This is a genomic window from uncultured Algibacter sp., from assembly GCF_963976535.1.
GTDB lineage: Bacteria > Bacteroidota > Bacteroidia > Flavobacteriales > Flavobacteriaceae > Algibacter_B.
The window spans coordinates 1-57,671 of record NZ_CAXBLF010000011.1 but is presented as its reverse complement, the minus strand read 5'-3'; the positions used below and the strand labels follow the sequence as shown (position 1 = coordinate 57,671).

At 32.1% G+C, this 57,671-nt stretch carries 45 protein-coding genes and 1 other RNA gene (1 of these 46 running past the window's edge); 22 read left to right on the top strand and 24 right to left on the bottom strand.

From position 1 onward, the window contains the following. Positions 1-18: the 3' portion of a cytochrome c biogenesis protein CcdA gene (locus AAC024_RS05295; protein WP_339894173.1), read on the top strand. 1,974 nt of this gene lie to the left of the window's left edge; 18 of the gene's 1,992 nt are visible here — the last part of the coding sequence; its start codon lies off the left edge, out of view; the stop codon is at positions 16-18. Positions 19-41: 23 nt separating this feature from the next. Beyond that, a complete protein-coding gene (locus AAC024_RS05290) occupies positions 42-1,538 on the top strand; it encodes an aminotransferase class V-fold PLP-dependent enzyme (RefSeq protein ID WP_339894172.1) in 1,497 nt (498 codons plus the stop codon). A 40-nt stretch (positions 1,539-1,578) separates the two neighbouring features. Here AAC024_RS05290 and AAC024_RS05285 read toward each other — a convergent pair whose 3' ends face one another. After that, entirely contained in the window at positions 1,579-2,613 is a 1,035-nt protein-coding gene (locus tag AAC024_RS05285; protein WP_339894171.1) for a glutaminyl-peptide cyclotransferase, read from the bottom strand. An 88-nt stretch (positions 2,614-2,701) separates the two neighbouring features. Here AAC024_RS05285 and ffs point away from each other — a divergent pair. Together ffs and AAC024_RS05275 are read left to right on the top strand one after the other, a co-directional pair. Next, positions 2,702-2,800: signal recognition particle sRNA small type (ffs, locus tag AAC024_RS05280), an RNA gene on the top strand. A 204-nt stretch (positions 2,801-3,004) separates the two neighbouring features. Continuing rightward, positions 3,005-3,808, top strand: a complete 804-nt coding sequence (locus AAC024_RS05275; protein WP_339894170.1) for an SDR family oxidoreductase — start codon at positions 3,005-3,007, stop codon at positions 3,806-3,808. Positions 3,809-3,926: 118 nt separating this feature from the next. Here AAC024_RS05275 and AAC024_RS05270 read toward each other — a convergent pair whose 3' ends face one another. Continuing rightward, on the bottom strand, positions 3,927-5,357 hold the full coding sequence (locus AAC024_RS05270) for a hypothetical protein (protein WP_339894169.1): 1,431 nt from the start codon (positions 5,355-5,357) through the stop codon (positions 3,927-3,929). Between the two features lie 299 nt (positions 5,358-5,656). Here AAC024_RS05270 and AAC024_RS05265 point away from each other — a divergent pair, with 299 nt between their 5' ends. After that, positions 5,657-7,282, top strand: coding sequence for an ABC-F family ATP-binding cassette domain-containing protein (locus AAC024_RS05265; protein ID WP_339894168.1), 1,626 nt, complete (start codon positions 5,657-5,659; stop codon positions 7,280-7,282). A 335-nt stretch (positions 7,283-7,617) separates the two neighbouring features. On the opposite strand, the gene AAC024_RS05260 is transcribed toward AAC024_RS05265, so the two are convergent. After that, entirely contained in the window at positions 7,618-7,848 is a 231-nt protein-coding gene (locus AAC024_RS05260; protein ID WP_339894167.1) for a DUF2007 domain-containing protein, read from the bottom strand. A 727-nt stretch (positions 7,849-8,575) separates the two neighbouring features. After that, a complete protein-coding gene (gene pheT, locus AAC024_RS05255; RefSeq protein ID WP_339894166.1) occupies positions 8,576-11,002 on the bottom strand; it encodes a phenylalanine--tRNA ligase subunit beta in 2,427 nt (808 codons plus the stop codon). Positions 11,003-11,120: 118 nt separating this feature from the next. Here pheT and AAC024_RS05250 point away from each other — a divergent pair, with 118 nt between their 5' ends. The 5 genes from AAC024_RS05250 (at position 11,121) to AAC024_RS05230 (ending at position 15,893) form a co-directional block, all read left to right on the top strand. Next, positions 11,121-12,335, top strand: coding sequence for a TlpA disulfide reductase family protein (locus AAC024_RS05250; protein WP_339894165.1), 1,215 nt, complete (start codon positions 11,121-11,123; stop codon positions 12,333-12,335). Between the two features lie 439 nt (positions 12,336-12,774). Further along, positions 12,775-13,425, top strand: coding sequence for a DUF4331 family protein (locus AAC024_RS05245; protein WP_339894164.1), 651 nt, complete (start codon positions 12,775-12,777; stop codon positions 13,423-13,425). Between the two features lie 31 nt (positions 13,426-13,456). Beyond that, positions 13,457-14,014 carry a DUF4331 family protein gene (locus tag AAC024_RS05240; RefSeq protein WP_339894163.1) on the top strand — a complete coding sequence of 186 codons (558 nt, stop codon included), beginning with the start codon at positions 13,457-13,459 and terminating at the stop codon, positions 14,012-14,014. Positions 14,015-14,089: 75 nt separating this feature from the next. Further along, complete coding sequence (locus AAC024_RS05235) at positions 14,090-15,388, top strand: cell surface protein (RefSeq protein WP_339894162.1); 1,299 nt, start codon at positions 14,090-14,092, stop codon at positions 15,386-15,388. Positions 15,389-15,398: 10 nt separating this feature from the next. Then, positions 15,399-15,893 carry a hypothetical protein gene (locus AAC024_RS05230; protein WP_339894161.1) on the top strand — a complete coding sequence of 165 codons (495 nt, stop codon included), beginning with the start codon at positions 15,399-15,401 and terminating at the stop codon, positions 15,891-15,893. Between the two features lie 445 nt (positions 15,894-16,338). On the opposite strand, the gene AAC024_RS05225 is transcribed toward AAC024_RS05230, so the two are convergent. The 11 genes from AAC024_RS05225 to AAC024_RS05175 all read right to left on the bottom strand — a co-directional run bounded on the left by AAC024_RS05225 (position 16,339) and on the right by AAC024_RS05175 (position 31,893). After that, a complete protein-coding gene (locus AAC024_RS05225) occupies positions 16,339-17,136 on the bottom strand; it encodes an anti-sigma factor (protein ID WP_339894160.1) in 798 nt (265 codons plus the stop codon). 2 nt (positions 17,137-17,138) lie between these two features. Continuing rightward, positions 17,139-17,669: a sigma-70 family RNA polymerase sigma factor gene (locus AAC024_RS05220; protein ID WP_339894159.1), complete on the bottom strand. Its 531-nt coding sequence runs from the start codon at positions 17,667-17,669 to the stop codon at positions 17,139-17,141. Between the two features lie 77 nt (positions 17,670-17,746). Then, positions 17,747-18,217, bottom strand: coding sequence for a hypothetical protein (locus AAC024_RS05215; RefSeq protein WP_339894158.1), 471 nt, complete (start codon positions 18,215-18,217; stop codon positions 17,747-17,749). Between the two features lie 80 nt (positions 18,218-18,297). Continuing rightward, positions 18,298-20,709: a thiamine pyrophosphate-dependent enzyme gene (locus AAC024_RS05210; RefSeq protein WP_339894157.1), complete on the bottom strand. Its 2,412-nt coding sequence runs from the start codon at positions 20,707-20,709 to the stop codon at positions 18,298-18,300. A 160-nt stretch (positions 20,710-20,869) separates the two neighbouring features. After that, positions 20,870-23,695, bottom strand: a complete 2,826-nt coding sequence (locus AAC024_RS05205; RefSeq protein ID WP_339894156.1) for a metalloprotease — start codon at positions 23,693-23,695, stop codon at positions 20,870-20,872. A gap of 138 nt (positions 23,696-23,833) precedes the next feature. After that, on the bottom strand, positions 23,834-24,523 hold the full coding sequence (locus AAC024_RS05200) for a TIGR00730 family Rossman fold protein (RefSeq protein WP_339894155.1): 690 nt from the start codon (positions 24,521-24,523) through the stop codon (positions 23,834-23,836). Between the two features lie 108 nt (positions 24,524-24,631). Next, positions 24,632-27,463: an excinuclease ABC subunit UvrA gene (gene uvrA / locus AAC024_RS05195; RefSeq protein ID WP_339894154.1), complete on the bottom strand. Its 2,832-nt coding sequence runs from the start codon at positions 27,461-27,463 to the stop codon at positions 24,632-24,634. Between the two features lie 402 nt (positions 27,464-27,865). Then, complete coding sequence (locus AAC024_RS05190; RefSeq protein WP_339894153.1) at positions 27,866-28,231, bottom strand: hypothetical protein; 366 nt, start codon at positions 28,229-28,231, stop codon at positions 27,866-27,868. Between the two features lie 580 nt (positions 28,232-28,811). Beyond that, positions 28,812-29,534 carry a hypothetical protein gene (locus AAC024_RS05185; RefSeq protein ID WP_339894152.1) on the bottom strand — a complete coding sequence of 241 codons (723 nt, stop codon included), beginning with the start codon at positions 29,532-29,534 and terminating at the stop codon, positions 28,812-28,814. Between the two features lie 72 nt (positions 29,535-29,606). Beyond that, positions 29,607-31,298, bottom strand: coding sequence for a gamma-glutamyltransferase (gene ggt / locus AAC024_RS05180; protein WP_339894151.1), 1,692 nt, complete (start codon positions 31,296-31,298; stop codon positions 29,607-29,609). Then, complete coding sequence (locus AAC024_RS05175; RefSeq protein ID WP_339894150.1) at positions 31,291-31,893, bottom strand: acyl carrier protein phosphodiesterase; 603 nt, start codon at positions 31,891-31,893, stop codon at positions 31,291-31,293. The genes ggt and AAC024_RS05175 overlap by 8 nt, the downstream gene beginning before the upstream one ends. A gap of 74 nt (positions 31,894-31,967) precedes the next feature. Here AAC024_RS05175 and glmM point away from each other — a divergent pair, with 74 nt between their 5' ends. Beyond that, positions 31,968-33,356 (top strand): phosphoglucosamine mutase, encoded by a 1,389-nt coding sequence (gene glmM / locus AAC024_RS05170; RefSeq protein WP_339894149.1) that lies wholly within the window; start codon positions 31,968-31,970, stop codon positions 33,354-33,356. A gap of 361 nt (positions 33,357-33,717) precedes the next feature. Here glmM and AAC024_RS05165 read toward each other — a convergent pair whose 3' ends face one another. Next, positions 33,718-34,599 (bottom strand): lysophospholipid acyltransferase family protein, encoded by an 882-nt coding sequence (locus AAC024_RS05165; protein WP_339894148.1) that lies wholly within the window; start codon positions 34,597-34,599, stop codon positions 33,718-33,720. Between the two features lie 60 nt (positions 34,600-34,659). Here AAC024_RS05165 and AAC024_RS05160 point away from each other — a divergent pair, with 60 nt between their 5' ends. From AAC024_RS05160 to cmk, 4 genes are all read left to right on the top strand, one after another. Next, on the top strand, positions 34,660-35,310 hold the full coding sequence (locus AAC024_RS05160) for a rhomboid family intramembrane serine protease (RefSeq protein ID WP_339894147.1): 651 nt from the start codon (positions 34,660-34,662) through the stop codon (positions 35,308-35,310). A 182-nt stretch (positions 35,311-35,492) separates the two neighbouring features. Further along, complete coding sequence (gene lon / locus AAC024_RS05155; protein WP_339894146.1) at positions 35,493-37,943, top strand: endopeptidase La; 2,451 nt, start codon at positions 35,493-35,495, stop codon at positions 37,941-37,943. 325 nt (positions 37,944-38,268) lie between these two features. Further along, entirely contained in the window at positions 38,269-39,288 is a 1,020-nt protein-coding gene (porQ, locus tag AAC024_RS05150; RefSeq protein WP_339894145.1) for a type IX secretion system protein PorQ, read from the top strand. 138 nt (positions 39,289-39,426) lie between these two features. Next, positions 39,427-40,122: a (d)CMP kinase gene (cmk, locus tag AAC024_RS05145; RefSeq protein WP_339894144.1), complete on the top strand. Its 696-nt coding sequence runs from the start codon at positions 39,427-39,429 to the stop codon at positions 40,120-40,122. A 150-nt stretch (positions 40,123-40,272) separates the two neighbouring features. Here the strand turns inward: cmk and AAC024_RS05140 are convergent, their stop codons facing one another. Next, positions 40,273-40,650, bottom strand: a complete 378-nt coding sequence (locus AAC024_RS05140; protein ID WP_339894143.1) for a LysM peptidoglycan-binding domain-containing protein — start codon at positions 40,648-40,650, stop codon at positions 40,273-40,275. A 347-nt stretch (positions 40,651-40,997) separates the two neighbouring features. Between AAC024_RS05140 and rpsA the strand changes: the two genes are divergently transcribed. The 5 genes from rpsA to AAC024_RS05115 all read left to right on the top strand — a co-directional run bounded on the left by rpsA (position 40,998) and on the right by AAC024_RS05115 (position 46,235). Continuing rightward, on the top strand, positions 40,998-42,944 hold the full coding sequence (gene rpsA / locus AAC024_RS05135; protein ID WP_339894142.1) for a 30S ribosomal protein S1: 1,947 nt from the start codon (positions 40,998-41,000) through the stop codon (positions 42,942-42,944). A 386-nt stretch (positions 42,945-43,330) separates the two neighbouring features. Further along, positions 43,331-43,870 carry a bifunctional pyr operon transcriptional regulator/uracil phosphoribosyltransferase PyrR gene (gene pyrR / locus AAC024_RS05130; RefSeq protein ID WP_339894141.1) on the top strand — a complete coding sequence of 180 codons (540 nt, stop codon included), beginning with the start codon at positions 43,331-43,333 and terminating at the stop codon, positions 43,868-43,870. A gap of 124 nt (positions 43,871-43,994) precedes the next feature. Continuing rightward, entirely contained in the window at positions 43,995-44,924 is a 930-nt protein-coding gene (locus AAC024_RS05125) for an aspartate carbamoyltransferase catalytic subunit (protein ID WP_339894140.1), read from the top strand. Positions 44,925-44,927: 3 nt separating this feature from the next. Next, entirely contained in the window at positions 44,928-45,260 is a 333-nt protein-coding gene (locus tag AAC024_RS05120) for a ribonuclease Z (RefSeq protein ID WP_339894139.1), read from the top strand. A 69-nt stretch (positions 45,261-45,329) separates the two neighbouring features. Then, positions 45,330-46,235: a ribonuclease Z gene (locus tag AAC024_RS05115; RefSeq protein ID WP_339894138.1), complete on the top strand. Its 906-nt coding sequence runs from the start codon at positions 45,330-45,332 to the stop codon at positions 46,233-46,235. On the opposite strand, the gene AAC024_RS05110 is transcribed toward AAC024_RS05115, so the two are convergent. Then, positions 46,232-46,645: a hypothetical protein gene (locus AAC024_RS05110; protein WP_339894137.1), complete on the bottom strand. Its 414-nt coding sequence runs from the start codon at positions 46,643-46,645 to the stop codon at positions 46,232-46,234. The two genes, AAC024_RS05115 and AAC024_RS05110, sit on opposite strands and share 4 nt — an antisense overlap. Before the next feature lie 809 nt (positions 46,646-47,454). Here AAC024_RS05110 and pdxH point away from each other — a divergent pair. Further along, positions 47,455-48,102: a pyridoxamine 5'-phosphate oxidase gene (gene pdxH, locus AAC024_RS05105; protein WP_339894136.1), complete on the top strand. Its 648-nt coding sequence runs from the start codon at positions 47,455-47,457 to the stop codon at positions 48,100-48,102. A gap of 166 nt (positions 48,103-48,268) precedes the next feature. After that, positions 48,269-48,766, top strand: a complete 498-nt coding sequence (locus tag AAC024_RS05100; protein WP_339894135.1) for a CAP domain-containing protein — start codon at positions 48,269-48,271, stop codon at positions 48,764-48,766. Between the two features lie 315 nt (positions 48,767-49,081). Here AAC024_RS05100 and AAC024_RS05095 read toward each other — a convergent pair whose 3' ends face one another. The 6 genes from AAC024_RS05095 to AAC024_RS05070 form a co-directional block, all read right to left on the bottom strand. Further along, positions 49,082-49,447 carry a DUF1801 domain-containing protein gene (locus AAC024_RS05095; RefSeq protein ID WP_339894134.1) on the bottom strand — a complete coding sequence of 122 codons (366 nt, stop codon included), beginning with the start codon at positions 49,445-49,447 and terminating at the stop codon, positions 49,082-49,084. A 46-nt stretch (positions 49,448-49,493) separates the two neighbouring features. After that, complete coding sequence (locus AAC024_RS05090; RefSeq protein WP_339894133.1) at positions 49,494-50,444, bottom strand: MBL fold metallo-hydrolase; 951 nt, start codon at positions 50,442-50,444, stop codon at positions 49,494-49,496. Between the two features lie 182 nt (positions 50,445-50,626). After that, complete coding sequence (locus AAC024_RS05085) at positions 50,627-52,552, bottom strand: OmpA family protein (RefSeq protein ID WP_339894132.1); 1,926 nt, start codon at positions 52,550-52,552, stop codon at positions 50,627-50,629. 74 nt (positions 52,553-52,626) lie between these two features. Then, a complete protein-coding gene (locus AAC024_RS05080; protein ID WP_339894131.1) occupies positions 52,627-54,552 on the bottom strand; it encodes an OmpA family protein in 1,926 nt (641 codons plus the stop codon). 13 nt (positions 54,553-54,565) lie between these two features. Further along, positions 54,566-55,492, bottom strand: a complete 927-nt coding sequence (locus AAC024_RS05075; RefSeq protein ID WP_339894130.1) for a type IX secretion system membrane protein PorP/SprF — start codon at positions 55,490-55,492, stop codon at positions 54,566-54,568. Positions 55,493-55,503: 11 nt separating this feature from the next. After that, a partial coding sequence (locus AAC024_RS05070; protein ID WP_339894129.1) for a gliding motility-associated C-terminal domain-containing protein occupies positions 55,504-57,671 on the bottom strand: 2,168 nt, incomplete at its 5' end.

The window sequence follows — 57,671 nt, the reverse complement described above, 5'->3', positions numbered from 1 at the left end:
TTTAAAAAAGCTAAATAGAGTTTTTATAAATCTTAATTGATATGATGACTGATTCAGTAATAAATCACCCTTCAAAACTAGAACAATATTTCGAGCAGTTTCGAAATAATATTGTTGGTGTAGATAAATATTTTGATTCGCCTTACGGAAGAAAAAAAATTATTTATGCAGATTGGACAGCAAGTGGAAGATTATATAGACCTATAGAAGAAAAGCTACTTACCGAAATAGGGCCTTATGTAGCTAATACGCATACTGAAACATCTATTACTGGCTCAACTATGACTCTGGCTTACCATGAGGCTAGACATATTATTAAAAATCATGTAAATGCATCAAAAGATGATGTGTTAATTACTGTTGGCACAGGTATGACAGGTGCTATAAACAAGTTCCAACGCATATTAGGGCTTAAACTTTGTGAAAATTTAAAAGATCATACTGATGTTCCTGAAGCGAAACGCCCTATCATTTTTGTGTCACACATGGAGCATCATTCTAATCAAACATCTTGGTTAGAAACTATTGCTAGGGTAGAAGTTATTCCTTCAAATAAAGATGGTTTTCCTTGTGCAATCACGTTAAAAGAACTTATTGAAAAACATAAAAACTGTCCAATAAAAATCGCAGCGATTACAGGATGTTCTAACGTTACAGGTATTCGAACAAATTACCATGAGATAGCACGAATTATGCATCAAAATAACGGCCTTTGTTTTGTAGATTTTGCTTGTTCTGCACCCTATGTTAATATCAATATGCACCCTGAACATGGTGATGAATACCTAGATGCTATTACATTTTCGCCTCATAAATTTTTAGGAGGACCAGGGTCATCAGGAGTATTGATTTTTAATAAAAAATTATACAAAAACTTAGTACCAGATAACCCTGGAGGAGGAACTGTAAGTTATACAAATCCTTGGGGCGACCATGATTTTATAGATGATATTGAAACTAGAGAAGATGGCGGAACTCCTGGTTTTTTACAAGCTATAAGAATAGCATTATCTATTCAATTAAAAGAAAAAATGGGTGTTCAAAATATTTTAGATCGGGAACACGAATTAAACGAGTTAGTTTTTGATAGTCTTTCTAAAATTGATAATCTTAAAATTTTAGCACCAGAACATAAAGATAGGTTAGGGGTGTTTTCTTTTTATATAGATGATGCACATTACAATTTGATTGTTAAACTTTTGAATGATAAGTTTGGCGTGCAAACCCGTGGTGGTTGTTCTTGTGCTGGTACGTATGGACATTATTTATTACATGTAGATCAACTTACCTCAAAGGCTATTGAGGAAAAAATACTTGAAGGCTGTTTAATGGAGCGCCCAGGTTGGATTAGAATGTCTATTCACCCAACAATGACTAATGGCGACATTGAATTTATTTGTGATGCAATAAAAGAAGTGTCGAAGCATTTTGAAACTTGGGGTAAAGATTACGAGTATAACGCTATAAAGAACGAGTTTGTTCACAAAGGAAATCATGATATAGAAAATACGATAACTAAAAACTGGTTTAAACTCTAAAGCTTAAACCAGTTTGAAAACATCCATTTTTTATTGGTGTTTATTTCTCTACAATCTCAACTTCAAATAATTTATTCCAGCGTTTGCCAGTTACAAAAATAGTTTTCGTTTTTGGATTGTATGCTATGCCATTTAAAACATCTAAACCTTCATGTTGTTTAACCAATTTTTTTAAAGGTTTAAAATCTACAACACCTATAACAGCTCCATTTTTAGGATTAATAATGGCTACACCATCTTTTTGATAGCGATTAGCATATATTTTTCCATCAATCCATTCCATCTCATTTATACCAATTATTTTTCCTTTATTAGTATATACTTGAATATACTCTTGTTCAACTAAAGTTTCAGAATTTAGCAGCCATATTTTTTCAGTGCCATCACTCTTATAAATGGTATTGTTATAGTTGCTTAAACCCCAACCTTCTTTACTATTACCATATCTAAAACTGCTTAGTTTTTCAAATGTGTTAACATCGTAAACAAAACCTGTACCCTTTTGCCAAGTCAATTGATATACTTTATTATTTAAAATAGTAAGTCCTTCTCCAAAATATTCATCTGCTAATTTTAGTTCTTTAATAACCTTACCCGTTTTGTAATCTAATTTTCTAAGCTTAGATTCTTTAAGTTGTCCCGTGCTTTCATAAAGCGTATCATTATGAAACTCTAAACCTTGTGTATAGGATGTTATATCGTGTGGATATTCATTAATTATTTTATAAGTATACACTTTAGGTATTTCGCTGTTTAGAATGGTTATTGTTGATGTGGTTGTTTGTTTTTCGTCATCAAAATATACAGTTGCTTCAATGGTTTGCTTACCTAGTTTAAAGTTCTCTAAGGTGGAAGCCGCATTGATTTTAATTCCATTTAAACGATATGAAACAGAATCAATAGTATGATTTTTTTTGTTCTTTAAAGACAATTGTAGTGTTTCATTATTAGAAATATTGCCTTTCACTGCATTAGTTTTAATGCTGAAATCACTTTTTTTATGACCAGAATTTGAACCACAAGAAATTAGTAATACACTTAAAAATATGATTGTGAGATATTTGAATCTTTTCATTTTAAATTTATAATTTAAAGCAAGGTATTTATTTAAAATCAGTTTAAAAAATCATTGTGAAAATTTTAAAAGGTTGTATCTTTGCAACTGGCAAGTCCTACACAACCAGCTCCTGTTGAATCCTCCAGATCGGGAACGAAGCAAAGGTAAATGGTCGTAGCGGTGTGATGTAGGTAGCTTGCCTTTTTTTGTGCCCAAAATTTAGATTTTGAAAGCTAAGCGCATCAAAATATTTTATTTTGGACATCCCAACGAAGGTTGGGATCTCTTTATAGAAACTTAAATCTTGAAAGCTAAGGCGAATCAAGATTTTTTAGTTTATTGTATTCTCATGAAGATGGGAATCTCATGATTATTATTGTATTTTTAAGCATTAAATATTTCAATCATTATGTCTAAAGTTGTTTTAATAACAGGTGGTTCTTCAGGTATTGGTAAATCTATAGGTGAGTTTTTAAGTGAAAAGGGATTTATAGTTTATGGCACGAGTAGAAACCCTGAAAAGTATAAACAAAGTAAGTTCCCAATTCTTGCTTTAGATGTAAAGGATGAAGCCACTATTTCTGAAACAGTTAATACCATTATTGATAAAGAAGGAAAATTAGATGTTGTTATAAATAATGCTGGAGCAGGAATAACAGGACCCATTGAAGAAACCCCGAACGCTGAAATTAAAAACAATTTTGACACTAATTTTTTCGGACCAATAAATGTTATTAAAGCAGTATTGCCTCAAATGCGTAAACAACATGCTGGATTAATTATAAACATTACATCGATTGCCGGTTATATGGGATTACCATACAGAGGTGTTTATAGTGCTAGCAAGGGTGCTTTAGAGCTTTTAACAGAAGCTTTTAGAATGGAAATTAAGGACTTTAATATAAAAATGACTAATGTTGCTCCTGGAGATTTTGCAACCAATATTGCGGCAGGGAGATATCATGCACCGCTTCTTCACGATTCACCATATAAAAAGCCTTATGGAGATACTTTAGATTTAATGAATACTCACGTTGATAATGGAAGCAATCCTGATATGATGGCAAAATCGGTTTATAAAATTATAAACACTCCAAATCCGAAAGGACATTATAAAGTAGGGGAGTTTATGCAGAAATTCTCTATTGTTTTAAAACGAATTCTACCAGATAAGGTTTATGAGAAACTTTTGATGAAGCACTATAAGTTGTGATTAAAATAGAGTCTAGAATTTAGACAAAAAAATCTAGACAATTAGAATTTAGAAACATTTTTTTTACAAAAAGCTTTAGTATCTAGCTTCTATTAATCTATATTCTAAGATCTAATTATCACCTATTTATTAAACCAAGTAATTGCTCTTCAAAATGGGCTGAAAAAATATTAGTATTACTGTTTATTATCTTTTTATTCTTATCAACAAGTATAGTTTTTGTCATCGGATAAATAGCAAATAACTCTAAAGCCTCTTCGGGGTTTTTAAACTTAAATTCATTCGTGTTATTAAAACCATGACCTTCTAATAGTCTTTTAGATTTCTCTAAGCCATAATTATCTATATTAATAACAATAAACTTTACTTCTGGGTATTTTGCTTTTAGTTCTTTTAGTTTATAATGACTTTCCTTAAAATGCTCATAATATGCATGAGACCAGAAGCTTAGCACCGTAGGAGAATCTATAAGAGTACTAATTTTAAGTTCATCTTCATCATCTTCATTATAACTTATAAGATTAATTTCTGGTAGTTTTACACCCGCTTTCAAACGGTTAATGGAATGTGTATAACGCACCATCAACGCTTTACTTTTTTCACTTTCACTTTTGCTCAAAAAAGACTTTAGAAGTGTATTGTTACTTTCTTCATTTTTACTTTTTGATAGAAAACCCATGGCAAAATGATATAGTAATTCATCCTTAACTGTTGGGTTTGTAATTAAACTATCAATAAGCTTTAGCCTATCTAAATTATAGCACAAAGAATTTCTATCATAACATGCATTATGATCGTGTTTATCATGTGTTTTAAGTGATAAATTGCTCAAATTATACCTTAAGAACTTATTATAATTATGATGATTGCTCAAAAAAGCATCATTATAATCAATAGCTTTTCTATAATCGTAAAAATCTTCATTTAATGATTTTAAAATTGCAGCTTTATTTTTCCCGTAATGCACAAATGGATAAACTTCTTTACTAGAAAAATAAGAATAATCAATATTTGCTTTTGCTATTTTTAAGAACAAAGGCGACGGGTCATATTTATTGGTAAAATTTTCTAATGCTTTTAATTTTGAAGTTCTCAAAGAATCTACACGTTTTTGGAATGTAAAACCATCAAGCTGACAAAGCTGAACAATATATTTCTCTTCCTGCTCGTTTTCTAAATACTCATTGATAAAATAATTGTTTTTTTTATCTCCGTTTCCACTATAAACAAGTGATTCATCAAAATCTAATGTGTTTAATCTAAATAATAAGCTATCCTCAGGTTCAAGTAATATGAGTTGAAAATCACCACCATGTCTAAACGTGTACAAGCCTTCATTTAAATCATCAATTTTATATAGAAATCTGTTTCTACCATCTAACTTAACCGTATCAATAATGGCTTCGTTTTTAGACAAAACAATATAATTCGTATTCGGGTTAATTATCTCTCCACCTAGGTAAGCAAAATTAATGGTAGCTTCGTCACTATCTTTTTTGCAACCCATAATTGTTAAAAGAATAATTATAAAAGTAAAGTATAACTTCATAAATTCCTTCTGAGTGATTTGTACCAACAAAAATATAGCTTGTATTTATAAAGTCCTGTTAATGCGTTGTTAAATATTTACTAAACAAATACACGCTTAAAAGCTTTAAATACTTAAAATTAGACTCCCTATGTTTCATGTGCTTATACTTATAATTTTTATTTGTCATCACTAAATTATCGGGACAGGTAATGAAGCACCAATATTGATTTTTTGCTTAATAAGTAAATTATTAGTTATGGATGTTTCGCCTAACCAATGGAATTTTTTACTTTTGCAAAAAAATAAAAATTTGCTCTATGCTATCAGTATCAAATCTTTCTGTTCAATTCGGTAAACGTGTTCTTTTTGATGACGTTAATACCACTTTTAATAATGGTAATTGTTATGGTATTATTGGCGCAAATGGATCTGGAAAATCTACCTTTTTAAAGATTATTTCAGGAAAACAAGATCCAACTTCAGGCCATGTGTCTTTAGAGTCTGGTAAGCGTATGTCTGTTTTAGAACAAAATCATAATTTATATGATGCCCATACAGTTTTAGAAACGATTTTGATGGGTAACAAACCATTGCATAAAATTAAAACTGAAATTGATGCGCTTTATGCTGATTATTCAGATGAAAATGCTGAAAAAATAGGCGAGCTTCAAGTTAAGTTTGAAGAAATGGATGGATGGAATGCAGATAGTAATGCCGCTTCTATGTTATCTAATTTGGGGATTAAGGAGGAGTTTCATTATACTTTGATGGCCGATTTAGATGGTAAACAAAAAGTCCGTGTGCTATTGGCGCAAGCATTATTTGGAAATCCGGATGTGTTGATTATGGATGAGCCTACCAATGATTTAGATTACGAAACTATCTCGTGGTTGGAAAACTTTTTAGCAAACTATGATAACTGCGTGATTGTTGTATCTCACGATAGACACTTTCTTGATGCCGTTTGTACACATATTTCTGATATTGACTTCGGGAAAATAAATCACTTTTCTGGTAACTATACGTTTTGGTATGAGTCCTCGCAATTAGCCGCAAGACAACATGCGCAACAGAATAAAAAGGCAGAAGAGAAGAAAAAGGAATTGGAAGAATTTATTCGTCGTTTTTCTGCTAACGTTGCAAAAAGTAAACAAGCAACCAGTAGAAAGAAAATGATTGAAAAGCTTAATATTGGTGATATTAGACGAACTAGTCGTCGTTATCCAGCTATTATTTTTGAACGCGATAGAGAAGCAGGAGATCAAATTTTAAATATTGAAGGCTTATCAGTTTCCACAGAAGGTGAAACGTTATTTAAAGATATTGATTTAAACCTAGCCAAAGGTGATAAAGTGGTGGTGTTTTCTAGAGATTCTAGAGCAACTACAGCATTTTATCAAATATTGAATAATAAAGAAAAAGCTGATTCTGGTAAATTTATGTGGGGTGTTACAACAACACAATCCTATTTACCACTAGATAATAGTGAGTTTTTTAATAATGAGTTAACTTTAATAGATTGGTTACGCCAATGGGCAACTACTGAAGAAGAACGTGAAGAAGTTAATATTCGTGGGTTTCTAGGTAAAATGATTTTTAGTGGAGAAGAGGCATTTAAAAAATCATCAGTATTATCAGGAGGAGAAAAAGTTAGGTGTATGTTATCTAGAATGATGATGATGAGAGCAAATGTGTTACAATTAGATGAGCCAACAAACCACTTAGATTTGGAGAGTATTACGGCATTTAATAACTCCCTTAAAAACTTTAAGGGCACTATTTTATTTACCACTCATGATCATGAGTTTGCACAGACTGTTGCTAATAGAGTTGTAGAATTAACACCAAGTGGCGTTATTGATCGTTACACAACATTTGATGAGTATATGCAAGACAAGAAGATTAAAGAATTACGCGATAAAATGTATGCGGTTAACGCTTAATCTAAAATAAAATAATTTTGGGCGTTACCCGAAAAGGGTCGGGCTTTCCATTACAAGTCCTCGCTCGTACCTCACTGTGGGCTTTCCATTACAATCCCTAACGCAACTAGTCCGCAGTTTGCAGTTATCAGTTCGCAGGCACGAGCGTATCTGGAAAGTGTTTAGAGAAAATTGAAAATAAAATCGACAAATTAATTCACTTGTTACCACTAAGTAAAACTCAGCGATAGCGCAGAAATAAAGGGTTTTTATCTCAATAAAATAGAGGAAGTCAAAAACAAAACATTCATAATTAATGCCTTTAGGAGCAAAATAATATTACGGCTATAACATATTTACGACTGTAATTTTCCTTTCAAGTTTTCAATAATTGGAGTCGCTCTTTCAAGTTCATCTTTATGGACGAAAACTTGTTTAAGTACCGAATTGGAAGAGCCAAAAAGAGGGGTAAGTCCAGAATCGGTTTGGTCTTTCACAACAGGAATTATGTTTTCTTTCTCTAAATCAGAAATAATACGTTGCGCAATATTAATTTCACCAGTAAATACTTTAATGTAGTTAGACATAGCTATTAGTTTTATAGGTTGTCTTATAAAGATACAAAATTTTTGAATACAAAGTAACACCAATATAGCATTAAAATACCGCATATAATTATGTTTCTTTTTCGCTCATATTTCAATATAAAATAGAACCGTAACTAATGCTATGCTTATATTTTCTATTTTATCTGAACAAAAAACAATTCAAATTATTAATACACCATTTTAAAACTAAATTGGTATAAGGCACAAAACAGAAAAACCTTTCAGACGCTTTTAAATATAAGTGTTCGTAATACAAAATATTAATGAAAAATATTAATATTAGTTTCTTGCTTTTGTTTTTCCATAAAATTATAATTCAAACTTGTTCCTCCTTATTATTTTAAAGGGAGGACTATTTCGAGTTTATCGAAATTAGGAGGATTGAAAAAGGATAGGTATATATGACTATCGGATAGTTTGCACATGAAGTCAACTTTTAAGTTTTGTAAAAAAACACCTCCCTCTATCCCTCCTTTCTAGGAGGGAAGAAATCGTTTCCCCTCTAAAAAGAGGGGATTAAGGGGTGTGTAGGCCTAAATTTAGCCGTAAATCGAATAATCCGGAAAAAAAGAGGATAACCTGATTGACAAAAAAAGTTTATGTAACAAATCCGATAGTCATATAAGTATAAAAAGAATTTCTAATTCAAAAGACCTGTCAGGTTTTTAAAACCTGACAGCTCTGGATATGTGTTTAAATTATAAGATTACCTCAATTCAGCTCCAAGCTGTTTCTCAAAGTTGCTTTGGAGTTTACCCATAATTTTTTCAATTTGTTTGTCAGTAAGGGTTTTGTTTTCATCTTGTAACGTAAAACTAACTGCATAACTTTTTTTACCTTTTGGTAAGTTTTTGCCCTGATAAACATCAAATAGATTTACGTTTCTCAATAATTGTTTTTCGCTTTGTTTGGCTATTTTATAAATAGATTCAAAAGTTACATTGTCATCTAATAGTAAAGCAAAATCACGACGCACTTCAGGATATTTTGGAATTACTTTAAACTTAATTTTGTTATGCTTTATAACATCTAAAATACTATCCCAATTAAAATCTGCATAAATAACGTCTTGAAGAATATCAAAATGTTTCAAAATAGGTTTCTTAACTAAACCAAAATCAACCAACTTATTTTTTCCTAAACCAAAACTGATACCTTCAGCAAACAAATCGTTTTTAATTGGAGATTCATTAAATCTAGAAATTCCTAAACGTTCAAGTATAGAAACAATGATGCCTTTCATTATAAAGAAATCTGTTTTCTTATTATCACCATGCCAATTTTCAGAAGTTTGGTTACCTGTAATAAAAACGGATAAATGTTTGAATTCTTCGCGTTTATCATCATAACCATGATATGTTTTTCCGAATTCAAATAACTTTAAATCAGAGCGTTTTCTGTTAATGTTAAACGATACCGCTTCTAAACCAGAGAACAATAACGATTGCCTTAAAACAGATAAATCATAACTTAAAGGGTTAAGCATGGTTATGTTATGCTCTTCTTTTAATTGTTCGCTTAATGCTACATAATTTGGAGTAGTAAGCGAATTAGAAAGAATTTCAAAAAAGCCCTGTGATGCCAATTGATTTCCAACAATGTTTTGAATTTTGTAATCCTCAAAACGTGTTGAAGAAGATATAGATGCATTAAGTTTTTCTGACGTTTTAATGTTGTTATATCCGTAAACTCTCAGTATTTCTTCAATAACATCTGACTCTCGTTGAACATCATTTCTATACGCTGGTACGGTTAATCCTAAACCAGTTTCAGTAACATTATTTACTTTTATGTCTAAAGAGGTTAAAATAACTTTAATCGTTTCTTTCGGAATTTCTTCTCCAATTAATTTTTCAGCATTTTCAAAGCTTAAACGAACTTCAAAGTCCTTAATTTTATTAGGATATACATCAATAATGTCGCTCGTTATTTCTCCACCAGCAATCTCTTGAATTAGTAAGGCAGCACGTTTTAAAGCATATTCACAAATAGTTGGATCTATACCGCGCTCAAATCTAAAGGAAGCATCCGTATTTAATCCGTGACGCTTAGCCGATTTTCTGATACTCACAGGATTAAAATAAGCACTTTCTAAGAAAATACTTGTGGTACTTTCTGTAACTCCAGAATTGATACCGCCAAAAACCCCAGCGATACACATGGGTTTGTCATTATCACAAATCATTAAATCATCTTCGTGTAATTCACGTTGAATACCATCTAATGTGATAAATTTTGTTCCAGCCTTTAACGTTTTAACTTCAATTTTGTTTCCTGAAATTTTTACAGCATCAAAAGCATGTAAAGGTTGTCCCAAATCATGCAACACATAATTTGTGGTATCAACAATATTATTTATTGGGCTTAAACCAATAGCTTTTAAACGGTGTTGTAACCAAGCAGGCGACTCGGCAACTTTTAATCCAGAAATTGTAACACCACAATAACGTGGTGCCAAATCTTTATTTATAACATCAACATCTATTTTTAAAGTGCGATTTTCAACATTAAACGCACTTACAGATGGTGTAATCAATTCTAAATTAACATCTTTTTGTACTAAACCAGCCTTTAAATCGCGAGCAGTTCCTAGATGGCTCATAGCATCTGCTCGGTTTGGTGTTAAACCAATTTCAAAAACATGGTCGTTTTCAATATCAAAAATATCAGCAGCTAGCGTACCAACTTTAATTTTATCATCTAAAACTAGAATCCCATCATGAGATTTTCCTAAGCCTAATTCATCTTCGGCGCAAATCATACCGTGGCTTTCTTCACCTCTAATCTTACCTTTTTTAATGGTCCAAGATTCGCCATCTTCAGTATATAGAGTAGTTCCTATAGTTGCTACAGGTACTTTTTGTCCAGCAGCAACATTAGGTGCGCCACAAACAATTTGTAAAGGAGCCTCACCACCAACATTAACCGTTGTTATTTTAAGTTTATCAGCATTTGGATGTTTAATACAAGTTAATACTTCACCAACAACAACACCTTCAAGCCCACCTTTAACAGATTGGTAGGTTTTTATACCTTCAACTTCAAGTCCTAAATCTGTAAGTAATTCGCTGGTTTGTTCTGGCGTCCAATCTGTTTTTAAAAACTGTTTTAACCAGTTATATGAAATTTGCATAAATCAATATCCTATTTGAATTGGCAAAGATAAAATATTGCAGCTAGCATTCAAATAAAGCCTCGTATTTTGTTAGTATATTGCTATGATTTCGATTAACAAATTTTAAATTCATTTTATGAAACACATAATTATTATAGTATTAGCAGCGTCAATGTTTTCTTGTAAGGAAAAAGGGAATACAAAGGCACTTGAAAATGGTAGATATAGAGCAGAATTGAAGGTGGATGATACTTTGAATTTGCCTTTTAATTTTGAAGTCATTTCTGAAAATGAATTACAAGTTTTTAATGCTGAAGAAGTAATAGAAGTTAATGATATTGAATACAAAAACGATTCAGTTTACATTCAAATGCCAGTTTTTGAAGGCTTTATGGTTGCTAAAATTGAAGATAATAGCTTGAAAGGACGTTTTGTAAATCCAAATTTAGATCGAGTTATGGATTTTAAGGCAGAAAAGAATGATTCTAGATTTGAAACTTATGAAAGCCTTTCAAGCTTTGACGTTTCTGGAAACTGGGAAACTGTTTTTAGCCCAAATTCTGAAGAAGATAGATATATAGCCAAAGGTGTTTTTAAACAAAACGGAAATAAGGTTACCGGAACTTTTATGACTACAACGGGCGATTATCGTTATTTAGAAGGTGCGTTGAATGGTAATCAATTAAAATTATCCACTTTTGATGGCGCACATGCCTTTTTATTTACTGCGGAAGTAAAGGATAGCACTATGAATGGTATGTTCTATTCTGGTAATCATTGGAAAGAACCTTTTTCAGCAAAGCGAAATGATACTTTTCAATTACCAGATGCAAATCAATTAACCTATTTAAAGGAAGGGTATGATACTGTTGCATTTTCTTTTCCAGATGAAAACGGAAACATAGTGTCTTTAAACGATGAAAGATTTAAAGGTAAAGTGATTTTAATTCAAATTATGGGAACGTGGTGTCCAAATTGTTTAGATGAAAGTAAATACTATTCTGAATTTTATAAAAACAACAAAGACCAAGGTTTAGAAATTGTTGCCTTAGCTTTTGAGTATGTTAAAACATCAGAAAAAGCCTTTCAAAATATTAAACGTTTAAAGCAAGATGTAGGTATAGAATATCCAGTGCTACTGGCGCAACACGGTTCTGCAAGTAAAGTAAAAGCAAATGAAAAGTTACCGATGCTTAATCATGTGCTATCTTATCCAACTACTATATTCATTGATAAAAGTGGTAAAGTTAGAAAGATACACACTGGTTTTAATGGACCTGCAACTGGTGAAAAATATATGGAGTTTAAGATTGAATTCGAAGGGTTTATTGATGAGTTATTAAATGAATAAAGCTGATGCTTCTGTTTGAAGCGTTTCTTTCTTAATAATTAATATAGATATTATTGGAATATGTTTTTCCTATAATATATGTTCTCTTATATAAGTAGTCTATATTAAATATATGGTATTTCAAATTGAATTAATTACAAAGTATTTGAACTACTAAAAACCCAATATAATCTTTGTATAAAATCTAATTTCCACTAATATTAAGGATAGATTATCAACGTTTTACTTCAAGTTTACTACTCCTTTTTTCTTTTTTTTAAATTATTTTTCACCTTACCAACCCTTTATAACACCTTATTATTAAGGATGTTTGAAGGAATTGGTCTTATTAATATGAAATATAATTTTCTTTTAACAAAATTTTAACAAAACCACTCTTTTTATTTTTCCGTAGGTAGTGTGAGAGTTAAAATTAATAATAACAAAAACCTCAAAAATCATGAAAAATTTAAAAACAGTTTTAGGAGTTGGAATTTTAGCAGTAGCTAGTTTCTTCGCAATCGCAGCAGATCATATAGATGCTCCTGCAGTACAAGGTGGTACAAGCGATATCACCGATTTTTATGCCTTCCAAGGAGAAGACACGAACAATTTAGTATTTGTAGCAAACTTACAGGGTCTATTAAGTCCGTCAAGTACTGGAGATGCAACTTTTAGTGAAAATGTATTAGTTGAAATTAACATTGACAATTCAGGAGACAATGTTGAAGATTTAGTAATCCAAGCGATTGCTAGAGATGGTAAAATGTACTTTTTTGGTCCAGTAGCACCATCGCAAACAGGGTTAAACAGTACGATACAAACCAATGCAAGTGCTAGTGGTGTTGTAGATATTACAAGTTATGATTCTAGTGCTACGATTGCAAATAATGCTGGTATGAGCTTTTTCGCTGGACCAAGAGACGATCCATTCTTTATGGATTTTGCACAGTATTCTGCAATTATTGGTGGTACAGCAACAGGATTTAATAATCCAGGAGCAGATACTTTTGCAGGTTCAAATGTAATGTCTATTGTAATTGAAGTACCTAAAGCCATGATTGGTGGTTTAGGAACTATTAATACTTGGGTGGAAACCAAAACAAAATAATAACAGCAATTAACTTATTAAGATATAAATTATGAAAAATTTAAAAATATTTACCCTAGCAATAACAGTGTCATTTTTAGTATTTAATTGCTCAAATAACGACGACGACGACCCAACAATGATTTCTGGACCTGATTTTTCAGGAACTTATATACAAGCAGACCAAATGGGGAGACCAGCAGTAAATACTGTATTTGTTTCTTCTTCAAGTAAAGATATGTTTAACATAACTATTCCTTCTGAACAGAATGCTGCTTTTCAAAGTATGTTTGAGGCAAACTTACTAGGATTGAGTCCTGCTTATGCAAACCCTGGAGATCAAAATGCATTAATGTTAGATGCAGCAACATTCACAGGTCTTTTAGCAACAGATGTGTTAAACGTATCACTTGACGGCACTACAACATTTTATGATGGCACAAATGTTTTAACTGGTCGTGCTTTAGCTGATGATGTTATTACTGTTGAGTTATTATTAATTTTTGGAGGAGAAGATTTTTCTGAAAACCCTACACTATCTAATGATAATGTTAGTAGTAACGATAAGCCTTTTTTAGTCTCATTTCCCTATTTAGCCTCACCATGGTAATAGGTTACATCTCCCGAGTATGTTTTTAAAGCCTACTCGGGTTTTTTAAAAATCACTAACAAAAAACACATTACAATGAAATCGATCAACCTCTTAATTTTTGCTATTATATTACTGGTTATGGGATGTGAAAACAATTCTAACAAACGAGCTTTAGTAACACATTCGCAAGATTACAATCACTATCTAGAAGTAGAAAAAAATGAGATTAAAGATGCTGCGCAACAAGATTATATATTTTGGGAAGAAAAGCTAGAAAAAGAGCCAAATCAGTTTCCATATTTGGTAAAAGCTGCAGCATCTCAATCTCTATTATTTAATCAAACAGGAGATATAAATCATTTAATACAAGCAGAAAAAAGTCTAATTAAAGCAAATGAAGCGACTAATTATACAAATTCTAGTTATTTAAGATCATTATCTAGAAATTATATTTCGCAACACAAATTTAAGCAAGCTTTGGGCCTGTTAAAAATAGCAGAAGCTAATGGTGATAAGCTAAAAGCTACACAAAAAATGTTGTTTGATGTGCATTTAGAATTAGGTAATACAGAAATAGCAAAACAGTATTTAAGTAAAATTGAAAATCCTAGGGATTTTGATTATCTCATAAGATTATCAAAATGGAGTGATCATGAAGGTCATTTAGATGATGCGATTATGTATTTAAAGAATGCAACATTAATAGCAGAAGCTACTAAGAACACCGGATTAATACAATGGGCATATACCAATTTAGCAGATTATTATGGGCATGCAGGAGAAATTGAAGCTTCTTACATATATTATTTAAAAGCTTTAGAAATTAATCCGCATGATGCATATGCTAAAAAAGGCATTGCTTGGATAGTGTATTCTTATGAGAAAAATCCTGATGAAGCATTACGCGTTTTAAATGCAATTACAAAGAAACATAACGTTCCAGATTACCATTTGTTAATAGCTGAAATTGCAGAATTTAAAGGTGATTTAAAACTAAAAGAAATACAATTAGAATTATATAATAATGCAGTTGATAATAATTTATATGGTGCTATGTATAATAAATATAATGTGTTGTTATTAGCTGAAAACTTTAAAAAAACGGAAGAGGCTTTAAAAATTGCTAAAGAAGAAATAAAAAACAGACCTACTGCTCAATCTTACGATTTGTTAGCATGGTCACATTATAATCAAGGCAATATAAAAGTTGCTTTGGAAGTTATGGAAAACCATGTAGTAGGTAAAACTTTTGAGCCTGAAGTCTTATATCATTTGGCTAAAATTTATAAAGCAAATGGTATGATAGATATGGCTAAAACATTAAAAAAAGAATTGTTGGAAAGCACTTTTGAGTTGGGACCAATCATCGCAAAAAAGGTAAAAGAATTTTAAAATAGAGGTTATGAAAGGTTCATTTTTTAAAATACTAATTGCATTATTTATTCTTTTAGGAACTCAAACTAATAGTCAAAATACTACATGGAATATCGAAGATGTTGATACAATTGAAATAGTAGAAATTAATAAGTTTTATAACGTTTTTCAAGGTGAATCAATTTTTAGTTTTCTTAAAACGACTGATGCTTATTACAAATTAGAGTTGTTAACCGCTGTTTCTAAAGAATTTAGGAGTTCAATTAATATGCGATTAGAAGAAGAACCTTTTTATGAAAACAGCATTATTTTTTTTGAAAATTTTAGTTATTTAGATTTGAGCCTAAATTATAGTATTGGGAAGTTTATTTTTTCTTTTTCAATAAATAACCTATTAAGTTTTAATGATACTGAGTTTTCAATTGAACCAGAATTATTCGGAAATAATGATGAAGTAAATGATTTTTATTTTATACAAGATCAAAACTTTTCAATGCAAACTGCAATAACTTATACTTTTTAAATACTCAAGTATAAAGAGATGTATAAATTATATGGAAATTAATTATTTGAAAAGAAAAAATCATTTTTAAGAAAAATTTTTTGAAGTGTTTGATTTTTGTTGGTTTGATTGTTAGACCGAAAGTCGTCTGATTATAGAAATATAGTCAGGCACTTTCTTTTTATGAGAAGTTTAGGATAATATCTTTTTATCTTCACCATATAGTGAATATAAAAACGTATATCTACTATCACTTATTTTTCTGTAATCTTTGTTTTTAGGCTCTGGATTTCGCCACCAATCAGGATCATATATTCTTAATATAATAGCATTTCAATAACGTTCACAATCAAGTTCTGATTGTATAATCCCAGTTTATCACTATAAATAGATGCATTAAAATTCAAACATCCACTAGAACTTAGAGGATAAATGTTCATTTTTAAGTTGATTGAGTTTCCAATTACTAACTTACTACACCTAAAGTATATAATTGCTCCATAGTAGGGGTTGCGCTACCTCCAGCAGGCTCTAAGGTGATACCAAAGGCTTCACTTTCGTTACTGTTTTCAATTTCAAAAATCTTATTAGTGTCGGTAGTAAAGTCATCAATAGTGCCTAAACTAGTAGGGGTAAGTGGACTTAATTTTAAAGACCATACTTGGTAAACCATGCCTTCAGGTGGCTCTGGTAAACCTTGGGCATCTAGAAATATGCGTTCAGTAGTTTTATCCCAATATACTTTTGCATAAGTATCAGCAAAAGTACCTTGTCCTACCAATGGTATTCTAGAAATATTATCGTCTAATAAAACAGTAATGAATGTATTGGCTTCCGTAAGACTGTTTTTAGAGTTTTCTATTTGTGTTTCAAGTAAAGATTGTTGTGTTTCTGCAATTTGAATATCAGATTGTAATTGTTTGTTTTGATTTACTGTCCATAATAATCCAGCAGCTAAAAATATAGAAGCTGCCCAACCTGTGTAAGTAATCCAATTGTACTTTGGTTTTACTAAAGACACAACTTTAATATCATTATCTTCAAACCCTAGTGCTTTCATGACGTTTTGTAATATATGGCCATTGCTACGTTGTGAAGTAGAAGCTGTAAGTTTAATTATAGCGGCTTCAATTTCTAAAACTTCTTGTAGAATTTCAGGATGTTCTTGCATAAGAGCATAGACTTCTTCATTTTCTTTTTCAGAAAGCGATCCGGCTACATATAGCTCTAAGATTCCAGATTCTATGTATGCGTTAATATCCATAATTAATTTAAAACCATGTTTCTAAGTTCCTGAATACAATTTCTATTTCTTGTTTTAATTGTGCCAATTGGCATATCAAGTGCTTCAGATGCCTCACTTTGTGTGTAACCTTTAAAATAAAGTAGTTCTATAACCTCTTTACATTTTTCTTTTAATTTACTTACAAACTTTTTTACACCAATTGCATCGGTTTTGTCATCCAAACTTTCATGAGTTTCAATAATATCTACGAAATAATCTGTATTGAGGTTTTGCTTTGATTTTTTAAAGGCTTTAGAGCGTATTTTATCAATTGCTGCATTTCGGGAAATATTTAAAATCCAGGTAAAAAAGCGCCCTTTTTCTTTAGAATAGCTATCTGCTTTATGCCACACCTTGATAAATACATCTTGCATAACTTCTTCAGCTATGTCATGATCTCTCACAATATTATAAATAACACCATGCATGCTATCACTATAAATACCGTATAGTCTTTCAAAAGCCTTTTCGTCTTTAGCTTGGTATCTTTCTAAAAGGTTATCTAAATCCATTCATAGCATGTAAGTGTTTCGAAAGTACTAAATAATAAACTAAGGGAAAGCTATTTTTAATTTTTAAAAGCTAACAGTTAAAGTTCTTCCAACATCAAATTAAAATCATACTGTAAATCTTCATGCAGTTTATCAATAGTCTTTTTAGCTAAGAGTAATTGCCTATTGTACATATTTACCAATTGTGTACTTCTATTAATACTAGGTTTGAAATCTTTTAACTTTTCACAAAAGTAGATAAGCAGCTCTACCTCGGTTTCCTTTTTTTGTGAGTAACGAATAAATTTTTTAACGTTTCGTAATATTTTACGAACGCTTTTTCTAATATAAAAATAGCTGTTGGTATTAATCAATTCAAACTCATCATCTATATAGCTTTTTACACTTTCTATATAACCAGATTCATTATGAGATTCGAATAGTAAATAGGTGAGAAGCTCTTTGTTTTCTTTTTTAAATCTGGACAAGCGAAGGCACAATTCTGCTAATTCGTTAGAAGACAGATGCTTTAATTCTTTTTTTATGGTAACTACAGAAACAGCTTTCATGAACTTGGTTTGATTAATCTATAAATATAAAAAAACCATCACTGTTGTAATGGTTTAAAAATTTATATTTCAATATTGAGTTATCTCAGTTTAGGAAAATCATTAGGACTCAATTCGTGCATCACATCATAAATAGCTTCATAAATATCATCTGCTGAAGGTTTTGAGAAATAGTCTCCGTCATTGCCATAAGCAGGTCTATGAGCTTTTGCAGTTACCGTTTTTGGTGCGCTATCTAAATGCTGAAACCCGTTTTGTTCATTTAAAATCTTGTCTAAAATATAGGCTGATGCTCCTCCAGGAACATCTTCGTCAATAATCATGACTCTATTAGTTTTGGCAATACTTTTTACAAGATCATGATTTAAATCAAAAGGCATTAAGGATTGCACATCAATAACTTCGGCATCTATGCCAACAGCCAATAAATCCTTTGCCGTTTGTTCAACAATACGAAGTGTAGAGCCATAAGAAACTAAAGTGATATCTGTACCTTCTTTTATAGTTTCTACAACTCCAATAGGTGTTTTAAGAGTGCCTAGGTTATTAGGCATTTTTTCTTTAAGTCTATAACCATTTAAACATTCTACAACAATAGCTGGGTCATCACCAAGTAAAAGGGTGTTGTAAAAGCCGGCAGCTTTAGTCATGTTTCGAGGTACTAATAAGTTAACGCCTTTTACTAAATTTAAAACACCACCCATTTGAGAACCAGAATGCCATATACCTTCTAGTCTATGACCCCTTGTTCTAATGATTAAAGGTGCTTTTTGCTTTCCTTTTGTTCTGTAGTGTAAAGTTGCTAAATCGTCACTAATTATTTGTATAGCATACAGTATATAGTCTAAATATTGAATTTCGGCAATGGGTCTTAAACCACGAAGCGCCATACCGATACCTTGGCCAATAATAGTGGCTTCTCTAATACCAGTATCTGCGACACGAAGTTCTCCGTATTTTTCTTGTAAGCCTTCTAGTCCTTGGTTAACATCGCCAATATTACCCGTATCTTCACCAAATACTAAAGCTTCTGGATAACTGCTTAAAATGGCATCAAAATTTTCACGGAGTATGATTCGCCCATCTACTTGTTCTGCGCCATCATCATAAGCGGCTTTTATTTCTTTAATTCTTGTGTTAGAACGTTGTGTTTCTGAATATAAATGCGAACTAAACTCAGGTTGTACATTTTCAAAAACAGTATTAATCCAATTACTTAATGTTTTTTTCTCAGGAAATGACTCTTCAACAGTAAATCTTAACGCTTTTCTAGCATGAGATAAAATGTCTTTTCTTGTTGGTTCGTCAATATTTGCTAGACTATCTTTTAATTTTGAAATAAAAACACCATTGACACTATTAGATTCAACTTGCTTTAAAATTGAAATTAATTCTTGATGTTCTTTTTTTATAGGTCTTAAAAAGGTGTTCCAAGCATTCTTCCTAGCTTCTTTTACATCTCTTTTTGCAGTTCTTTCAATTTCAACAAGCGCTTCATTTGTGGCAATGCCACTTTCTAAAATCCATTTTCGTAATTTAACATTACAATCATTTTTCGCTTCCCATTCTAATCGTTCTGGGGTTTTATAACGTTCATGAGATCCAGAAGTTGAGTGCCCTTGTGGCTGTGTAAGTTCTTGAACATGTATTAAAACAGGAACATGTTCTTCTCTAGCAATAGCTGCAGCTTCTTGATAGGTTTCAATAAGATTGGCATAGTCCCAACCTTTTACACGTAAAATCTCGTAGCCTTTATGGTCTTTATCTCTTTGGAAACCTTTTAATATTTCCGATATATTTTCTTTAGTAGTTTGATGTTTGGCATGAACAGAGATGCCATATTCGTCATCCCAAACGCTAATTACCATAGGTACTTGTAAAACTCCAGCAGCATTTATAGTTTCAAAAAACAAACCTTCACTTGTACTAGCATTACCAATAGTTCCCCAAGCGACTTCATTTCCTTTTACTGAAAAATTTGTTGTGTTTATACCTTTAACTTCTCTGTAAATCTTTGATGCCTGTGCTAAGCCTAATAAGCGAGGCATTTGTCCAGCAGTAGGAGAGATGTCTGCACTAGAATTGTATTTTTTGCTAAGATCTTTCCAGCTGCCATTATCATTCAAACTGTGTGTTGCAAAATGGCCTCCCATTTGGCGGCCAGCAGACATAGGCTCTAGTTCTATATTTGTATTTGCATATAAACCTGCAAAGAATTGTTCTGGGGTAAGTTCGCCAATAGCCATCAGAAAGGTTTGGTCTCTATAGTATCCAGATCTCCAATCCCCTTTCATAAAAGCTTTTGCCCATGCTAATTGTGGTACTTCTTTGCCATCGCCAAAAATTCCAAATTTTGCTTTACCTGTTAATACCTCACGGCGCCCAAGTAAACTACATTCGCGACTTACCATAGCAGTTTTATAGTCATTTATAACTTCTGCTTTAAAATCTTCGAACGATAAATTGTTTTTCAAGTTGGTTAAGGGTTGCATAGGTTCATGCTTTAGTTTTGCAAAAGTAGTGAAAAAGCATCTTTTTTGCAATTAATCTCTATGTTAAAATAATACGTAATTCGTAAAAAAATACTATTTTTATTGTAAATTTTATGAATTATGTAATTTTAAAAACAATTAAGTGATAATAATATAAGTTTTAGAACCAACGTCTTCTAAAGAGACCTAAAAGAACTTGAGGGTCTGCAGTGAATTTAAATCGTATTTTTTGGTCGTAATTAGGTTGTCCAATTTCCCAGCCTAAATTGGAATATATTGGTAAATATATTTCGAAATAGTCGGTAACTAAGTTTATTCGAACTCCAGAATCATAAACAAAATGTGGCGCATCTAATTTGTTTTTAACTAATCCTATGTCTCCATAAGCTAAAACATAATTCCAGAGAGTCGTGCTTGCGTTTATAGTAGTTATCCATTGATTTGCAAAGGGGGTTTTTAATTTTGATTTAAAGCCACCTTCTGCAGTAATGTATTGCTGACTAAAAATACCTGTACGTTCAGAGCGCCCTAAGTAATTGTAATCAAACAAATAATCTGTTGGTCTGTCTAGAGCAAAACTAAAATAGTCAGAATTTGTTTTGTTTTTTAAGAAAGCTCCAGCAAATGCTCGAATGTTTATTTGTCTGTTGCTTTCAAAGAGTCGTCTATATTCGTAATTAAAAGACACCTTGCTGAAATTTTTTCCAGCCTGAAAATCAGTGTACCATTTATTATAGTTAATTAGATTATCATTTGAATTAACATATCTAATATTGAATATACTATAATTTGGTTCTGTAGTAGTTAAAATATTATTAAGATCTTTATCTCTTTGAATGTTTACATGTCTTATGCTTAACCATTGCTTTTTGTTCGATCTAAAATCATCGTTTTTTCTGAATGAAAATTGAACAGAAGGTGTAATCTGTCTAACAAATAAATCTTCAGCATAAGAATTATATCCTCCTGCAATACCATAGCGAATAGCATATAGGTTTTTATCTTGTACGTAATGCATTTTAAAAATTGAAGCAGACCCTGTTAAGGATTTTGATTTAAAAGCATAACGAGGTTCAATTTTATAATTGAAAAGTTTTCTTAATACCGTTTTATTATAGGCTTTAACTCCTAAAGTGAAACCATCATAAATGTTATTAAATTCAAAAGTTGGCATAAAAAATACCTGATTGTAGTTAGGGTCTTCAATGTCTTGGAAGAGCCTAAATTGTAAAGGTTTATTGTTAAAAAAGAAGCCCTTTAGTGATTTCCAATTGTCTCTTAAATTAAATTCTGGGATGGTGTTTTCGTAATTTAAAACTAATTTATTAGCATCTAATCTTGGTATTTTAATAGTTTTACTACCCTTTATATTTTCTACCCACGTTTTTGATACAATGCTATCATTACTTAGCGCATATAAGGAAATTGGCATCTTGTTTTTTTTCTTATTTTTTATGGTTAGCGTTATTGAATCTTCAGTCTTTTTTACTTTTCGTATTTTGAAGTCAATTTTATTTCTAGTCGTTAAATAATCTTCAAAAAACCAATTAATATTTTTATTAGTTTTAGATTTAATATAGTTTTCAAATTCGGTAACTGTGGTTGGAGTTAATTTCTTTTGTTTCACGAATGATTCAATACTATTTTCAACAACATCACGATTTACAAAATCATCTAAATATTTTAGTCCAACCCCAGCTTTGTATTTATTGGCTATATTTTTATTGAATTTCAACAAAGAATCTTTCGCCATTGTTAAAGGCTGATCTCTATTTGTTCTTGCCATAAGCATAAAAGCCAAAACATACTTATCATTAAATTTCATGTCGGCAGCATGAAATGACCGAACTCCCCAAAAATCAGCAATAGTTCCTAAAAACTTCATGTTTGGGTAGTGTTCATCTACATAATTCATTAAATAATAAATTTGAATCCCATCTAAAAGCCATTGTTCTTTTCTGGGGTTAATCAAAAGTGTGTTTTCAAGATAATTATGTAAAGCGACTTTTAGAATTTTTAATTCGTATTGAAAATGATTTGGATAAGGCTTAATAAAATTTGGTAAAAAATTAAGACCATAAAGGGGGTCTTTATCATAATCAATTTGAGTTAGTAGTAATTTTTTATGTGGGTATTCGCCAAAGTTTTTAAAAATGAAATTTGTAACTTTTTCTGTGATTAATACTTTGTCAATCACTTCAAGACCTTCATCGTTTATATTTGAAACAATGGAATAAGCATCAGTTTGTAAAGTCTTAAAATCAGAGTTTTTGCTAAAAAAAATCTTGCTATTAACTCTGTTTTCACCTTTAACAATAACTACTTGATTGTTATTTAGTTGCTTCTGATTACTTAAATTTAATTCTGAAGTTAATGCGTATCCGTTCGGATATTCAATTTCTAAAGTAATATCAGCTTTTGGAATGAATAAATCATCTAAATTTTTATTACTGTAATATTGCCACGCTCCATTATAAATTGCTGGAGTAATATACCAGTACCTTAAGTTTACATGGCCTTCATCAGTAATACCATATTTAGTAAATTTGGCATTTGGTATTTTTACTAAATATTCTAAATGTATAGTGTAAGATGCATTTGGTTTTAAAGGTTCTTTTAGTTCTACTTTCAGTATATCAATTTGATTTTTTAATTGTGTAAATATTAAATCCTCACCATTTTGCTGTATTGAAGTCATTACAGAATAACCTCTATCTTCATTTTTTGCTAGATGAAAATCATTTTTATATTCATCAGCAATACGAATAGCTAAAGGTGTTTTTTTAGTCGAATAGCTGTTATTCCAATCATTTAGATATATGGTTTGTAACTCATTATCAGTAGTGTTATGATATTGAATGGTTTGCGAAATTGCAATTTGCTTATTTTCTATATCAAAAGCCGCTTTTAGGTCAATTTTATTTTGACCAAAAGATAACAAGCAGATTGCGAAGAAAACAATACAGTTAAGAAAGCGTATTCTCAATTTTCAATAGCATTTAAGGTTAATGATTTCATGTAAGGCGGTGCAATATAATAAAATATGATGGCTTATAATTTGACATGATAGTTATTATGACTACATAATTAATTATATAATCAATAGCGTGAAAGGTGAATCTTTTTAAAAATTCGGACTATACCCAGATTCTTTATAGAAACTGTCAAGAATAGTAATAACTTCATCTTCAGTATCAACCAAATGAATAAGATCTAAATCTTTTGCACTTATGTTATTAAAACTATCTAAAAGTGTCTTTTTTACCCAATCTATAAGCCCTTTCCAGAAATCTGTACCAACAAGAATAATAGGAAATTTTTCAATTTTATGTGTTTGTATAAGAGTCATAGCTTCAAAAAGTTCATCTAAAGTACCAAAACCACCAGGCATTACAACAAAACCTTGAGAGTATTTTACAAACATTACCTTTCTAACAAAGAAATAGTCGAAATCTAAACTTTTGTCGTTATCAATATATGGATTATCATGCTGTTCGAAAGGTAAATCAATATTTAAGCCAACAGAAGTTCCTCCTGCCAAATGTGCCCCTTTATTCCCAGCTTCCATAATTCCAGGACCACCACCAGTAATAACACCATAACCAGCTTCAACAATTTTTTTAGCTACGTTTTCTGCAAGTTTATAATATTTATGATCTGGTTTTGTTCTTGCTGAACCAAAAATAGAAACGCAAGGTCCTATTTTGCTCATCTTTTCAAAACCATTTACAAACTCGCCCATAATTTTAAAAATCGCCCAAGAATCGTTTGTTTTTATTTCATTCCAGCCTTTGTGGTGTTTTTCTTTTCTCATTGATATTATTCTTTTTTCATTTCCGCCTTTCGTCTATCGCTCAAGATAAACTTCGGCGAAAATCTTATTAATCTTTACATTTGTTTTTTTGGTCAAAAACCAAGCTTGCTAATTTAATTCTTTTTTAAGAAACTTTGCTGTGTAGCTTTTCTTGTGTTTTATAATGGCTTCTGGAGTGCCTTCAACTATTATTTGTCCGCCTCCTTTTCCGCCTTCGTAACCAATATCGATAATATGGTCTACGGTTTTGATAACATCTAAATTATGTTCGATAATAAGTACTGTATTGCCTTTATCGACCAATTCATTGAGCACAATCATGAGGACACGAATATCTTCAAAATGTAAACCTGTAGTTGGTTCGTCTAAAATATAAAAAGTATTTCCAGTGTCTCGTTTTGATAGTTCGGTGGCTAGTTTTGTGCGTTGCGCTTCTCCACCAGAGAGTGTTGTGCTTTGTTGCCCCAGAGTGATATAGCCTAAGCCTACATCTTTAATGGTTTTTAGTTTTTTATATATTTTAGGAATATGCTCAAAGAACGCTACAGCTTCATTCATAGTCATATTCAATACATCACTAATATTTTTGCCTTTGTAACGAATTTCTAAAGTTTCACGGTTAAAACGTTTGCCTTGGCAAGTTTCACATTCTACATAAACATCTGGAAGAAAATTCATTTCAATAACGCGTAAACCACCACCTTTGCAAGTTTCACAACGTCCGCCTTTTACATTAAAACTAAATCTGCCTGCTTTATAACCACGAATCATGGCTTCAGGTATTTTAGCAAATAATGCTCTAATTTCACTAAATGTGCCCGTATATGTTGCTGGGTTACTTCGTGGTGTTCTGCCAATTGGTGATTGGTTAATATCTATAACTTTATCAATATGCTCTAAACCTTTTATGCTTTTATAAGGCATTGGTTTTTTAACGCCATTAAAATAATACGCATTTAAAATAGGGTAGAGGGTTTCGTTAATTAGCGTAGATTTTCCGCTACCTGAAACACCAGTTACACCAATCATTTTTGCTAATGGGAATTTAACTGAAACATTTTTTAAGTTGTTACCTGTACAACCTTTAATCTCTAAAAGCTTACCGTTTCCTTTTCTACGCTTTTTAGGAACTTCAATTTCTTTAGTGCCATTTAAGTAATCTGCGGTAAGTGTGTTGTGTGTTTTTAGTTCATCAGGATCACCAATACTAATAATTTCTCCACCAAATTTTCCTGCTTTTGGGCCAATATCAATAACATAATCGGCGCGCTCAATCATTTCCTTATCGTGCTCTACCACAATTACAGAGTTGCCAATATCTCGAAGGGATATTAATGAATTGATTAGTTTTTCATTATCTCGTTGATGTAGGCCAATACTAGGTTCGTCTAAAATATATAGTACGCCAACCAGCTGTGAACCTATTTGTGTAGCTAATCTGATACGTTGTGCTTCACCACCAGATAATGATTTTGAACTTCTATTTAGGGCTAAATAATCTAACCCAACGTCCAATAAAAATTGGAGTCTAGATTTTATTTCTTTAACAACTTCTTCGGCAATTTTTAATTGTTTTTCTGAAAGGTGTTCATTTAAATTATTAAACCAATCAGCAAGTTCAACAATGTCTATATTAGCAAGTTCTGCTATATTTTTATTATTTATTTTGAAATAAAGAGATTCCTTTTTTAGGCGCGATCCTTCGCAAACCGGACATTCAACTTTGTCCATATAATCTTTTGCCCAACGTTTTAAAGATCTGGATTCTGCAGTTTTATATTGATTTTCAATAAAGTTGGCAACACCTTCAAAGTCGATTTTATAATCTCTAGTAACGCCTAATGTTTTACTTTCAACTGAAAATTTATCATTGCCACCATACAAAATAATATGTTTTGCCTCTTCAGGAATGGCTTTGTACGCATCGGTTAACTTGAAATTGAAGCGTTGTGCAATGGTTTCAAATTGCTTAAAAATCCAACTGTTTTTTTGTGGTCCATGAGGTGCTAGAGCTCCAGCTTTAATGGATAATGAATGGTCTGGAATAATTTTACTTTCATTTATTTGATAAAGCGTTCCGATACCATTACAATTAGAACAAGCTCCTTTTGGTGAATTGAATGAAAAATTGTTTGGTTCTGGATTTGGATAGGAGATACCTGAAGTAGGGCACATTAAGCTTCTACTAAAATAGCGCGTTTCGTTAGTGTCTTGATCGATGACTAAAAGCACATCTTCGCCATGATACATGGCGGTGTTGATGGTTTCGGTAAGGCGTTTATCATTATCAATGGTATCATCTATAACTAATCTATCAATAACAATTTCTACATCATGAGTTTTGTAACGGTCTAGTTTCATCCCTTTTACAATATCTCGAATCTCGCCATCGGTTCTTACTTTTACGAAACCTTGTTTTGCTATTTGTTCAAATAACTCACGGTAATGTCCTTTTCTTGATCGTATTACAGGTGAAAGCACATTAATGCGTTTTCCATTGAAATCTTTAATAATGAGTGCTTTAATTTGGGCATCGCTATAGCTGATCATTTTGTCGCCTGTATTGTAACTATAGGCATCACTAGCTCGTGCAAACAATAAGCGCAAGAAGTCGTAAATCTCGGTAATGGTTCCAACGGTGGAACGTGGTGATTTACTAGTTGTTTTTTGTTCGATAGCAATAACAGGGGAGAGCCCATCGATTTTATCAACATCAGGACGTTCTAATCCACCCAGAAATTGTCTGGCATAGGCAGAAAATGTTTCAATATATCTACGTTGTCCTTCTGCATAAATAGTATCAAAAGCCAATGAGGATTTTCCACTACCAGACAAACCTGTGATAACTACAAGTTTTTCGCGAGGAATGGATACATCAATATTTTTAAGATTGTGTACTCGGGCTCCTTTTACTTCAATAAAATCTGTGAATTGGCTCATAAATTGACAAAAGTGCAAAGTTACAATTTTAGTTGTTAATTTTTGGTGTGCACTTTTGTCAATTTATATTAGTTTTTAGTAGTGTCCGATTAAAGAATCAAGACCGCTTCGCTGTTAGAACCAAGAACAGAGACTTGATTGTAACTAATTGATAAACAGTAATTTTTAAATTCATAACTTTCTAAAAAATAAAATTTTTCAGTAATCGCAAAAAGCAAGCCCCTCTTTTTTATAAGCCCTGAAAACTTAGGGTTCGCAAAGGTTTTCTTTAAGCGAACTATTTTTAGTCGGACAACAATGATTAGTTTTAATCTTAATTATTAAGAATAATATAGCTCGATTTACTAAAAAAAATAGAAGCTACGGCAACTTAGCTTCTACTTTAAAATATTTATGATTTTATTATTCTACCTTGACTATTTCACCAGCTGCAATAGACTCAGTGTAATTTGCTGTGACTTGTTTGAGATAGCGAAAAAATTTTTTTCCATCTTTTCTTTCAAGAAGCACCTGAATGACTCCATTTTTATCAGTTACTTCTTTAACAATTACAAGTTCTCCATAAACACTTTTATAGTTTGCTAAACCACCTCGTTTGACTATAAAGTTTAATCGCGGAAAATTAATATGTTTAAATGAAACACTTTTTGGAGTTTTAATTTTTAATACATCTCCAACTTTTGGGTCGTTGTTATTTATAATTTCTGGATTAGTTGCAGCATAAGAAACACCACAAACAAAAACTATTAGATAAAGTAAATTTTTCATAGAGCTTAAATTTTAATGTTATTACTGCTAATATACGAGGTAAAAATTTCTATTTTCAATAGTATTACTATCAGAATTGATTGTTTGAATTTTGAGCTGTACCCGCTATTTTATGGGGTATATTTTCCAATGATTTGTTTGAATACTATTTATACCCTGTTTTTTAAATAGTATTTTTAAAATGAGTTATACTTTTTTTCAAATGAACTCTAAATTTTAATAGGTACTTTATTGCTTGTGATTAATCTAGATTTTAGATGGATTAACGAAAGTTTAACACTTATTACTGTATTTTAATTATGACTTAATTGATGCTGTTAGAAAAACACCCCTCAAGTCTCCTCAAGGGGACAACACATCGTAATAATCATGCAGATAAATAAGGTTATTTTAAGGTTTGAAATTAAACTTAGCGGATGGGTGCGCAAGGGATTGAACGGTGTGTTTGAGCTCGCCGACGTAGGAGGAAGCGAGTAGTGAAAGCCTGACCTGATAGGGATGCGCCATAAAAAAATTGAAACAAGACCGATGAATTATGACAGGTGCTATGACTGCCAACTGCGAACTGAATACTGCTAACTTATTTTGTTCCTTTAACCCCATCAATCTCTAAACCTAATACCATAAGTTTATGAAATGTTGGTAATTGTGCACCACTTTCGGTAGTTGTCCAATCGCTCCAAGAGGCTTCCAACCCATCTATCGGTAGCAGTGACGTCCACATTTTAAAGGCTGTTGGTTTGCCGTTATTGTCTAGTAACCATAAATACGAATCGCCAGGAGTTGAACCACCTGATGTGTAAGTTACTAGTAGGGCATCTCTGTTGTTGCTAGTTTTTATGAGTCTGCGTTCTACACCTTTATCAAATACTTTATAAGGTGCAACCAACCAAAAAGAATCGTTATTAAAGTATGTAATGGCTTTTTCGATAAGTTCTTGAGCCATGTCACTTTCATTCTTGAAACTATGAATGTAAACTTTGCTTTTTGAATAATCGTTTAAATTAAGGACTACTTTGTTTGCTTTCCAAAAGACATTGCAGGTATTGTTGGCTTTATCCCATTCGTAGTGATGTCGTCTTTTAAATGTCCACTCGATATAATTGGTAGTTTTATATGCTTGGTAATCTAAAGCATCTAGCATTTTGTATGCTAAGGCATCTGCTTGTTCGCCTTGTGCACCAGTTGGCAATTCTTCGTTGTATTTAAAGTATAGGAAACCAAAAAACAATAGGCTTGGTAGTGTCAAAAAAATGATGACTCCAGCTATTATTTTTAATTTTTTTTTAGGTTTAACCGCCATTAAAAAAGGTTTAGTTTTGGGTTTGTTGAGGGCTAAATTATTAAAAATGATGGTTTTAGAAAAAGAAAACGGTTAAAAACCGACGGCTGCATCATCTCCTCGATAATCGGCACCACCCTCGTACGTGTTATCATCTAAAACAAGTATTCCATCGACTTTGCCTATTACAGGCGAATCTACTTCATTAATAATATACCCTAAAGCCTCTAGTTTTTTTATTAAATTTCTGTCAAATAAATTGGGTTCCATTCTAATTTCATCTGGTAACCATTGATGATGAAAACGTGGTGCATTCACCGCTTCTTGCATGGTCATATCGAACTCATGAACATTTAAAATGGTTTGTAATACTGATGTGATGATGGTTGAACCACCAGGTGTGCCAAGTGTCATATATAATTTACCGTTTTTTTCAACAATGGTTGGTGTCATGGAGCTTAACATGCGTTTTTCTGGCTCAATACTATTAGCCTCTGCACCTATTAGTCCAAACATATTAGGCTCTCCAGGTTTACTACTAAAATCATCCATTTCATTATTTAGAAAGAAACCGAGCTCAGAACAATATAATTTTGAACCATAAGCACCATTTAATGTGGTTGTAGCAGCAATAGCATTCCCAAATTGATCTACAATAGAGTAGTGGGTGGTTTCATCACTTTCGATAATTTTAATATTACCGTGACTCACATCGCTTGATAACGTCGCTTTTTCAAACGAAAAGTCAGCCATTCGTCCACTTAAATAATCTTCTTTAATTAAGGTTTCAACTGGGATTTTTACAAAATCTGGATCACCTAAATAAAAACTTCTATCAGCATAAGCCCGTCGTTCAGCTTCTGTTATAGCTTGAATGGTTTTTAGTGAATTATGTCCGTATTCATCTAAATGAAAGGGTTCAAGCATTTTCATGATTTGAGCTAAACAAATACCGCCACTTGCAGGTGGTGCCATCGAAATGATTTTTAAATCATCATAAGTAAAAGTTATTGGAGTACGCCATTTAGCTTCATACTTTGCTAAATCTTCTTCGGTAAGTATACCACCATTATCTTGTATAAATTTTGCAAGTATTTTAGCTGTTTCACCTTTATAAAATTCATCTTTTCCGTGTTTCAAAATACGTTCTAAGGTTTTGGCCAATTCAGGATATTTTATAACGTCATTGGTTTTCCAAAGTGAATCCAAAATAATGGGTTGTTTGTTTGCTTCTAGGAAAAGGGGTTGATATTTTTTAATCCTTTGTTCTTGCTTTTCAGTTACTGTAACACCTTGATATGCTAAGGCTATTACAGGTTCTAAAATATCTTGAATGGGTAAAGATCCAAATTTTTCGTGCACTTCAAAAACACCAGCAACGGTACCAGGGACACCAACAGCCATTGCCCCTAATATGCTTTTATTGGGGATTACCTCTCCAAATTCATCTAAATACATGTTTTTTGTTGCCGCTAACGGTGCTTTTTCTCTAAAGTCTATGGATCCAATATCGCCATTTGCTTTTCGGTAAACCATAAAACCACCACCACCAATATTACCAGCAAAAGGATAGGCCACAGCTAATGCTAACTGAGTAGCGCACATAGCATCAAAAGCATTTCCTCCTTTTTTAAGCATATCGCTTCCTATTTCAGAAGCTTCAGCACGCGCAGAAACTACCATGGCATGTTCTGTGATTAGCCCTTTTACAGGGGCTATTTCAACTTTTTTGCATGAAACAAAAAGGCATATTAATAGCGTAATGGATAAAAAGTGTTTAATCATATAATTCTTGGTTTAATACTTTTAATTTTTGTTTAGAAGAAGCAATGAGTTCATCAAAAAAAGCAGAAAATTCGTTTTCAAATTCTGTATAGAAGGCTTCAAGTTCAACTACTGCTTCATTCATACTAGAGCGATTTTTGGTACGCCTGTTCATACCATCTAAAACTCTTGATATACCATCAATAGATGCATAACTCAATAGCCAATTATCTGCTAACATGTAAGGCATCATTTTTTGAATTCGTGATGGTAATATATCGTAGTTAGCTTCCAAAGAATCATAAAAGTTTTCTATATATTCATCTAAAGGCGTGTCACAATAGGATGCCCAATTTTTAGCTAAAAAATGATCGTAAAGAATATCTACAATAACGCCAGAATAATGGCTGTATTTTTTATGAAGCCTTTTGGTACTTAGCCTTACGGTTTTGTGTGCATCTGTATAGGTATCAATATGGCGATGCAGTAATATGCCTATTTGAATCTCTTTAGAGTATTTTTTATAGCGCTTTCCTTTAATGCCATCTGCAATAAAATTTCCAATAGTTACTAAATCGTTATCTCCAGAAAGATAAATATGCGCTAAATAGTTCATTGGTGAAATTTACGAATTCCGTTTTAAGAAATCCGATTTTGAAATACTATATTTGCGTTTTAATAAAAATATTTATGACACTTATAAAATCAATTTCAGGAATTAGAGGCACCATTGGCGGACAAGTAGGCGAGAACCTAACACCTATTGATGCTGTAAAGTTTGCTTCTGCTTACGGCGTTTGGTTGAAGCAACAGCGCATTAAGGAAAACTACAAAGTTGTAGTGGGTAGAGATGCTCGAATTTCCGGAAAAATGATTCAAAATTTAGTCATGAACACCTTAATTGGTTTAGGAATTGATGTGGTTGATGTAGGCTTATCTACAACACCAACCGTAGAAGTAGCAGTGCCTATGGAACATGCTGATGGGGGAATTATTTTAACCGCAAGCCATAATCCAAAACAATGGAATGCTTTAAAACTGCTGAATGAAAAAGGAGAGTTTTTAGATGCTGTGGAAGGTACTAAAATTCTTGACATCGCCGAAAGTGATAACATGACTTTTGTCGATGTTGACAGTTTAGGAAAAATAACTAGAAACAAAGCTTATATAGATTTACATATTATTGAAGTTTTAGATTTAGATTTAGTAAACGTGGAAGCCATTGAATCAGCTCGTTTTAGAGTGGTTGTAGATGGCGTGAATTCCACTGGTGGTATCGCAATACCATTACTCTTAGAGCATTTGGGAGTAGATGTTATTAAGTTGTATTGTGAGCCAAATGGTCAATTTCCACATAACCCAGAACCTTTAAAAGAGCATTTAACAGATTTATCTGATGCTGTTAGAAAACATAAGGCTGATTTTGGTATTGTTGTAGATCCAGATGTAGATCGTTTAGCCTTTGTAGATGAACATGGTGAGATGTTTGGTGAAGAATATACTTTGGTGGCTTGCGCAGATTATGTTTTGGGTATAACACCAGGAAACACTGTAAGTAATATGAGCTCTACTAGAGCATTACGCGATGTTACCGAAAAACATGGCGGTATGTACGAAGCCAGTGCCGTAGGTGAGGTAAATGTTGTAAATCTCATGAAAAAGAATAAGGTCGTTATCGGTGGTGAAGGTAATGGCGGTATTATTTATCCAGAGTCACATTATGGGCGCGATGCTTTGGTTGGAGTAGCCTTGTTTTTAAGCTTGCTGGCCGATAAAAAAATAAGTGTAAGTGCGCTTAGAAAAACGTATCCGAGTTATTTTATGGGTAAAAAGAAAATACAATTAACACCAGGTTTAGATGTTGATGGAGTATTGAAAGCCATGGAAAACCGCTACCAAAAGGAACAATTAACCACTATCGATGGTGTGAAAATCGATTTCTCAGAAAGTTGGGTACACCTTCGTAAAAGTAATACAGAACCCATTATTAGAATTTATACCGAAGCAAAATCTCAAGAAGAAGCCGATGCTTTAGGCGATAAATTTATTGCTGAAATTGGCGAGATTGCTAATAGTTAGTACTGTCATTGCAAGGAGTAAGCGACGTGGCAGTCTGTACTGGTTTATTTCAAAATTGTAGTTTACTAAGTTTTAATAAAGATGCCGTTTCAATCAGTGCTAAACTTTTCAGCTATGGTTCATGTATTAACTGAGAATTAGGTAATCTATAAACGTAAGTCCGATTTAACGATTAATGTAATTAAATAAGAATGAAAATTTATCTTCTTATGTCAGGTTGAGCACAGTCGAAACCTATAAAACAGATCGATTTTTATGACCTTTCCACTGGGCTAGAGGTGACACACTTACACTATTATTAAGAATTGAAAAAAGAATCTGAATTCAATAATAAAAGAAAACAGAAACCGTATTTAATTTTCTATCCAGGTTTCTTCCCTCGATGTTTCCAACGTTTATGCGTCCAAAAATAGTATTCAGGAGCTTCATGGATTTGCTCTTCAACACGTTTTAAAGCAAGATCGGTAATATCAAAATCTGCACTGTCTTTAGCATGTCTATTGATATCAAGAAAAGTAGCTTCATAATGCCCACGTTTTATCTTTTTTACCTTTAAAAAGAGAGTAACCATATCCAAACGTTTAGCAAGTATTTCAGCGCCAACATGCACAGGCACTTCTATACCCATAAAATCCTGCCAATAAACGGCCTTGTTAAGTTTAGGAGATTGATCAAAAACAAAACCATTTAGGGTTAACTGCTTGTCCTTTTTAGCTTTTATAAGTGTAGAATATGTTTCTTTAGTAGTAATTAAATGACTGTTATACTTGGCGCGTATGCGTTTAGCAAGCGCATCAAAATATTTATTACCAAGTTTTTTGTAAACCGCATAACCTTTATGGTTTACATGTGTTTGTAAGATAAAAACCCATTCCCAACTGGCATAATGTCCCATTAATAAAACGATGTTTCTGTTTTCTTTTTCAAGGGTATGAATGTCTTCAACATTAGTAAAAACATAACGTTTTTGCATTTCTGATTCAGAAATAGTAATAGACTTAATGGCTTCAAACATCATATCACAAAAATGATGATAAAACCGTTTTCTAATTAAAGCAATTTCTTGATCTGTTTTTTCTGGGAATGCTAATTTTAAGTTATTCGTAACTACTTTTTTTCTGTAGCCAATAATATAATATAGTATTGCATAAAAAATATCGGACAAAAAATACAGTAATCTAAAAGGCAATATAGATATTATCCATAAAAGAGGATAAACCAGAATATAAACTAGAAATTGCATGAATTAGTTTTAGATTTGTAGCGCAAATATATATTAATTTAGAATAAACGTTTATACCATATGGGCAAATTAGATTTAGTAACTATTATAATAATTGCAGCAAATGTTATTATTTCTTATAAAGGTTTTGGCGATTATAGTTTTTTTGATAAGTATAAATTTCATGTAGGAGGTGTAAAGCGTGGTGAACAAGTGCGACTAGTTAGTTCTGGGTTTTTGCATGCAGATACACAACACTTGTTATTCAATATGTTATCGCTATACTTTTTCGCCGATGTTGTTATAACACTATTAAGCCCCATTCAGTTTCTTCTTGTGTATTTTGGAAGCCTTTTAGTTGGGAGTTTGTTATCGTTATATTTTCACAAAAACGAATATCACTATAGTGCAGTAGGAGCCAGTGGAGCAGTAAGTGGTATTATTTATTCTGCAATTTTATTACAACCAGGAATGAACCTTTATATAATTTTTATTCCTATTCCTATTCCTGCCTATATCTTTGGTATTGGCTATTTGCTGTATTCTATTTATGGTATGAAAAACAGGGTGGGAAACATTGGTCATGATGCGCACTTTGGTGGGGCAGTTGGCGGTTATATCATTACTTTATTGTTATCACCTTGGTTGTTTGAAACCAATTTATTGATGATTTTTTTATTGGCTATTCCTATTGCTTTATTATTTGTTTTGAAGAAAATGGGGAAGGTGTAAAACTTAAACATTTAATTTTTTGAATATTTATTTTCACGTATGGCATAGCTATTGAATTTATAGTGGTGTTGTGTATGTTGATTTAGTTGCAAATAACTCGTATTCAACATGTTACTATATTTATTATAAAACCTCAAAAATGATCAATTTTGTTTTAATGACAGATTGACCTAAATATATATATGAAGAAATCTAAATTTACGACCCTTGACAGTTTGTCATTACAGGAATTTGATGAAAACTCAGAGTTAATTCCATTAATGACGCCAGAGGACGAAGAAGCTATAAATAATGAAGCATTACCAGAAACCTTACCGATTTTATCGTTAAGAAATACGGTGTTGTTTCCAGGTGTCGTTATTCCTATAACGGCTGGTAGAGATGCTTCAATTAAGCTAATAAATGATGCCAACAAAGGCGGAAAAGTTATTGGTGTAGTTGCTCAAAAAGATGAATCTGTTGAAAAACCGAGTGCGAAAGATATTCATGAAACTGGTACGATAGCTAGAATTTTGCGTGTTTTGAAAATGCCTGATGGTAACGTTACAGTAATTATTCAAGGTAAAAAACGTTTCAAAGTAGCCGAGGTGCTTACTGAAGATCCATACATGAATGCTACGATAAGAGACCTTCCTGAAGCAAAACCGGCTCAAAAGAACAAAGAATTTTCAGCCATTATAGATTCCATTAAAGACTTGGCTTTAGAAATTATAAAGGAAAGTCCAAACATTCCAAGTGAGGCATCCTTCGCTATAAAAAATATTGAAAGCAACTCGTTTTTAGTCAACTTCGTGTCGTCAAACATGAATCTTTCCGTTACAGAAAAACAAGAACTTTTAGAAATCAACGATCTTAAGAAACGTGCTTTAGCAACGCTTAAGTATATGAATGTTGAGTTTCAGAAATTAGAACTTAAGAACGATATTCAGTCTAAAGTTCAAATGGACATGAGCCAGCAACAGCGTGAGTATTTCTTGCATCAGCAAATGAAAACCATTCAAGAAGAATTGGGAGGCGTAAGTCATGATGAGGAAATTGATGAGATGAAAGCTAAGGCAAGCGAAAAACTTTGGGATGAAGATGTAGCGAAACATTTTGAAAAAGAAGTTGCTAAAATGCAACGCATGAATCCTCAAGTGGCTGAATATTCTATTCAGAGAAATTATTTAGAGCTGTTTTTAGATTTGCCATGGAATGAATTTAGCGAGGATAAATTCGACCTTAAACGCGCCATGAAAATTCTAGATAGAGATCATTTTGGTTTAGAGGATGTAAAACGAAGAATTATTGAATATTTAGCGGTTTTAAAGCTCCGTAATGATATGAAATCTCCAATTTTGTGTCTTTACGGACCTCCAGGTGTTGGTAAAACCTCATTAGGAAAATCGATTGCTGAAGCTTTAGGAAGAGAATATGTTAGAATTTCATTAGGTGGTTTAAGAGATGAAGCTGAAATTCGTGGACATAGAAAAACATATATTGGTGCGATGCCTGGTCGTATTATTCAAAGTTTGAAAAAGGCTGGGACATCAAATCCAGTTTTTGTTCTAGATGAAATTGATAAGCTTTCAAACTCGCATCAAGGAGATCCTTCTTCAGCCATGTTAGAAGTGTTGGATCCTGAGCAAAACAGCGAATTTCATGATAACTTTTTAGAAATGGGTTATGACCTATCAAAGGTTATGTTTATTGCAACCTCTAATAGCTTATCAACAATTCAACCTGCTTTGCTAGATAGAATGGAGATTATTAACGTTACTGGTTATACCATAGAGGAGAAAGTGGAAATTGCAAAGCGCCACTTATTACCAAAACAGTTAAAAGAACACGGTTTAACAGATAAGCATTTAAAAATAGGGAAGCCTCAATTAGAGAAAATTGTTGAAGGTTATACGCGTGAATCTGGCGTTCGTGGTTTAGAAAAGCAAGTAGCAAAAATGGTGCGTTATGCTGCCAAAAATATTGCTATGGAAGAAGACTATAGCATTAAAGTTTCAAATGAAATTATCATTGAAGTTTTAGGCGGACCAAAGCTTGAACGCGATAAATATGAAAATAATAATGTTGCGGGTGTTGTTACTGGTTTAGCTTGGACACGTGTTGGTGGTGATATCCTCTTTATAGAATCTATTCTTTCTAAAGGAAAAGGAGCCATGACCATAACAGGAAACCTTGGTAAAGTCATGAAGGAGTCTGCTACGATTGCTATGGAATACATCAAATCTAATGCTGATGAATTTGGAATTGATATATCGGTTTTTGATAAATATAATGTGCATATTCACGTTCCAGAAGGTGCAACACCTAAAGATGGTCCAAGTGCAGGTGTTACCATGTTAACGTCATTAGTGTCACTTTTTACTCAGAAAAAGGTAAAGAAAAGCTTAGCCATGACTGGCGAAATTACACTTCGTGGAAAAGTACTTCCTGTAGGTGGTATAAAAGAAAAGATTTTAGCGGCTAAGCGTGCTAGAATTAAAGAGATTTTGTTGTGTGAAGATAACAGGAGAGATATTGAAGAAATAAAACCTGAATATTTAAAAGGCTTAACATTTCACTATGTAACGGATATGAGCGATGTTATTAAATTTGCACTTACAAATCAGAAAGTTAAAAACGCAAAAAAAATATAAATACTGCCAAGAAAAAACCTCGAAATTAATCGAGGTTTTTTCTGATTCCGGCTTTCGCGAGAATGACAATTTTAAAAGAAACCTCAAGACGCTGTCTTGAGGAATTTTTTTTCGATTAAAATAAAAGATACATGCTATCGTTTTAAGATAGATTTACTTTTAAAAGAATTCCTAGAAGTTCCGCTTCTAGATTTCCTTTAAAATTGTCATTCCCGTGCAAATGGGAAACTAAATAAAAAATTTAATTTGAATTAATAAATAAGTAAATCCAACTGAATTATATTAAGATTTTGAAGAAATTTTTTATTTCCTTTGTATCGTAAATATGCTAAAAAAGATTATCACATTTTTTTGTTTAACTATTACTTCTCTATCTATGGCGCAGGTTGGAGGGGAAACGACATACCAATTTCTTAATTTGATATCTTCTCCAAGACAAGCGGCTTTGGGTGGTAAAGTGTTAACCAATGTAGATTATGATGTAACACAAGCTATGTTTAATCCAGCTACTATTAATGTAGAAATGGATAATCAATTAGCAATGAATTATACTAGTTATTTAGGCGGTATTGGTTACGGAACGGCTTCGTATGCTTACACTGTTGATAGGCGCACTCAAACTTTTTATGCTGGCATTACCTATGTAAATTACGGTTCTTTTGATGGGTATGATGAAGCTGGAAATTCCACAGGATCGTTTACAGGAAACGAAGCCGCATTGTCATTTGGTTATGCGACACAAATAGATTATTCAGATTTTTATTTTGGTGCTAGTGCAAAATTAATTACATCAAAATTAGAGCAATATAGCTCACTTGGAGCTGCGGTAGATTTAGGAGTTATATATATTAATGACTATTTAGACTTTAATGCAACTTTAGTCGTTAGGAATTTAGGGTCTCAAATTACTACTTATGCAGGACTCAATGAGCGTTTACCATTTGAAGTTGCTTTTGGCATGTCTCAGCGTTTAGAGAATGTGCCAATTCGTTGGCATGTAACACTAGAAAACTTACAAGAGTGGCCAATTTCAAGACCAAACCCTGCTAGAATAGCTAGCGATTTATCAGGTAATCAATCTTCAGAAAAAGTTGGTTTTTTAGGTCAAGTAATCAGACATACTATTGTTGGAGCAGAATTATTTCCTGAAGGAGGCTTTAATATTCGTTTGGGGTATAATTTTAGAAGAGGAGAGGATCTGCGAATCGTAGATCAAAGAAATTTTTCAGGACTATCAGCAGGTATTTCCATAAAAATGAATAAAATGCGTTTTAGTTATACGCATGCAAAATATACAAGTGCTGCAAATTCAAACTTCTTCGGGTTACAAATAGATTTGCAGTAAAATTAGTATTCAGTAAGCAGTCTCAGTATTCAGTCTCACTCAAATGTGTTTTTCTAGTTTAGCGATAATTAAAGTAATTAGTATTTTTCGCTTTAGCGTACTTTAAGTACTTTAGACACTTTCAAACTTTATAGATAAATGAATAAAATAACCATTGCTATAGATGGGTTTTCATCAACAGGAAAGAGTACCGTTGCCAAACAACTGGCAAAAAAATTAAGTTATGTATATGTTGATACTGGAGCTATGTATCGGGCGGTAACGTTTTATGCAATGCAAAACGGGCTTATAAATGATGATGATTTTAATTCTGAAGCTTTAATTTATCAATTATCAAATATTAATATCAGTTTTAAGTATAATGAATCTTTGGGTTTTGCCGAAGTTTATTTGAATGATATAAACATTGAAAAGCAAATTAGAACACTTGAAGTTTCAAGTTTTGTTAGTAAAGTAGCAGCGATATCTGAGGTTCGCCTAAAGTTAGTAGAGCAACAACAAAGAATGGGCCAAGATAAAGGTGTCGTGATGGATGGCAGAGATATTGGAACCGTTGTATTTCCTGATGCAGAACTCAAATTATTTATGACAGCATCCGCTGAAACTAGGGCAAAGCGTCGTTTTCAAGAACTTATAGAACGTGGTGATAAAGTTGAATACAAAGAAGTGCTACACAATGTACAAGAACGAGATTATATAGATTCGAATAGGGAAGATTCGCCATTAGTAAAAGCTGATGATGCTATTGAAATTGATAATTCTAATATGACTTTAGAAGAGCAATTCAATAAAATATTGCAATTGGTTAAAATGACTATTGAAGGTTTGGAATAATATTCGTCATTGCGAACAGAGTGCGGCAATCTGTTTAATTTTAGTTCTAAATAATGAGATTACTTCGTTCCTACCATTGACGTTAATTTAAAAAAAAACGAACCTTTAAATGCATAAAGATTCGCTTTTCAATTTCAGAATATTTTAGTCTTATAATTTTGGAATAATTAATTCTTGATCTGGATGAATAACATCTGGATTCTTTAAGATATCCGAATTCGCTTTAAAAATATCTTGATATTTTGACGCTTTTCCGTAATACTGAATAGCAATTTTCCCTAAAGTTTCCCCACTTTTCACAGTATGTCTAGCGTAAACACTATCATCAGCAACGGTAATGTTTGCCATAATATCAGATGGATTGTCACCACCTATTTCCTTTATTTTATCCCAAAGAATATCCTTTTCATAAGGTGTCTTAGCAGTTCCTTTAATTTTAAGAACACCATTTTCTTCTGTTACATTTCCGTTTTGAATATTCAATGCTTCACCCAAGCTTAACACGTCTTGATACTTTGCTTTAACCATGATTTTGTAAATTTTTATTGTAATTATTTGTATTGAACAATATACTAAAATATTCGAATGTTTTAATTAAATATTGATTAATAAATTGTTTCTAATTATTAGACACATGCCTTTGTGAAAGTCACAACTATTTTATTTTCTCATTTTTAGGTAATTATATCAATATTATGTATTTTTGCACTCCTTTTAGCGAATCGTCGGAAAGATGAAAGGGATGAAACTTAAAATAATATAACACTTCTGTGTGGTATTTGCATAAATCTTCCGAAACATACAGAATACAAACGCGATGAAATGGCGTTTCCGCGAAGGCGGAAATCTCTTTAATATTTCGCAGAATTAATTAAATGGCTGAAAAAGCAAAACAAGCTGAAGTTGAAGCAACAGAAGCTCCAGCAGTAGAAGCTCCAGTAGTATCTGAAGCTCAAGCAAATCCTGAAAAATTCTTAAAAGACTTTAACTGGCACAATTACCAAGAGGGAATTGATGAGGTTGACGATCAACAATTAAAAGAATTTGAAAAATTAGTAGCAGCAAATTTCGTTGATACTTTAGATGATGAAGTAGTTGAAGGTACAGTAGTACACATTTCTGATAGAGATGCTATTATTGACATTAACGCAAAATCTGAAGGTGTTATTTCTTTAAACGAATTTCGTTACAATCCAGATTTAAAAGTAGGAGACAAAGTAGAAGTATTAATTGATGTTCGTGAAGATGCAACAGGGCAATTAGTATTATCTCACAGAAAAGCTCGTGTCATTAAAGCATGGGATCGTGTAAACAGTGCTCATGATACTGGTGAAATCGTAAATGGTTTTGTGAAATGCAGAACTAAAGGTGGGATGATTGTAGATGTTTTCGGAATTGAAGCATTCTTACCAGGTTCTCAAATTGATGTTAAACCAATTAGAGATTACGATCAATACGTAAATAAAACTATGGAATTTAAAGTTGTGAAAATCAACCACGAGTTCAAAAACGTAGTAGTTTCTCATAAAGCACTTATTGAGGCTGATATTGAAGAACAAAAGAAAGAAATTATTGGTCAATTAGAAAAAGGTCAAGTATTAGAAGGTATTGTTAAAAATATTACTTCTTATGGTGTATTCATCGACCTTGGAGGTGTTGACGGATTAGTTCATATTACAGATTTATCATGGTCTAGAATCAATCATCCAAACGAGATTGTTGAGTTAGATCAAAAACTTAATGTGGTAATCCTTGACTTTGATGAAAACAAATCAAGAATTCAATTGGGTCTTAAACAATTATCAAAACATCCATGGGAAGCTCTTGCAGAAGAGGTGAAAATTGGCGATAAAGTAAAAGGTAAAGTTGTTGTAATCGCAGATTACGGTGCGTTTATTGAGGTTGCAGATGGCGTTGAAGGATTAATTCACGTTTCTGAAATGTCTTGGTCTACACATTTACGTTCTGCTCAAGATTTCGTTTCTGTTGGAGATGAAGTAGATGCAGTAATCTTAACTTTAGATAGAGAAGATCGTAAAATGTCTCTTGGTATTAAGCAATTAACGCCAGATCCATGGACAGATATTACTTCTAAATACCCATTAGCGTCTAAGCATACAGGTATTGTACGTAACTTTACAAACTTTGGTGTTTTTGTTGAATTAGAAGAAGGTATTGATGGTTTAATTTACATCTCTGATTTATCTTGGACTAAGAAAATCAAGCACCCTTCTGAGTTTTGTGCTGTAGGTGATAAGTTAGACGTAGTAGTATTAGAATTAGATGTTGAAGGACGTAAATTAAGTTTAGGTCATAAGCAAACTACTGAAAACCCTTGGGATAAATATGAAACTGAATTTGCTTTAAATACAGTTCATAAAGCTTCTATTTTTGAAATAGTTGATAAAGGAGCTACTATTGAATTTAACGAAGATATCGTTGCTTTTGTACCTTCTCGTCATCTTGAAAAAGAAGATGGAAAGAAACTTGCTAAAGGTGAAGAAACAGAATTCAAAATCATTGAATTTAATAAAGAGTTTAAACGTGTAGTTGCATCGCATACTGCTATTTTTAAAGCGGAAGAAATGGCAAATGTAAAAGCTGCTGTTAAGAAAGCTGCTAGTGCTGCTGCTGAAGCTAAACCTACTTTAGGTGATGCTAATGATGCTTTACAAGCTCTTAAAGATAAAATGGACGGAAAAACTACTAAGGCTACGCCAAAAGCTAAGGCAAAAGTTGAGCCAAAAGCTAAGTCAAAAGCTGAGCCAAAAGCTGAACCAAAGGCTGAACCAAAGGCTGAGCCAAAAGCTGAGAAAGAGTAAGTTTTCTAAAATCATTTAGTTATACTAAAGCCTTCAAGAAATTGAAGGCTTTTTTTTGGTTATTAACCGCTCCGCAAAGTCTCCCGACTTAGCGGAAAACTAAATTGCGTAATGCCCTCAAAGTCGGGAGACTTTGCGGAGCGGACTTTGCGGAGTGGAAAAATAAAATAGCAACAGATTACTATCGCTGCGAACAGTGCGCAAGGGATAGCAGTAGAAAGCCCACAGCCCGACGTAGGAGGTGCGAGGACTTGCAACGAATAGCCCGACCTAGGTCCTGAACTAAATTCAGGATGTAGGTTGCGCCGAAATAAAGATTAGCATTAATGGTTTTAACTTCTAAAATTTTGCATTACCTTTGTGCTCCAAATACGTTTGGATAGTATATGAGTCAAAAAGTTTTACTTAACGAAAAAGAGGTAAACATCATTCTTCATCGATTGGCTTGTCAACTTATTGAAAAACACAACGACTTTTCTAATACGGTTTTAATTGGTTTACAGCCCCGTGGTGTGTTTTTAGCAGATAGATTAGCTAAAATTTTAAGTGAAGACTACAACGTTAAAAACATAAAATTAGGCCATTTAGATATCACCTTTTATAGAGATGATTTTCGTCGTGGAGAAAAAACACTTGAAGCTAATACTACAAAAATAAACTTTTTAGTAGAAGACAAAAATATTGTATTTATTGATGATGTTTTATATACAGGAAGAAGTATTAGAGCTGCCTTAACGGCGATTCAATCTTTTGGAAGACCTAATGAAATTGAGCTTTTAACTTTGATTGATAGACGTTTTAGCAGGCATTTGCCAATACAGCCAGATTATAGAGGGCGACAAGTGGATGTTATAAATAACGAAAAAGTAAAAGTAAATTGGAAGGAGCATGATAATGAGGACTCGGTTTACTTAATTGAAAAGTGATAATTTGGCTAGAAGCTAGAAGCTAGAAGCTAGAAGCTAGAAGCTAGAAGCTAGAAGCTAGAAGTTAGAAGTTAGAAGTGCAATAACTGGCAATTGAAAACTGCCAACTGAATACTATAAGAGAATGAGCGAATTAAGTGTGAATCACTTATTAGGAATTAAGTATCTTAACAAACAAGATATCCAACTTATTTTTGAAACTGCCGATCATTTTAAAGAAGTGATTAACAGACCGATTAAAAAGGTGCCTTCGCTTCGAGATATTACCATTGCTAACTTATTTTTTGAAAATTCTACCAGAACAAAATTATCTTTTGAACTTGCTGAAAAACGATTATCTGCTGATGTTATTAATTTTTCATCAGGGCAATCTTCAGTTAAAAAAGGAGAGACTTTAATTGATACGGTAAACAATATTCTGTCTATGAAAGTAGATATGGTTGTGATGAGACATCCTAATCCCGGAGCAGGCGTGTTTTTGTCAAAGCATGTGAATGCAAGTATTATAAATGCCGGTGATGGTGCTCATGAACACCCAACACAAGCCTTATTAGATTCTTATTCTATTAGAGAAAAACTTGGAGATGTTAAAGGAAAAAAGGTGGTTATAGTTGGAGATGTTTTACACAGTAGAGTCGCACTTTCAAATATATTTGCACTGCAATTACAAGGTGCTCAAGTGATGGTTTGCGGCCCGAAAACGTTGATTCCTAAGTATATTGACAAACTTGGAGTAAAAGTTGAAACAAATTTACGTAAAGCTTTGAATTGGTGTGATGTAGCAAATATGCTTCGTGTGCAAAATGAACGCATGGATATAAGTTATTTTCCTTCAACTCGAGAATATACTCAACAATTTGGAGTAAATAAAAACTTGCTTGATTCTTTAGATAAAGAAATTACTATTATGCACCCCGGACCAATAAATAGAGGTGTAGAAATTACTAGCGATGTTGCAGATTCAAAACAATCTATTATATTAGACCAAGTTCAAAATGGTGTAGCAGTAAGAATGGCAGTTATTTATTTACTGGCATCAAAAATAAAACAATAGATTATGATATTTGACCAAAACGGAAATACAGCTATAATCACACAGGAAAAGGTTTCGGTTATAGAGTTGGTTAAAAAGCTACAGGCTTTGTATCCAAAATTTAAGAACAATAATATTATTGTTGCTTTAACTAGTTTGGATGTTTTAACTCAAGCTGAAATAGTAGAATTTCTAGAATTATCAAACACACATAAAGTTTCAAAACATTCGTTTGTTATCGTTTCTGATAAAATAGACTTAGATGTTGTTCCTGATAAACTTGTTGTAGTGCCAACTCTACAAGAGGCTTACGACCTTATTGAAATGGAAGATATGGAACGTGACTTAGGATTTTGAAAAGTTTGTTGTTTAGCTGTTTGTCGTTTAATCGATACAACTTAACAACTTAACAACTCAACAACATACATGAAATTAACCATATTAGGATGTTACAGTGCCACACCGCGCACTTTAAATAATACCACATCGCAAGTTTTAGAAATTAACAACCACATGTTTTTAATTGATTGCGGTGAAGGTACACAGGTGCAATTACGTAAACACAAAATTAAGTTTAATCGTATTAAGCACATTTTTATATCGCATTTACATGGCGATCATTTTTTTGGTTTAGTAGGTTTAATTTCTACGTTTAGATTACTTACTAGAGAAACTGATTTACATATTTATGGGCCAAAAGGCATTAAAGAAATAGTGACGCTTCAAATGAAATTTGCTGATTCTTGGACAAACTATAATCTATATTTTCATGAGCTGACATCGAAGAAATCAGAATTAATTTTTGAAGATGAAAAAGTTGAAATTTATACCATTCCGTTAAATCATAGAATTTATACCAATGGTTTTTTATTTAAGGAAAAAGAAGGTTTGCGTAAATTAAATGTGAACGCCGCAGAAGATGCAAACATTAATATGGCTTATTATAGAAAGCTAACACAAGGTTTTGATGTTGAAAATGAAGACGGTATAACTATAAAAAATGAAACGGTTACAAAATCTGGTCTTAAACCAAAAAGTTATGCTTTTTGCAGCGATACCATGTATAAAGAAGATATTATTCCAATTATAAAAAACACAGATGTCTTATATCACGAATCTACTTTTTTAGAGCAACATGCGCATTTAGCATTAAAAACAAAACATTCAACAGCAAAAGAGGCAGCCCGTATAGCTAAACAAGCTAATGTGGATACTTTGATACTAGGCCATTACTCAACACGCTATGGTAGTATTGAGGCTTTTAAAGACGAAGCTAAAGTCGTTTTTGATAAAGTAGAATTAGCTGAAGATGGTAAAACCTTCGAGTTTTAATGAAACTCCTTTAAACTCTCCATCCAGTTAATTGCTTCTTTCAAAGACATGCAACGCTTAATACTTTTCTTAGTGAACTGTTTTTCTAATGATGCATTCATGTATGTTGAATTGTTATACATAACAATAGCACTAGCGACAATTAGGTTATATTTCTCATCAATTTTTGTCCAATTATTAGGGTCAATTGAATAATCCTTGATTCTGTTAGAAATGAATCCTATTTTAGCGTTACTACCATAGAAATCAATTAGTTTTTGAGCAACTAATTCTGTTTTTTTCCAATCAAAATGGACACCTTCATGTAATTCGCCAATAAAAAATTTTTCACACAAATAATAAGTACCGAATGGCATTTCTAATTTGGTATAATTTGCTGTTTTACTATACGAGTAATTCTCAAAATTCATAAAATGTTAGGGTTGGTAATACTAAGGTAGCAAGTATATCGCAACATTCAACCCTAAAGGATATTAAATTTTTGTTATTTTCTGTCTATTGAAGATAGACTCTTTATTCAGAGTACTTTATTTTTTAATATTTTTATAACCTAATCAATCAGAAATTTTTTTTCGTCCGGATTTTATTTTATTGCCAAGTATAAGAATCATTGTCTACTATTTGATTAATCATATTGCTCATTTCTAAAAGAAAATATGTGCTTTGAACGGATAGTATTTTAAATCTTCAAACTCACACAGATGAACTCTAGGTATAATAACTTATTGATTTTCGCAATACGCTTTAAACCTTACCAACCAGGTATCCAATCGCTTTTTAAACATATTTCGGAAAAATTTTGTAATTAGTTTTATAAAAAAGACTCAAGTACATGACAAAAATTTAGAATAGAACTATAAACCGCACATATATAATATATTACGTCTTTTTCGTTACGTATCTCACAGGGTTTTAAAACCTGTAAGGTTTTTGTTAACCTGAAAATTGTGAGTAGTTTATTTCTCAAAATTAATTTTTGTCATGTACTAAAGCACCAGTAAATAGTTAGTTCTTTGTTTAGAAAAGCTATAAAAAATTTTTTAATATTAATCATCTTTTTTTCTTAAGCTGACATTGAATTATAAGCACCAATTAACGATGGGTATTTTTTCACTAAAAGCCCACAAATAATAAAATGAGCCCTATAAAGGTTTCTACAAAAAGCATTTTGTGTAAATTTGAACATATATATAAAATATTTATTTTACAGATATTAATAATGGAAAAGGATTTAAGCAATTATAGAAAATCTTACGAAAAAAGTGAACTACTTTTAAATGAGGTGCCAGAGAACCCTTTAGAATTGTTTCAAAAATGGTTTTATGAGATTGATATGCATTTTGCAGAAGATGAAACTAACGCCATGACCATTTCAACAATAGGTTTAGATGGTTATCCAAAGAATAGGGTAGTGCTACTTAAAAAATACACCTACGAAGGATTTATTTTCTATACTAATTATAATAGTGAAAAAGGAAAGGCTATTGATGCTAACCCAAATGTTTGTTTATCTTTTTTTTGGCATGGTGCTGAACGACAAATCATCATAAAAGGTAAAGTTGAAAAAATTGCTAAGAATTTGAGCGACGGTTACTTTGAATCTAGACCACGTGGCAGCCAATTAGGAGCTATAGTATCTAACCAAAGTGAAGTTGTAATGAATAGACAACAACTTGAAGATAAACTCTTAAAATTAGAAATTGAATACCAAGGAAAGGAAATTCCTAGACCTGAATATTGGGGTGGTTATATAGTAAAACCAGTTGAAATTGAATTTTGGCAAGGTCGCCCAAATAGACTTCATGACCGTATTCTATATAAACTTCAAGACGACTACAGTTGGCAGATTAATCGATTATCTCCATAAAATATCGCTGAAATACACTTTTTAGATTAAAAACAATGTATTTCATCGATAAAAAACATATAAAATCGATGAAATACACGTGTTTCATCGATTTTAACAATTCATTAACATTTACTTCAAGATAGGCGGTTAATTTTACATAACCAAATCTAAATATACTTAACCTATGAAGTATCTAATCAAGTTGCCATTATTGGCTTTACTTACTATTTTTACATTTTCTTCATGTTCTACAGATAGTATGGATGATAAAGCTGATACTATGGAATTAAGTCTTACTACACAAGAGGCTAAAACTATTGAAGTAGAAATTCTAGAACTTATAAATAACCATAGATTGACTTTAGGGTTAAATCCTTTAGGCGATATGAATATTATAAAATCTGTTGCAAATAGTCATACAGATTATATGGTTGTTAAAGATGAAGTATCTCATTATAACTTTTTTACCAGAAGTAATTATTTAAAGTCGAATGTAGGTGCTCAAAAAGTATCAGAGAATGTAGCTTTTGGTTATAGTTCTGCAGAATCTGTTGTAAGAGCTTGGATTAAAAGTGAAGCGCATAAAGCAATCTTGGAAGGTGACTTTACAAATTTTGATGTTTCCGCAGAAAAAAATGAAGAAGGTAGATGGTATTACACCAATATATTTATAAAAAAATAGTAGTGTTTTAAATTTAGCACTAAAGCGAATAACCGATTTAATTTTCTGATTAATAGCTAAATAGTGCCTGTTCGGAAACACATCAATATTAAATTTGTTTCTTTTCGCCCTCTTTCCATTTGTTTTTAATCGCTTGATGCTAAGGCATCAACTCATAAAAAGTAAATAAAAATAACATCAAAAATAATTCAAATTATAAAAATTGTCTGTTTGCGACCAGACACTAAATAAGAAATGGAATAGGTTATTATTAATAACTTAATTGTTATTAAATCTAGCTTTAGGTAAAAATCCTCTCATAACTGAGTGGATTTTTTATTTAATGCTTATAGTACCATTTCTGTATAAATCTAGCGCTTCATTTAGTATGGACTCAATCGTTTTTATTGGAATATTTAGATTAGGATTAACTTTGAAAATTTTCATGCGTTTACGTTTACCTGCTTCTAATTTTGGATGATTAAGATATGCGCCTTCAACGAGTAATAAGTAGGGTTCTTCGGTTTTATTATCAATCCAGAAATAACAAAACATTTTATTTTTATAGCAAAAACAGGGCATTCCATACTTTTTTGTTTCTGTAATGTCTTTGTTTTGCTTAATTATAATGGCTTGTAAACTTAATAAGCAGCTTTTGTTTGGTTCGTTTTTATTTAGATAAAAACTAGTGTTTTCATTCATAATTTTAACGATCTCATGATTTAGGAAACTCAGTTTTTGGTATTAGTTATAACTCAAAAACATCATTAATTCTACCGATTTTAAAGCCTAAATCTGTCACTTTTTTGGCTTCATTACTATTTGGGTCAATTACTGGATTTGTATGGTTAAAATGAATAAAAACCACTTTATTCTTTTCCTTATGGTTTAGTTCTTCAAATTTTTCAAGGCTTTCAATAATAAAAGGGTGCGGAATTTGAGAAATATCTCTGTTATTTATTTCTTTGCCACTATAAAATGCAGCGTCTAAGAAGGCATAATCTACTTTTTTTATTTCATCAAGAATATCTTTGTCCCATTTATGCCATTTATCTATGTCTGGAATAAATAAAGCACTTTTGTTTGGTCCTACAATTTTATAGCCTACTGTTTCTGAATATTCATCTCTATGAGGAACTAAAAATGGGGTAACTTGAATGGTGTTAGATAGTTGAATTGCTTTTTCATTTTCCAATTCATTTAATTTGATATTTTCTCTTGCTACAAGTTGACTCCAAGGCCCGTTATTAATTAGAAATTCTTTCATTCTTGGCATTGTATAAACTGTTGTGTTTTTAGCATCCATAGCTTCCTTACCTAAAAACATTAATCCTGTATAATGGCCAATATGAGCGTGAGTTAAAAATATCCCATCTGCTATTTCCTTATTGCTTTGCGCTTCATAGTTAGTTAGCATTTTCATTTGCCTTGCTATGTCTGGAGTTGCTTCAAATAAATAGGTTTTATTATTTTGTGCGTCAATTAATCCGAGTGAAACTATTTGTCTACTATTATCTGGATTTTCAAAAAGATTGATACAGCATGATTTGTTACATCCAATTTGTGGAGAGCCAGCATCTTGAATAGTTCCAAGTATAACTATTGAAGTGCTGTTTATATTTAATTCTTTAGTGCTTTTTTCTTCAAAAGTATTAATTGAAGATTTTTTGTTTGAACAAGAAAGAATAAAGATTATCAAAAAAAAGATGCTATATTTTTTCATTTCTAATATGCCTTAATCAAAGACAAAGATTAATAATATTCCTATGCATCTAATTTAACGAATAATATTCAGTTCTTATTTTAAATCTATTTTTTAATAAAAAACCACTAAAAGAAATTTTCTTTTAGTGGTTTTATAATAATTAAGTTAGGTTTATATTATTTCATTTTAACAACAATAAATTGTGTACGTCTGTTTTTCTGATGTTGCGCTTCTGTACATTTTGTAGTACTATCACAGCCATTCGTTAATTTTTCTTCTCCGTAGCCTTTATAATCTATAATTCTATCTGGATTAACACCTTTATTAACTAAGTATTTATAAGTAGCATTTGCTCTGTCTTGAGAAAGCTTGTAATTATAATTTGCAGGACCTCTTGAATCTGAATAAGACTCAATTCTAATGGTCATGTTAGGGTGTATATTCAGCATGGTATTTACCATGCTATCTAATTCTTGTAAATCTTCATTTCTAATTTTAGAACTATTGTAAGTATAGTAAATAGGGGATAGCTTTACTATTTCTGTAATTTCTTCAACTTTTGCTTCTGGTTGCATCGAAAAATCATTGGTAACTGTCTTTACGTTTCTATCAATACTTTTTGATGTTAAAGCGTTTTCATAATCTACAAATCCATCTTTATTAACTTTAACTACATAATCAGCATCTCTATCAATGTTAATAGAATAGTGTCCATTATTATCTGTTTGAAGTTTAGCAATTACATTATTATTTATATCAAGCAAAGTAACCATAGCATTGCTAATAGGGCTGTTGTTGATAGTATCATAAACAGTTCCGTCAAGGTTTAATTGAGGAAGTCTATCATAAGCATAAATATCATCGCTACCAACACCACCATGTCTATTGGATGCAAAGTACCCAGATAAACCATCTTCATTCATAAAAAATGAAAAATCGTCTTTACTTGAGTTTACTGGAGTTCCTAAATTAATAATACTAACAATATTTTTACTTTCATTTGAAACCGTTCCGAAAACGTCTAATAAGCCTAATCCTGGATGACCATCTGAAGAAAAGAAAAGTGCACCTTCACTATTGATAAAAGGAAATTTCTCATTTTTGTTTGTATTTACAACAGATCCAACGTTTTTTGGTTTTCCGAAAGTACCATTATGAATATCAACATAATAAATATCAGAACCGCCTTTTCCTCCAGATCTATCTGAAGCAAAATATAGTTTTGATTCATCTTCACTTAAAGCCGGATGAGCGTTTGAAAAATGATTACTATTAAAAGGAAGTTCTTCAATATTTGTCCATTTATCCTCAACTAAAGAAGCTTTATATATTTTTAAGTTTGAAATACCTTCATTGTTTCTTCCTAAAATATTTTTTATAAAATCTGTTCTAGAAAAATACATGGTTTTACCATCTTTAGTTAAAGTTAGTGGTCCATCGTGATATACAGAGTTTACTTGTCCTTTTAATTTCGATTTACCATTTACAATGCTATCATTTGCATTTTTGTGAATAACATAAATATTAAGAAAGGGCTCTTCATCCCAACCATTTATATGTTTTTTTAAATCACCTTTATCTCTTGAGGATGTGAAGTAAATATTACCATCATGCTCATAAGCTCCAAACTCACTAAACTTTGAATTGAATTTAATGTGCTTTAAAAAGTATTGTTTTTTAGCATTGAAAATAGAGTTTAAGAAATCAGAATCTTTTAAAAATCGTTGTTCTTCAATATTTCCACCAGCATCTTTAAACTGTTTCATCCATACGCGAGACGCTTCATAATCTTTAACGCCTCGTAAAGCTTGAGAATAGTTATAATAGTATTCTATGGGAACATTGTTTTGTTTAACCGCTTTTTCATAATACACTACGGCACTATCTGGATTTCTCAAGTAAGCATAACTATCCGCTAATTGTCTGGTCGCATAATCAGTGTTAAAACCCTCATTAATTAAATCGTGATAAGCGTTTGTAGCTTGAACAAAAGCAAAATTATTAAATAAATTGTCTGCTTTTTTTTGCGTATCATTTTGTGCAAAAGCACAAATAGTGATAAGCAAAACTATACCTGTTATTATGTAGTTTTTTAATTTCATTTGGGGTCTTATTTAATTAAAAATCCTATACTTTTTACTTTATGTCTTATCTACGCAATTAGGTTTTGCGCTGTCTATTCCATTTTTACTACAATAAATTGTGTACGTCTATTTAACTGGTGATCTTGCTCTTCGCAGTCTTCACCATCTTCACAGCCATTTGTTAATCTACGTTCACCAAAACCTTGATGCTCTGTAATTCTTGAAGAATCTATACCTTTTGAAACTAAATATTCATAAGTTGAATTTGCTCTATCAATAGATAATTTATCATTGTATGTTAATTCACCTCTTGAATCGGTATGTGATTCAATACGGATTATCATTTCTGGATAATCGTTTTGCATTAAACGTACAATTTTATCTAATTGAATTGCCGCATCATCTCTAATAGTATGACTATCAAAATTAAAGTAAATAGTATTTAAATCTATCTCAGCAAGTTTTACAACATTTTGTACTGGATTTAATAATAAATTAGCGCTGATCGTTATTAATTCAGTTTGGATGTTTCTAGAGTTAAATTCTCGATAATCATCAATATATTTATCTTGATTTGCAACTATTTTATAGTCTTTATTTCTATCAATATTTATTTGAAAATACCCATTTTCGTCGGTTTCCATAAAAGCCACTTGATTATCGTTTTCATCAAATAAAGTTATTTTGGCTCCTATAACAGGATTGGTATTAATAGCATCAGTTACAACACCTTCAACATGAAGAACAGGTTCTCGGTGGAATGCATAAATATCGTCACTACCACGACCACCTTGACGATTAGACGCAAAGTAACCGGTAATGCCATCAGCGTTCATTGTAAATGAAAAGTCGTCTTTATTTGAGTTAACAGGCACCCCTAAGTTTATGACATCTACTATTGTATCCTCATCGTCACCTTTAATAGTTGCGAAAACATCTAACATGCCTAAACCTGTATGTCCATCAGAAGAGAAGAACAAAACACCTTCATTATTTATAAAGGGAAATCCTTCAGCACTTTCTGTGTTGATAATATTTCCTAGATTTTGGATATCCCCAAGTGTACCATCTAGAGCAATATCTACTTTCCATATATCAGACCCACCAATTGTTCCTGGTCTATCAGATGTAAAATAGAGTTTAGTGTCATCCGTATTTAATGCTGCGTGTTGGGTTGAGAAATTGTCACCATTTATTGAAAGATCTTCAACATTAGTCCATAAGCTATCTACGAAAGTTGCACGGTAAATTTTCATGTTAGTTAACCCTTTTTTATCCTTTACTTCAATATCATCTTTGAAATTATTTCTTGAGAAGTACATGGTTTTTCCATCCTTTGTGATTGTAACCGGACCATCATGATAAATGGAATTTACATCACCAGGAAGTTTTGCCGTATGGTCAACATTTTTTTTTGAGCCAGCTGGAGCAACATATATATCTAAAAAAGGTTGTTCGTTCCATCCATATAAACGCTTAATAGCAACACCTTCGTCACGAGCAGAAGCAAAATATACTTTTCCATCATGCTCTATGGCTCCAAAATCACTATATTTTGAATTGAAGCGAACTCTATCCAAAAAGTATTGTTGTTTTGCGCCAAATACACTGGTTATGAAATTAATATCTTTTGAAAAATCATTTGCATCTACAACACCACCAGAATCTTTATAACGTTTAAGCCATATTTGAGATTCATCGTATTTTTTCATGCCACGAAGCGATTGTGCATACTTGTAATAGTACTCTACAGGGACGTTTTTCTGCTTAACAACACTTTTATAAAATCTTGAAGCATTTCTTGGGTCTCTTAAAAATGCGTAACTATCTGCTAGCTTTCTTGTAGCATAGTTTCTGTTATAATTATCCTGAACAAGTTCTCTGTAAAGTTTTGCTGCTTTAACAAAAGAAAATTTATTGAATAATGTATCTGCTCTTTTTTGCTTTCCTTGTTGAGAAAAGACTGAAAAACTTAGCATAATTGCAACACAAACTAATATGTAATTTTTAGTATTCATAGAAAAATTTGTATTAAAAATATCTAGGTGATTTTAATTTAGAACTCAAGAATTTAAACTCATACATAAGTATTATCTCGTGAGTTCCACTTGTAAAGTCAGTTATCTCGGATCTTGGTTTTTCGTAAGCATATCCAATTAGAAGTTGTCTTGAAATTTGAAAACCAGCAAAACCACCAATAGCAGCAGTTAGTTCATTTATTCTATAAGAACCACCTAGCCAAACTTTTTCGTTATATAAAAAACTAGAAGTTAAATCATAAGAAACAGGAGCACCGTTAGTAGCTTTAATTAAAACAGATGGTCTGAATTTGAATGTTTTATTAAGATCAAAAATCCCACCAGCTGTAAAGTAATAACTAATATCATCTAAAGCCTCAAAATCTCTATTTGTATTACTACTATTATTTAATATCCTTGGAGCAGATAAACTTGCATAAATTTTATCTGTACTCCAATAAACACCAGCACCAACATTTGGAGCCCATCTATCTTCTGTTCCGTAAATTAGTGGGTCATTTTGGTTATCTTCATTTAAACGAAAATTGGCATCAAAACTAAACTGAGTAAATCCGGCCTTTAAACCAAATGCTAATTTCCCATCTTTTCCTGTTGGAATACTATATGAAAAATCGCCATATAAATATGTAAAATTTTGTGGCCCTAAATCATCTTCAATTAACGATAAACCTAAACCTATTCTGTCATTTCTAAGCGGCGTATGTATAGATAGTGTTTGTGTAATAGGACCGCCCTTAAAGCCAACCCATTGGCTTCTATGCAATCCAACTATACTTAAAGCCTCTCTACTTCCTGCATAAGCTGGGTTTATTGAGATTGTGTTGTACATATACTGTGTGAACTGCGGTAATTGTTGCGCAACCCCAACCGTACAGCTTAACAACGCAATAGCGATTATATTATGTTTTAAAAGTTTCATAGGTTAAGATATTATTTTGTTCCTAAATAAACTGGACCAGTTATTGGATTCAATCCACTGTTTCTTAAATTAACGATATAATAATATGTTCCGTTTGGTAATTTTCCGTTATTCCCGATAGATGATTTAGGTGATGATCCATTCCAATCTCCAAATGTACCCGATCCTGATTTTAAACTACCTAAGGTATAATCGTTAGACTCATATACTAGGGCTCCCCAACGGTTAAATATTTTTATTTCAGCAACAAAACCACATAAATCAATGCCTTTAATATCAAACGATTCATTAAAACCATCTCCATTTGGTGTAATTGCAGTTGAAATACTTATATCCTTTTCGCCGCAAGGCAAAACTCTACATTTGGCATCAACAATCATTAGGACGTCAGTAACATTTATACAGCCGCTTTGGAAGCCAGTATGTCTTAATACATATTGAATTCCATCAGTATTAGGATTAAACTCTTCAGAATATGCAGAATCTAAATTAGTAGGGTCAAAAATACTACCGTTTATAGTTGCTATTGGGCTACCTTCAATAATTTCCCAACTACCACCAAAAACACCATCCGCTAAGAAATCATCTAAGTTTATAACCCCATTATCAAAACATCTGTCTTCAGCAACAACTTCATTTAAAATTTCATCAAGTGCTACATTTAATGTTTGAGTATAAACTTCTTCATTATTACAAGCATCTCTAACTGTCCAAGTTCTAACAATTTGATAATCTGCAATTACATTTTCGTCAAATGAATTTGTTTCATTGAATACAACAATTATGTTAGAAGAACAGTTATCAACAAATTCTACTTCGGGTACTTCAGGAATATCAGTACAACTTACATCAAGCGTTGAAGCAAAAGTTGTAGCTGGTACTGGTGCCGTTGTATCTTGTACAGTAATAACTTGAGTATGTATAGTTGTTAATCCACACTCGTCAGTAGCAATCCAAGTACGTGCTAAAGTATAGCTGTTAGGGCAATTTCCATTAGTTCTTACATCACTTACAGTTACTGTTGCATTACCACAATTATCAGTTGCCGTTAAACTTGATGTATCAGGTATTGCATCACATTCAACAGTCGTATCTCTTGGTAAAGATTCTACAAATACTGGAGGCGTAGTATCTTGAACAATTATATTTTGAGTGTGTGTAGTTGTTAATCCGCAAGCATCAGTAGCTACCCAAGTACGAACTAAAGAATAACTGTTTGGACAATTTCCGTCAGTTCTTGAATCACTAACTGAAACAGTAGCTGAACCGCAGGTATCAGTAGCTGTTAGTGTTTCAGCTACAGGAATAGCATCACATTCAACTACAATGTTTGCATTAGGTAATATGGTCTCAACAAAAACAGGTGGTGTACTGTCTTGTACTGTAATTGTTTGAACGTGAGTATTAGTAACACCACATTCATCTGTAGCAGTATAAGAACGAGTTATTGTGTAGTTATTAGGACAATTCCCGTCAGTTCTTTCATCATTAACAGTTACCGTAGCAATACTACAATTATCTGTTGCTGTTAAAGTTTCTTGAATAGGGATACTGTCACATTCAACAACTACATCTATAGGAAGCACAATTTGATCAAATTCTGGAGCAGTTGTATCTGCTGTTGATATGATTTGATTTGCACTAGCTGCGTTTCCACAAGCATCGGTAGCAGTCCAAGTACGAGTGATTGTAAAATCACCAGAACAAGTACCGTTTACTGTTACATCGCTAAAAGTTACTATAGGGTTTTCATCACAATTATCAGTTGCAGTAGCAGTACCAAAACTTATAGGCGATAAATCGTCACTACATTCAGCTGTTATATTAGGTGGTAATGTAAGTACTGGAGCGATAGTGTCATCTACAAAAATAGTTTGCGAAACGTTAGTAAAGTTACCACAACTATCTGTTATGGTATAGGTTCTGATGACTTCAATCGGGCAAGAACCAGAGGGGCTATCCGAACTAGTTATCACCAGATTATCATCTGAAGTACAGGCATCAGTAATCGTTAATCCAAGTGAATTAAGGTCAGACATTGTATTTACCGCCGCTGTCGCATCAGAAGCTACACAACCCTCAACAGTCGTTGTTTGTATTGTGCCAGATACTGTTGGGTTCGTTGTATCATTCACATTAATAATTTGAGACGCCGTAGTATTGTTGCCACAGGCATCCG

Coding starts and splice junctions, on each gene's coding strand:
- pheT (WP_339894166.1), bottom strand. CDS start 11,002: ATGCAAATTTCATATAACTGGTTAAAACAGTTTTTAAAAACAGATTGG.
- AAC024_RS05175 (WP_339894150.1), bottom strand. CDS start 31,893: ATGAACTATTTAGCGCATATTTATCTTTCTGGAGATAACGATTTAGTA.
- AAC024_RS05215 (WP_339894158.1), bottom strand. CDS start 18,217: ATGAAAGCTGTTTCTGTAGTTACCATAAAAAAAGAATTAAAGCATCTG.
- AAC024_RS05100 (WP_339894135.1), top strand. CDS start 48,269: ATGAAGTATCTAATCAAGTTGCCATTATTGGCTTTACTTACTATTTTT.
- AAC024_RS05225 (WP_339894160.1), bottom strand. CDS start 17,136: ATGGATATTAACGCATACATAGAATCTGGAATCTTAGAGCTATATGTA.
- AAC024_RS05095 (WP_339894134.1), bottom strand. CDS start 49,447: ATGAATGAAAACACTAGTTTTTATCTAAATAAAAACGAACCAAACAAA.
- AAC024_RS05275 (WP_339894170.1), top strand. CDS start 3,005: ATGTCTAAAGTTGTTTTAATAACAGGTGGTTCTTCAGGTATTGGTAAA.
- rpsA (WP_339894142.1), top strand. CDS start 40,998: ATGGCTGAAAAAGCAAAACAAGCTGAAGTTGAAGCAACAGAAGCTCCA.
- AAC024_RS05285 (WP_339894171.1), bottom strand. CDS start 2,613: ATGAAAAGATTCAAATATCTCACAATCATATTTTTAAGTGTATTACTA.
- AAC024_RS05125 (WP_339894140.1), top strand. CDS start 43,995: ATGAGCGAATTAAGTGTGAATCACTTATTAGGAATTAAGTATCTTAAC.
- cmk (WP_339894144.1), top strand. CDS start 39,427: ATGAATAAAATAACCATTGCTATAGATGGGTTTTCATCAACAGGAAAG.
- AAC024_RS05165 (WP_339894148.1), bottom strand. CDS start 34,599: ATGCAATTTCTAGTTTATATTCTGGTTTATCCTCTTTTATGGATAATA.
- AAC024_RS05290 (WP_339894172.1), top strand. CDS start 42: ATGATGACTGATTCAGTAATAAATCACCCTTCAAAACTAGAACAATAT.
- AAC024_RS05160 (WP_339894147.1), top strand. CDS start 34,660: ATGGGCAAATTAGATTTAGTAACTATTATAATAATTGCAGCAAATGTT.
- AAC024_RS05210 (WP_339894157.1), bottom strand. CDS start 20,709: ATGCAACCCTTAACCAACTTGAAAAACAATTTATCGTTCGAAGATTTT.
- AAC024_RS05235 (WP_339894162.1), top strand. CDS start 14,090: ATGAAATCGATCAACCTCTTAATTTTTGCTATTATATTACTGGTTATG.
- AAC024_RS05220 (WP_339894159.1), bottom strand. CDS start 17,669: ATGGATTTAGATAACCTTTTAGAAAGATACCAAGCTAAAGACGAAAAG.
- AAC024_RS05230 (WP_339894161.1), top strand. CDS start 15,399: ATGAAAGGTTCATTTTTTAAAATACTAATTGCATTATTTATTCTTTTA.
- glmM (WP_339894149.1), top strand. CDS start 31,968: ATGACACTTATAAAATCAATTTCAGGAATTAGAGGCACCATTGGCGGA.
- pdxH (WP_339894136.1), top strand. CDS start 47,455: ATGGAAAAGGATTTAAGCAATTATAGAAAATCTTACGAAAAAAGTGAA.
- ggt (WP_339894151.1), bottom strand. CDS start 31,298: ATGATTAAACACTTTTTATCCATTACGCTATTAATATGCCTTTTTGTT.
- AAC024_RS05270 (WP_339894169.1), bottom strand. CDS start 5,357: ATGAAGTTATACTTTACTTTTATAATTATTCTTTTAACAATTATGGGT.
- AAC024_RS05115 (WP_339894138.1), top strand. CDS start 45,330: ATGAAATTAACCATATTAGGATGTTACAGTGCCACACCGCGCACTTTA.
- AAC024_RS05140 (WP_339894143.1), bottom strand. CDS start 40,650: ATGGTTAAAGCAAAGTATCAAGACGTGTTAAGCTTGGGTGAAGCATTG.
- AAC024_RS05200 (WP_339894155.1), bottom strand. CDS start 24,523: ATGAGAAAAGAAAAACACCACAAAGGCTGGAATGAAATAAAAACAAAC.
- pyrR (WP_339894141.1), top strand. CDS start 43,331: ATGAGTCAAAAAGTTTTACTTAACGAAAAAGAGGTAAACATCATTCTT.
- AAC024_RS05265 (WP_339894168.1), top strand. CDS start 5,657: ATGCTATCAGTATCAAATCTTTCTGTTCAATTCGGTAAACGTGTTCTT.
- AAC024_RS05245 (WP_339894164.1), top strand. CDS start 12,775: ATGAAAAATTTAAAAACAGTTTTAGGAGTTGGAATTTTAGCAGTAGCT.
- AAC024_RS05075 (WP_339894130.1), bottom strand. CDS start 55,492: ATGAAACTTTTAAAACATAATATAATCGCTATTGCGTTGTTAAGCTGT.
- AAC024_RS05260 (WP_339894167.1), bottom strand. CDS start 7,848: ATGTCTAACTACATTAAAGTATTTACTGGTGAAATTAATATTGCGCAA.
- AAC024_RS05120 (WP_339894139.1), top strand. CDS start 44,928: ATGATATTTGACCAAAACGGAAATACAGCTATAATCACACAGGAAAAG.
- AAC024_RS05110 (WP_339894137.1), bottom strand. CDS start 46,645: ATGAATTTTGAGAATTACTCGTATAGTAAAACAGCAAATTATACCAAA.
- AAC024_RS05250 (WP_339894165.1), top strand. CDS start 11,121: ATGAAACACATAATTATTATAGTATTAGCAGCGTCAATGTTTTCTTGT.
- lon (WP_339894146.1), top strand. CDS start 35,493: ATGAAGAAATCTAAATTTACGACCCTTGACAGTTTGTCATTACAGGAA.
- AAC024_RS05080 (WP_339894131.1), bottom strand. CDS start 54,552: ATGAATACTAAAAATTACATATTAGTTTGTGTTGCAATTATGCTAAGT.
- AAC024_RS05240 (WP_339894163.1), top strand. CDS start 13,457: ATGAAAAATTTAAAAATATTTACCCTAGCAATAACAGTGTCATTTTTA.
- AAC024_RS05190 (WP_339894153.1), bottom strand. CDS start 28,231: ATGAAAAATTTACTTTATCTAATAGTTTTTGTTTGTGGTGTTTCTTAT.
- uvrA (WP_339894154.1), bottom strand. CDS start 27,463: ATGAGCCAATTCACAGATTTTATTGAAGTAAAAGGAGCCCGAGTACAC.
- AAC024_RS05185 (WP_339894152.1), bottom strand. CDS start 29,534: ATGGCGGTTAAACCTAAAAAAAAATTAAAAATAATAGCTGGAGTCATC.
- porQ (WP_339894145.1), top strand. CDS start 38,269: ATGCTAAAAAAGATTATCACATTTTTTTGTTTAACTATTACTTCTCTA.
- AAC024_RS05085 (WP_339894132.1), bottom strand. CDS start 52,552: ATGAAATTAAAAAACTACATAATAACAGGTATAGTTTTGCTTATCACT.